The 57,671-nt window shown below is 37.1% G+C and carries 45 protein-coding genes, 14 tRNA genes and 1 rRNA gene; 54 read left to right on the top strand and 6 right to left on the bottom strand.

All coding sequences use genetic code 11. From position 1 onward, the window contains the following. Positions 1-300: 300 nt before the first annotated feature. The 14 genes from rny (at position 301) to hfq (ending at position 17,990) form a co-directional block, all read left to right on the top strand. Entirely contained in the window at positions 301-1,869 is a 1,569-nt protein-coding gene (rny, locus tag ACK4M9_RS08240) for a ribonuclease Y (RefSeq protein WP_409849288.1), read from the top strand. 109 nt (positions 1,870-1,978) lie between these two features. Then, entirely contained in the window at positions 1,979-2,773 is a 795-nt protein-coding gene (locus tag ACK4M9_RS08235) for a TIGR00282 family metallophosphoesterase (protein WP_409849286.1), read from the top strand. Positions 2,774-3,052: 279 nt separating this feature from the next. Further along, on the top strand, positions 3,053-3,313 hold the full coding sequence (locus ACK4M9_RS08230) for a stage V sporulation protein S (protein WP_261180152.1): 261 nt from the start codon (positions 3,053-3,055) through the stop codon (positions 3,311-3,313). Positions 3,314-4,012: 699 nt separating this feature from the next. After that, complete coding sequence (locus ACK4M9_RS08225) at positions 4,013-5,752, top strand: 2-oxoacid:acceptor oxidoreductase subunit alpha (RefSeq protein ID WP_409849284.1); 1,740 nt, start codon at positions 4,013-4,015, stop codon at positions 5,750-5,752. Further along, a complete protein-coding gene (locus ACK4M9_RS08220; protein ID WP_409849282.1) occupies positions 5,753-6,619 on the top strand; it encodes a 2-oxoacid:ferredoxin oxidoreductase subunit beta in 867 nt (288 codons plus the stop codon). A 378-nt stretch (positions 6,620-6,997) separates the two neighbouring features. Continuing rightward, positions 6,998-8,545: a tRNA (N6-isopentenyl adenosine(37)-C2)-methylthiotransferase MiaB gene (gene miaB / locus ACK4M9_RS08215; protein ID WP_409849280.1), complete on the top strand. Its 1,548-nt coding sequence runs from the start codon at positions 6,998-7,000 to the stop codon at positions 8,543-8,545. Then, the gene (locus tag ACK4M9_RS08210) at positions 8,545-8,949 is read left to right on the top strand and encodes a YlbF/YmcA family competence regulator (protein ID WP_409849278.1); all 405 of its coding nucleotides are present in this window, start codon (positions 8,545-8,547) and stop codon (positions 8,947-8,949) included. Before miaB ends, ACK4M9_RS08210 begins: the two co-directional genes overlap by 1 nt. A gap of 455 nt (positions 8,950-9,404) precedes the next feature. Then, a complete protein-coding gene (locus ACK4M9_RS08205; RefSeq protein ID WP_409849276.1) occupies positions 9,405-9,977 on the top strand; it encodes an outer spore coat protein CotE in 573 nt (190 codons plus the stop codon). An 87-nt stretch (positions 9,978-10,064) separates the two neighbouring features. Continuing rightward, entirely contained in the window at positions 10,065-11,219 is a 1,155-nt protein-coding gene (locus ACK4M9_RS08200) for a putative amidoligase domain-containing protein (protein WP_409849274.1), read from the top strand. Positions 11,220-11,291: 72 nt separating this feature from the next. Then, positions 11,292-13,880 (top strand): DNA mismatch repair protein MutS, encoded by a 2,589-nt coding sequence (gene mutS, locus ACK4M9_RS08195; RefSeq protein ID WP_409849272.1) that lies wholly within the window; start codon positions 11,292-11,294, stop codon positions 13,878-13,880. 27 nt (positions 13,881-13,907) lie between these two features. Beyond that, a complete protein-coding gene (gene mutL / locus ACK4M9_RS08190) occupies positions 13,908-15,755 on the top strand; it encodes a DNA mismatch repair endonuclease MutL (RefSeq protein WP_409849270.1) in 1,848 nt (615 codons plus the stop codon). Between the two features lie 241 nt (positions 15,756-15,996). Then, on the top strand, positions 15,997-16,767 hold the full coding sequence (locus ACK4M9_RS08185; RefSeq protein ID WP_409849268.1) for a class I SAM-dependent methyltransferase: 771 nt from the start codon (positions 15,997-15,999) through the stop codon (positions 16,765-16,767). Positions 16,768-16,789: 22 nt separating this feature from the next. After that, positions 16,790-17,716: a tRNA (adenosine(37)-N6)-dimethylallyltransferase MiaA gene (gene miaA, locus ACK4M9_RS08180; RefSeq protein WP_409849266.1), complete on the top strand. Its 927-nt coding sequence runs from the start codon at positions 16,790-16,792 to the stop codon at positions 17,714-17,716. Between the two features lie 43 nt (positions 17,717-17,759). Then, positions 17,760-17,990 (top strand): RNA chaperone Hfq, encoded by a 231-nt coding sequence (gene hfq / locus ACK4M9_RS08175; protein WP_071316298.1) that lies wholly within the window; start codon positions 17,760-17,762, stop codon positions 17,988-17,990. A gap of 136 nt (positions 17,991-18,126) precedes the next feature. On the opposite strand, the gene ACK4M9_RS08170 is transcribed toward hfq, so the two are convergent. Then, positions 18,127-19,092 carry a tyrosine-type recombinase/integrase gene (locus tag ACK4M9_RS08170; protein WP_409849264.1) on the bottom strand — a complete coding sequence of 322 codons (966 nt, stop codon included), beginning with the start codon at positions 19,090-19,092 and terminating at the stop codon, positions 18,127-18,129. Positions 19,093-19,317: 225 nt separating this feature from the next. Between ACK4M9_RS08170 and spoVK the strand changes: the two genes are divergently transcribed. The 10 genes from spoVK to ACK4M9_RS08120 all read left to right on the top strand — a co-directional run bounded on the left by spoVK (position 19,318) and on the right by ACK4M9_RS08120 (position 32,549). After that, complete coding sequence (gene spoVK / locus ACK4M9_RS08165) at positions 19,318-20,268, top strand: stage V sporulation protein K (protein WP_409849262.1); 951 nt, start codon at positions 19,318-19,320, stop codon at positions 20,266-20,268. Positions 20,269-20,400: 132 nt separating this feature from the next. After that, positions 20,401-21,666 (top strand): GTPase HflX, encoded by a 1,266-nt coding sequence (gene hflX, locus ACK4M9_RS08160; protein ID WP_409849260.1) that lies wholly within the window; start codon positions 20,401-20,403, stop codon positions 21,664-21,666. 13 nt (positions 21,667-21,679) lie between these two features. Further along, positions 21,680-22,948: a methionine gamma-lyase family protein gene (locus tag ACK4M9_RS08155; RefSeq protein WP_409849258.1), complete on the top strand. Its 1,269-nt coding sequence runs from the start codon at positions 21,680-21,682 to the stop codon at positions 22,946-22,948. 195 nt (positions 22,949-23,143) lie between these two features. Continuing rightward, complete coding sequence (locus ACK4M9_RS08150; RefSeq protein ID WP_409849256.1) at positions 23,144-23,557, top strand: MerR family transcriptional regulator; 414 nt, start codon at positions 23,144-23,146, stop codon at positions 23,555-23,557. A 90-nt stretch (positions 23,558-23,647) separates the two neighbouring features. Next, the gene (gene glnA / locus ACK4M9_RS08145) at positions 23,648-24,985 is read left to right on the top strand and encodes a type I glutamate--ammonia ligase (RefSeq protein ID WP_409849254.1); all 1,338 of its coding nucleotides are present in this window, start codon (positions 23,648-23,650) and stop codon (positions 24,983-24,985) included. A 211-nt stretch (positions 24,986-25,196) separates the two neighbouring features. After that, entirely contained in the window at positions 25,197-25,355 is a 159-nt protein-coding gene (locus tag ACK4M9_RS08140) for a hypothetical protein (protein WP_409849252.1), read from the top strand. 302 nt (positions 25,356-25,657) lie between these two features. Further along, positions 25,658-26,227, top strand: coding sequence for a TetR/AcrR family transcriptional regulator (locus tag ACK4M9_RS08135; protein ID WP_409849250.1), 570 nt, complete (start codon positions 25,658-25,660; stop codon positions 26,225-26,227). Positions 26,228-26,401: 174 nt separating this feature from the next. After that, positions 26,402-28,801 (top strand): glycoside hydrolase family 2 protein, encoded by a 2,400-nt coding sequence (locus ACK4M9_RS08130; protein WP_409849249.1) that lies wholly within the window; start codon positions 26,402-26,404, stop codon positions 28,799-28,801. 23 nt (positions 28,802-28,824) lie between these two features. Further along, entirely contained in the window at positions 28,825-30,171 is a 1,347-nt protein-coding gene (locus ACK4M9_RS08125) for a glycoside-pentoside-hexuronide (GPH):cation symporter (protein ID WP_409849247.1), read from the top strand. Beyond that, a complete protein-coding gene (locus ACK4M9_RS08120) occupies positions 30,168-32,549 on the top strand; it encodes an alpha-galactosidase (protein WP_409849245.1) in 2,382 nt (793 codons plus the stop codon). Before ACK4M9_RS08125 ends, ACK4M9_RS08120 begins: the two co-directional genes overlap by 4 nt. A 117-nt stretch (positions 32,550-32,666) precedes the next feature. On the opposite strand, the gene lexA is transcribed toward ACK4M9_RS08120, so the two are convergent. Beyond that, the gene (gene lexA, locus ACK4M9_RS08115; protein ID WP_409849243.1) at positions 32,667-33,290 is read right to left on the bottom strand and encodes a transcriptional repressor LexA; all 624 of its coding nucleotides are present in this window, start codon (positions 33,288-33,290) and stop codon (positions 32,667-32,669) included. A 156-nt stretch (positions 33,291-33,446) separates the two neighbouring features. Between lexA and yneA the strand changes: the two genes are divergently transcribed. From yneA to ACK4M9_RS08050, 13 genes are all read left to right on the top strand, one after another. Beyond that, on the top strand, positions 33,447-33,785 hold the full coding sequence (yneA, locus tag ACK4M9_RS08110; protein ID WP_409849241.1) for a cell division suppressor protein YneA: 339 nt from the start codon (positions 33,447-33,449) through the stop codon (positions 33,783-33,785). Then, positions 33,751-34,422, top strand: coding sequence for a YneB family resolvase-like protein (locus tag ACK4M9_RS08105; protein WP_409849239.1), 672 nt, complete (start codon positions 33,751-33,753; stop codon positions 34,420-34,422). Before yneA ends, ACK4M9_RS08105 begins: the two co-directional genes overlap by 35 nt. A gap of 120 nt (positions 34,423-34,542) precedes the next feature. Next, positions 34,543-34,785: a DUF896 domain-containing protein gene (locus ACK4M9_RS08100; protein ID WP_409849237.1), complete on the top strand. Its 243-nt coding sequence runs from the start codon at positions 34,543-34,545 to the stop codon at positions 34,783-34,785. 125 nt (positions 34,786-34,910) lie between these two features. Then, positions 34,911-36,905 (top strand): transketolase, encoded by a 1,995-nt coding sequence (gene tkt, locus ACK4M9_RS08095; RefSeq protein ID WP_409849235.1) that lies wholly within the window; start codon positions 34,911-34,913, stop codon positions 36,903-36,905. A gap of 212 nt (positions 36,906-37,117) precedes the next feature. After that, positions 37,118-37,558 (top strand): sporulation inhibitor of replication protein SirA, encoded by a 441-nt coding sequence (gene sirA, locus ACK4M9_RS08090; protein WP_409849233.1) that lies wholly within the window; start codon positions 37,118-37,120, stop codon positions 37,556-37,558. 94 nt (positions 37,559-37,652) lie between these two features. Beyond that, entirely contained in the window at positions 37,653-37,868 is a 216-nt protein-coding gene (locus ACK4M9_RS08085) for a YneF family protein (RefSeq protein WP_409849231.1), read from the top strand. 59 nt (positions 37,869-37,927) lie between these two features. Further along, positions 37,928-39,013 carry a tRNA 2-selenouridine(34) synthase MnmH gene (mnmH, locus tag ACK4M9_RS08080; RefSeq protein ID WP_409849229.1) on the top strand — a complete coding sequence of 362 codons (1,086 nt, stop codon included), beginning with the start codon at positions 37,928-37,930 and terminating at the stop codon, positions 39,011-39,013. A gap of 170 nt (positions 39,014-39,183) precedes the next feature. Then, positions 39,184-40,941: an ABC transporter transmembrane domain-containing protein gene (locus tag ACK4M9_RS08075; protein ID WP_409849227.1), complete on the top strand. Its 1,758-nt coding sequence runs from the start codon at positions 39,184-39,186 to the stop codon at positions 40,939-40,941. Then, complete coding sequence (locus ACK4M9_RS08070; protein ID WP_409849225.1) at positions 40,934-42,751, top strand: ABC transporter ATP-binding protein; 1,818 nt, start codon at positions 40,934-40,936, stop codon at positions 42,749-42,751. Before ACK4M9_RS08075 ends, ACK4M9_RS08070 begins: the two co-directional genes overlap by 8 nt. Positions 42,752-42,838: 87 nt before the next feature. Then, positions 42,839-43,165, top strand: a complete 327-nt coding sequence (locus ACK4M9_RS08065; RefSeq protein WP_409849223.1) for a metal-sensing transcriptional repressor — start codon at positions 42,839-42,841, stop codon at positions 43,163-43,165. A 19-nt stretch (positions 43,166-43,184) separates the two neighbouring features. Further along, positions 43,185-45,566, top strand: a complete 2,382-nt coding sequence (locus ACK4M9_RS08060) for a heavy metal translocating P-type ATPase (RefSeq protein WP_409849221.1) — start codon at positions 43,185-43,187, stop codon at positions 45,564-45,566. 26 nt (positions 45,567-45,592) lie between these two features. After that, a complete protein-coding gene (gene copZ / locus ACK4M9_RS08055; protein ID WP_409849219.1) occupies positions 45,593-45,799 on the top strand; it encodes a copper chaperone CopZ in 207 nt (68 codons plus the stop codon). 204 nt (positions 45,800-46,003) lie between these two features. Further along, entirely contained in the window at positions 46,004-46,519 is a 516-nt protein-coding gene (locus ACK4M9_RS08050; protein ID WP_409849217.1) for a CcdC family protein, read from the top strand. Positions 46,520-46,642: 123 nt separating this feature from the next. Here ACK4M9_RS08050 and ACK4M9_RS08045 read toward each other — a convergent pair whose 3' ends face one another. Next, the gene (locus tag ACK4M9_RS08045; RefSeq protein WP_409849215.1) at positions 46,643-47,068 is read right to left on the bottom strand and encodes a DUF2621 family protein; all 426 of its coding nucleotides are present in this window, start codon (positions 47,066-47,068) and stop codon (positions 46,643-46,645) included. Positions 47,069-47,262: 194 nt separating this feature from the next. Between ACK4M9_RS08045 and megL the strand changes: the two genes are divergently transcribed. Then, the gene (megL, locus tag ACK4M9_RS08040; RefSeq protein WP_409849213.1) at positions 47,263-48,447 is read left to right on the top strand and encodes a methionine gamma-lyase; all 1,185 of its coding nucleotides are present in this window, start codon (positions 47,263-47,265) and stop codon (positions 48,445-48,447) included. 351 nt (positions 48,448-48,798) lie between these two features. Next, positions 48,799-50,211 (top strand): NADP-dependent phosphogluconate dehydrogenase, encoded by a 1,413-nt coding sequence (gene gndA, locus ACK4M9_RS08035; protein ID WP_409849211.1) that lies wholly within the window; start codon positions 48,799-48,801, stop codon positions 50,209-50,211. Positions 50,212-50,422: 211 nt separating this feature from the next. On the opposite strand, the gene ACK4M9_RS08030 is transcribed toward gndA, so the two are convergent. The 3 genes from ACK4M9_RS08030 to ACK4M9_RS08020 form a co-directional block, all read right to left on the bottom strand. Next, entirely contained in the window at positions 50,423-51,040 is a 618-nt protein-coding gene (locus ACK4M9_RS08030; protein ID WP_409849209.1) for a cyclase family protein, read from the bottom strand. Positions 51,041-51,062: 22 nt separating this feature from the next. Then, on the bottom strand, positions 51,063-52,568 hold the full coding sequence (gene zwf, locus ACK4M9_RS08025; RefSeq protein ID WP_409849207.1) for a glucose-6-phosphate dehydrogenase: 1,506 nt from the start codon (positions 52,566-52,568) through the stop codon (positions 51,063-51,065). Positions 52,569-52,970: 402 nt separating this feature from the next. After that, positions 52,971-54,680 (bottom strand): alkaline phosphatase, encoded by a 1,710-nt coding sequence (locus ACK4M9_RS08020; protein ID WP_409849205.1) that lies wholly within the window; start codon positions 54,678-54,680, stop codon positions 52,971-52,973. Between the two features lie 450 nt (positions 54,681-55,130). On the opposite strand from ACK4M9_RS08020, the gene ACK4M9_RS08015 reads away from it, so the two are divergent. The 15 genes from ACK4M9_RS08015 to ACK4M9_RS07945 form a co-directional block, all read left to right on the top strand. Next, positions 55,131-55,206: transfer RNA gene (locus ACK4M9_RS08015), tRNA-Ala, on the top strand. 31 nt (positions 55,207-55,237) lie between these two features. Continuing rightward, positions 55,238-55,314: transfer RNA gene (locus ACK4M9_RS08010), tRNA-Met, on the top strand. A 21-nt stretch (positions 55,315-55,335) separates the two neighbouring features. Then, positions 55,336-55,428: transfer RNA gene (locus ACK4M9_RS08005), tRNA-Ser, on the top strand. 12 nt (positions 55,429-55,440) lie between these two features. Next, positions 55,441-55,516: transfer RNA gene (locus tag ACK4M9_RS08000), tRNA-Asp, on the top strand. A gap of 32 nt (positions 55,517-55,548) precedes the next feature. Beyond that, a tRNA-Tyr gene (locus tag ACK4M9_RS07995) sits at positions 55,549-55,632 on the top strand. A gap of 60 nt (positions 55,633-55,692) precedes the next feature. Continuing rightward, positions 55,693-55,768 (top strand) — tRNA-His (locus ACK4M9_RS07990). A gap of 17 nt (positions 55,769-55,785) precedes the next feature. Further along, positions 55,786-55,860 (top strand) — tRNA-Gln (locus ACK4M9_RS07985). Positions 55,861-56,193: 333 nt separating this feature from the next. Continuing rightward, positions 56,194-56,270: transfer RNA gene (locus ACK4M9_RS07980), tRNA-Arg, on the top strand. Between the two features lie 44 nt (positions 56,271-56,314). After that, a tRNA-Gly gene (locus ACK4M9_RS07975) sits at positions 56,315-56,388 on the top strand. 454 nt (positions 56,389-56,842) lie between these two features. Then, positions 56,843-56,919 (top strand) — tRNA-Met (locus ACK4M9_RS07970). A gap of 13 nt (positions 56,920-56,932) precedes the next feature. Further along, positions 56,933-57,008: transfer RNA gene (locus ACK4M9_RS07965), tRNA-Phe, on the top strand. A gap of 6 nt (positions 57,009-57,014) precedes the next feature. Further along, positions 57,015-57,087, top strand: a tRNA-Thr gene (locus tag ACK4M9_RS07960). 21 nt (positions 57,088-57,108) lie between these two features. Continuing rightward, positions 57,109-57,184 (top strand) — tRNA-Lys (locus ACK4M9_RS07955). Positions 57,185-57,217: 33 nt separating this feature from the next. Next, a tRNA-Leu gene (locus ACK4M9_RS07950) sits at positions 57,218-57,298 on the top strand. A gap of 274 nt (positions 57,299-57,572) precedes the next feature. Next, positions 57,573-57,671: ribosomal RNA gene (locus tag ACK4M9_RS07945) — 16S ribosomal RNA — on the top strand; the annotation flags it as partial.

Genomic DNA, 57,671 nt, shown 5'->3' with positions numbered 1-57,671 from the left:
CAATCGAAGAAGTGGAGGAATGCGTGGTCATTCTTTTCTCTTTTTTAGGAATAAATCGAAATTTTAAAGGTTGATGTATGAAAATTCAAAAAGGGTGTTTAGAACTTATGAATGTTGACAAAGCTTGACAATAACAGCATCCAATTATACAATTGTTAAGAATACCCGCATTTTACTAAATGGCTATTTTTTTTATTTTATAAGAAAAGTATCCGGTGCTGGATGTGCACACCTTAATACGAATGTAAAAATGATGTATGATGAAAACCCAACAATTAGATAGCAAGGGGAGGTGAAAGTATGCAAATTAACATTTACGTGTTCATCTTCATTTTGCTTGTCTCTGCAGCAATTAGTGCAGTTGTTGGATATCTTGTTCGAAAATCCATTGCAGAAGCGAAAATTTCTAGTGCGGAACATGCAGCTAAGCAAATTGTTGAAGAAAGTAAACGTGAAGCTGATCGACTTAAGAAGGAAGCTGTCCTTGAGGGGAAAGATGAAATTCATAAATTACGTCAAGATGCAGAACGTGATGTTCGTGAACGAAGAAATGAGATTCAAAAACAAGAGAATCGTTTGGTTCAAAAAGAAGAGATCCTTGATCGAAAAGGTGAAACCTTAGATAAAAAAGAGGTATCATTGGAAAAGCGAGAGGAAGCTCTCACCAAAAAACAACGACATATTGAAGAGATGGATAGCAAAGTGGAGGAACTCGTACAAAAACAGCAAGCTGAGCTTGAACGTATTTCAGGATTTACTAGAGATGAAGCTAGAGAAATCATTATGAAAGACGTAAAAGATGAGTTAACTCACGAAACAGCTTTGATGGTTAAAGAAATGGTTACTCGGGCAAAAGAAGAAGCTGATAAGAAAGCGAAAGAAATCGTTTCACTTGCGATTCAGCGCTGTTCAGCAGATCATGTTGCTGAAACAACCGTCTCTGTCGTAACTCTTCCAAACGATGAAATGAAGGGAAGAATTATTGGACGAGAAGGTCGTAACATACGTGCCCTTGAAACATTAACTGGTATTGATCTCATTATTGATGATACACCGGAGGCAGTAATTCTTTCCGGATTTGATCCAATTAGAAGGGAAATTGCCCGTACCGCTCTTGAAAAGTTAGTTCAGGATGGAAGAATTCATCCAGCTCGTATTGAAGAAATGGTTGACAAGTCAAGACGTGAAGTTGATGAAATGATTAGAGAGTATGGAGAGCAAACCACGTTTGAAATCGGAATTCATGGTTTACATCCAGACCTAATCAAAATTCTCGGAAGACTTAAGTTCAGAACGAGTTATGGACAAAATGTTCTAAAGCATTCTATCGAAGTTGCTCAATTAGCCGGAATTATGGCTGCTGAATTAGGAGAAGATGTTCAACTGGCAAAAAGAGCAGGACTTCTTCATGATATTGGTAAAGCAATTGATCACGAGGTAGAAGGAAGCCATGTAGAAATTGGTGTCGAATTAGCAGTGAAATATAAGGAACATCCAGTTGTTATTAATAGTATTGCATCCCACCATGGTGATACAGAAGCAACATCTATTATTGCAAGCCTTGTGGCAGCTGCAGACGCTCTTTCCGCTGCGCGACCAGGTGCTAGACGTGAAACTCTTGAGACGTATATTCGTCGCTTAGAGAAGCTAGAAGAGATATCTGAGTCGTTTGATGGTGTCGAGAAAACGTTCGCCATCCAAGCAGGTCGTGAAGTGAGAATTATGGTTAAGCCAGAATTAATTGATGATACTGATGCTTACCGATTAGCAAGAGACATTACCAAGAGAATTGAAGAAGAACTTGACTACCCTGGTCACATTAAAGTTACTGTCATTCGTGAAACCAGAGCAGTTGAGTATGCAAAATAAAGTGGCTTTTGCCACTTTATTTTTTTTCCGAAGAAATCAATCAGTCTTTGCGCTTTTTAAGACTATTTGATACAATCCAAGACAAAAGTACATATAGAGGTGTAATTTAATGAAAATTTTATTTATTGGTGATGTCGTAGGTTCTGCTGGAAGGGACATGCTTGCAACGTACTTGCCAAAACTAAAGCAAAAATACAAACCAACAGTTACGATTGTAAATGGAGAAAATTCTGCCTCTGGAAAAGGCATAACAGAAAAAATTTATAAGCAAATTCTTGATTTAGGTGCTCAAGCTGTTACGCTAGGAAACCACACTTGGGATCAACGGGAACTGATTGAAGTTATTGATTATTGTCCAAATCTAGTCCGGCCTGCTAATTTTCCCGAAGGAGTTCCTGGTCAGGGTTATACAATTGTAAAAGTAAACCAATTAGAAGTTGGTGTCATTAATATTCAAGGGAGAACGTTCTTACCACCTTTAGATTGTCCGTTTAAAAAAGTTGATGAATTGATCGCGATCGTCAAGAAAAGAACGCCAATCATTTTTGTTGACTTTCATGCTGAAGCTACAAGTGAAAAACAGGCGATGGGTTGGTATTTGGATGGGAGGGTCACTGCGGTTATTGGAACACATACCCACGTTCAAACGGCTGACCATCGTATTTTGCCTAACAAGACAGCCTATATGACTGATGTCGGAATGACAGGTCCCTATGATGGTATTTTAGGGATGGAACGGGGCGCAGTTTTAAATAAGTTCTTAACAAGTCTGCCTGTAAGATTTGAAGTTGCAAAAGGACGGGAACAATTAAATGGCGTTATTATTACTGCCGATTCAAATACTGGTGCTGCACAATCGATTTCTCCGATTATTATAAATGAAGACCACCCATTTTTTGATTAAGCTTTGAGTATTTCTATTTGCTAATCGTCTGCAAGCCACTGTTTATTTCTTACTAGTTAGTGTTTTTGTGCGTTTTCGCTAGTATAGAATAGGTATGTCTGAATAGCTCATTTGTGGCTTGCAGATTTTGATATAAAAACTCCTCTGATGTGGAATATCACGTTTAATTTTGAATATATACAGAACAAGGCATATATTCTGGGAGCACAGACAACGAACAAAACAACGCTTTTATTCCCTATTAATTAAACAAGTTTGACATTGAGGAGGTTCAAAGAAATGGAAGTATTAAAAGTTTCAGCAAAATCTAATCCTAACTCAGTAGCTGGTGCCCTTGCAGGTGTAATTCGAGAACGAGGTGCTGCAGAAATTCAAGCAATTGGTGCAGGGGCCTTAAACCAATCGATTAAAGCAGTTGCGATTGCTAGAGGATTTGTAGCCCCAAGTGGAATCGACTTAATCTGTATTCCAGCATTTACTGACATAAAAATTGATGGTGAGGAACGAACGGCAATAAAGTTAATCATAGAACCAAGATAGGTTAAATGAGGCTGTCCCAAGCATAGTATCAGTCACCTCGTCTACAATAAATGGAGTGTAAAAATATCCTCCTCTATTTATTGTAACAAGCCGAGGTTTTCTGACACTCATGGGACAGTCTCATTGTTATGTAACGCAGCTATTTAGAGATCCGTTGGTGTTGGTAAAATCTAATAAATGCAAATTTCTATTTTTTTGTTGCAGGATTTTGTATAATAGTGGTGAAGTCATACTATGTGACATATTCTAAAGTGGAGTGATGCTATGGTCTAGTAATGACGGATTTCAGTATTTAATAAAATTTATTTGAAACCGCTTACAATTAATCTGCGCTAACGGACTTTTTTATGAGATTTTAAGGAGAGTTATCCTCTATTTACTGTAACGAAGTTTAACATTAAAAAAATAAAGTTTAATACATAATTTTTCACCTATAAAAAATCAAGAAATTATACCGTATATTGGCGAGTGTAGTTGTTGTACCAATGCTTTACTATAAGCACATATTCACTACTAGAAATGAAGTTAAAAATAGTTTTATTTAATTCAGAATTCATTGAAGATATTGCTTGATTTTTCCGTATTTTAGGTCTATCATTGTAATCGTTCGAACTATTAACAAATTTGTCACATTTTATTCTAGATTTACAATGTAATAGTGACATTAGAAATTGTCATTTACCAAAAGGGGTGGAGAGCATGATCAATCAACTTTCCTGGAAAGTTGGAGGACAACAAGGGGAAGGTATCGAAAGTACCGGTGAAATATTTGCAATAGCACTAAATCGATTAGGCTATTATCTTTATGGTTACCGTCACTTTTCTTCTCGTATTAAAGGTGGTCACACAAACAATAAGATTCGTGTAAGTACACATGCAATTAACTCAATTTCCGATGATTTAGATATACTAGTTGCGTTCGATCAGGAAACGATCGATGTAAACATTCATGAATTGAGAGATGGCGGTGTTGTTATCGCTGACTCTAAATTCAGCCCAAAGCTACCTGAAGGGTCAAAAGGAACTTTGTATGCGGTTCCATTTACAGATATCGCTAGTGAATTAGGAACGTCATTAATGAAAAACATGGTAGCTGTTGGTGCATCAAGTGCAATTCTTGGATTAGATCCTAATGCGTATCGTGAAGTAGTCGAAGAAATCTTTTCTCGTAAAGGTAGTTCAGTTGTCGAAAAGAATATGGAAGCAATTAAACAGGGGGCTTCTTATTTAGTAGAGGCCGCAGGCGAGCAAATTTTGTCTCTTGAATTAGGAAAAGCTGATGGGAAAAAACGGATGTTTATGATTGGTAACCATGCAATTGCTATGGGAGCTCTTGCTGGTGGAGCAAGATTCATGCCTGCTTATCCGATCACGCCAGCTTCTGAAATAATGGAATATTTAACAAAGAGATTACCTGAATTTGGTGGAACTGTAATTCAAACTGAAGATGAAATATCAGCTTGTACAATGGCAATTGGTGCCAATTATGCAGGTGTAAGAACGTTAACTGCTTCAGCAGGGCCAGGATTATCGCTGATGATGGAAGCAATTGGCTTAGCGGGAATTACTGAAATTCCATTAGTCATTGTCAATACACAACGCGGTGGTCCAAGTACGGGGTTACCTACAAAACAAGAACAGTCAGACTTAATGGCGATGATTTACGGCACACATGGAGAAATCCCAAAAGTCGTCATTGCACCTAGTACTGTTGAAGAAGCATTTTATGATAGCGCAGAAGCGTTTAATATCGCCGAAGAATATCAATGTCCAGTCATCCTCCTGACAGATTTAGCTTTATCTTTAGGAAAACAAACAGTTGAGCCGCTTAATTACGATCGTCTCCAAATTCGTAGAGGAAAGCTTGATTTAAATGCTGAACTTCCTGATTTAAATGGAGAGTACTTCAAACGTTATGAAGTTACAGAAGATGGTATTTCACCACGTGTTATTCCTGGAATGAAAAACGGTATCCACCATGTTACAGGTGTAGAACACAATGAGCAAGGAAAGCCATCTGAAGATCCAACAAATCGTATTAATCAAATGAACAAGCGTTTAACGAAGCTTAATACATTGCATAAGCATTTTCCAAACCCGATTTTTGCGAATGCGCCTCATGAGGAAGCAGATTTACTAGTCATTGGTTTCAACTCAACAAGAGGAACAATTGAAGAGATCTTGCCTCGCTTCGAAAAAGACGGTTTGAAAGTAAATCATGCACAAGTACGTTTATTGCATCCGTTTCCAGTTGACGAGCTAAAGCCATTAATGGATAAGGCTAAAAAAGTAGTTGTTGTTGAAAATAACGCGACTGGACAACTTGCGCAAATTATTAAGATGAATGTTAGTAACGCAAAGTTAGAAAACATTCTAAAGTTTGACGGAAATCCATTCCTGCCATCAGAAATTTATAATCAATGCAAGGAGTTGTTATAAATGTCTACATTTAAAGACTTCCGAAATAATATCAAACCTAACTGGTGCCCAGGGTGTGGAGACTTTTCAGTTCAAGCGGCTATTCAAAGGGCTGCAGCAAACGTAGGACTTGAGCCAGAAAACCTTGCCGTTGTTTCTGGGATTGGCTGTTCGGGCCGTATCTCAGGCTACATTAATTCCTATGGGTTCCATGGAATTCACGGACGTTCGTTACCAATTGCCCAAGGTGTGAAAATGGCAAACCGTGACTTAACAGTCATTGCTTCTGGTGGAGATGGTGATGGTTTTGCGATCGGTATGGGTCACACGGTTCATGCGATCAGAAGAAATATCGATATTACATATATCGTTATGGATAACCAAATTTACGGTCTCACAAAAGGCCAAACATCACCTAGAAGTGAAATGGGCTTTAAAACGAAGAGTACACCAACAGGTTCCATTGAGTCTGCGATCGGTATTATGGAGTTAGCCATTTCTGCTGGAGCAGGATTTGTTGCTCAAAGCTTTTCAAGTGATTTAAAAGAATTAACATCAATTATTGAACAAGGTATTAACCATAAAGGCTTTTCATTCATTAACGTATTTAGTCCATGCGTAACGTTTAACAAAGTTAATACGTACGAATGGTTTAAAGAAAATATTGTTAAGTTAAGTTCGATTGAAGGCTATGACCCTACAAATCGAGCCCAAGCTGTCAACACATTAATGGAACATAATGGTTTAGTGACAGGGTTAATTTATCAGAATAAAGAGAGACCTTCTTATGAGCAGCTAGTTCATGGCTTTAAAGAAACGCCTTTAGTTAATCAAGATCTTTCTCTAGGCAAAGAAACTTTTGACGAATTATTAACTGAGTTTATGTAAAATTTTTATATAAGGAAAGGTGTTCTTAAGAGGAACACCTTTTCCTATGTCAAATTTTTTTTAATCATAAACCGAATCCATTGTTATAGCTAGTAGTTGTCGTTGGATTTCCTTGTAGGAGCCTCTGAAATTCGTTAGAGTTTTACAGCGAAGAGAAAGGGGAGCCAGCGACTTTTCATTGAGCTGGTGGCAGCATCGTTTTTATGAAAGTTGCTTAAGTTGTCGCTGAAGTTCCTAGAACGAGCCTCTAAAATTCGTTAGAATTTTACAGCGAAGAGAAAGGGAATTCAGCGACTTTTATTGAAGCTATTGAGTTTAGAAGCAGAACCCTTTATACTAGACTATTGGTACGTAAATTAAGTAAAAGGAGATAATGCTATGAATGAACAACAAAAAAAGCAAATGACAATAAATATAGAACCTTCTTCTGCGGACAAAAAATCCGAACAGAAGAATAAAGATTTTGGTCAATACTTTCAAACGACATATACACAACCGAGTTTAAAAGATGCAAAACGTCGTGGCAAAGAAGATGTACAAGTTCACTATGATTTTGATATTCCAGAAGAGATGCGAGGTCTAGGAAATGGTAAAAAGTTTCTAGTTCGCACTTACGGCTGTCAAATGAATGAACACGATTCAGAGAATATGGCAGGAATATTGCTAGACATGGGATTTGAACCAACGTCAAGCACTGAAGATGCAGATGTGATCTTGCTAAATACTTGTGCAATTCGCGAAAATGCCGAAAATAAAGTTTTTGGAGAAATCGGTCACCTAAAACCTTTGAAAATTGAGAAACCAGGGCTAGTCATTGGTGTTTGTGGGTGCATGTCACAAGAAGAATCTGTCGTAAACAGAATTTTAAAGAAGCACCAGCATGTTGATTTAATATTCGGTACACACAACATTCATCGTCTCCCACACTTATTAAAAGATGCCATTTTTAATAAAGAGATGGTTGTCGAGGTATGGTCAAAAGAAGGCGATATTATCGAGAATATGCCTCGTGCGCGTCGTGGTCAGTTACAAGGCTGGGTAAACATTATGTATGGCTGTGACAAGTTTTGTACGTACTGTATCGTACCTTATACGCGAGGGAAAGAAAGAAGCCGTCTTCCTGAAGACATTATTGCTGAAGTTCGTGATTTAGCTCGCCTCGGCTATAAAGACATTACGTTATTAGGACAAAATGTTAATGCCTATGGAAAAGACTTTGCTGATGTGAACTATGGTCTTGGTGATCTAATGAATGAAATTCGGAAAATTGATATTCCAAGAATTCGATTTACGACGAGTCATCCACGTGATTTTGATGACCATCTAATCGAAGTACTTGCGCAAGGGGGAAACCTTGTCGAACATATTCATCTACCAGTTCAAAGTGGGAATACAGAAATATTAAAATTAATGGCAAGAAAATATACACGAGAACAATATGTTGAATTAGCTAATAAAATTAAAGAGAAAGTTCCAAATGCAACTCTTACTACCGATATTATCGTTGGGTTTCCAAACGAAACTGAGGAACAGTTCCAAGATACCTTATCGCTTATGAAAGAGATCGAGTATGATAGTGCATATTCATATATTTACTCACCTAGAGAAGGTACTCCTGCAGCTAAAATGGAGGATAATGTCCCACTAGAAGTGAAGCGAGATCGACTACAAAGATTAAATGATGTCATTAACGAATTGTCGGCAATGAAGAATAAGCAACTAGAAGGAACAATTGTAGAAGTTCTTGTTGAAGGTGAAAGTAAGAAAAACCCTGATATTCTTTCAGGACGAACGCGAACAAATAAACTTGTCAATTTTGCGGGAGATAGATCTATTATTGGAGAGATTGTTCATGTTAAAATAATAGAAGCAAAAACTTGGTCGCTAAATGGCCAAGTAGTTGAAAATGCAGAGGTGAAAGCATAATGGCGAAAACATATACTAAAGATGAAATTATCGCAAAAGCAGAAGAGATTGCGAAAATGATTGCAGAAACGGAAGAAGTTGAATTCTTTAAACGTGCCGAATTGCAAGTTAACGAAAACATAAAAGTACAACAGTTGATTAGTCAAATTAAACGTACCCAAAAAGAAGCTGTAAACTTAGAACATTACGGCAAGGGTGAAGCTCAAAAAAAGGCAGATCAAAAAATTGATGAGCTTCAAGATGAATTAGATGAAATCCCATTAGTAAAAGAATTTAAACAAAGCCAACTTGATGTAAATGCATTGTTACAACTCGTAGCCACTACGATTACGAACACAGTAACTGATGAAATAATTAAATCAACTGGTGGGGATCTTCTTAGAGGAACGACAACTAAAAAATAAAATGAAGGTGTCGAGAAGACAACTTTAGATAACTAAAACTAGCTCGCAGCTTAATTAACGTTAAGTTTTGCGAGCTAGTTTTTTAGTATAGATAAAATTTCACGTACCGTACTAGAATGACTAAAAGTTTTAAGCATGAATCGAAGAATTCTTCCATATATATGAATGAAAAAGCAAAGGAAATTTTCACAACTAAGAATGTTTTCTCATATGCTTTAATATCTATGTAATATGGAAATAATAGAATAATTTTGTAGTTTGAAAGAAAAGGAGAAAAATTAACACGATGTCCTATTTTATAGGCTAAGTTAAGATTTCTAACTTTATTCCCAAATTGTTAGCACAATAGTCATTTGTCTTGCATAGGATGAGAGTGAAGACTGTTTGGGGGGAGCTTTTATAATTTGTAAATGCTCCGCGGAGAACAACCAATTGTTTGAGGAGGGTAAAAACAAATGTCACAAACAGAAAATGGATTAAACTACAGAGAGATTATAACAAAAGCCGTTTGTGGAAAAGGGAGGAAATTCTCACAGACTAGTCATACGATACGCCCTTCCCATAAGCCGTCAAGTATTTTAGGGTGCTGGATTATTAACCATAAGTATGAAGCGGAAAAAAAGGGAGACTGCATTGAAATTCGTGGAAGTTACGACGCTAATATTTGGTTTTCTTACAGTAACAATACGAAGACTGAAGTTGCTACAGAAACTGTTACTTATACGGATGTAGTTCCACTAACTTTACAAGACAAAAACGTCTTAAGTGATGATTTAGAAGTAATTGCAAGAGCGATTCAACAACCGAATACGCTTGAGGCTACAATTGCTCCTAATGGAACAAGTGTCATTGTTCAAGTAGAGCGAGAGTTTTTAGTAGAAGTCATTGGTGAAACAAAAGTTTGCGTTTATGTAAATCCAGACGGAATTTCTGATGATCTTGATGCTAAAACTTGGGACTATGATGTAGAAGATGAAGAATTTGAAGATTTGGACCCTAATTTCTTAACTGGCGAATTAGAAGAATAGTCTTGGTAGGAAGAAGTTTACTTCTTCCTATTTTTTATCTTTACCGAGGTTTAAGCTTTCAGAGTTAAGGTGGGAAGGAGTCTTCTAATGAATTTAGAAAATGAGATTAACAGTTTTCATAGAAGGATTAATTATAAATTAGTGCAACAACCTATAATGTCGCTAGAAAATCATCTGATTAAAGTTTCAAGAAACTTTGCTAATAGAAGAACAATGCTGAAGGTGAGGGCTTTTCACTATACAATCTTATCTGCAAAACGAAGCGATTTTAATTCCCCTTTATTGACTAAATCAAAACCTATTTGGGAAGAGACCGACCAAAAGTCTTTTTATTATGAACAAGAACTAAAAGATTTTGCCCTTCATTGCTTATATTTGACAAATACACCACTTGGGGAGTGTATTGTTCAGCGCTGTAGTAAAAAAGGTGTACAAGTTGTTCAGTTACAGAGTCTTACTGTAGAGCAACTTACCTATAGTGAACAGGAGTATTTAGCAGCTTATATTAGAAATTCCCATAAAGATGACCAAGTCACATTCGGTGCAGACTTGGAATTGATGCTCCGAAATAACAAAACATTTAAGTTTATGAACGGTCATTTGCTAAAAAATATGCAATTTGGATATGACGATGCGATTGCAATCCATAAAAATCGCGTTGCTCACCCGATATTCGAGATCCGTCCTAAACCAGCTTCCAAAATTGAGGATTTACATAATCACTTAATGATCCTATTTCAGAAATTTAAAAGGCAAACCCAAATTTTCGACTTGCAGATTATTACGGATCCAAACCCGTTTGGCCGCTTTTTTCTTGGTGGACATATTCATTTTGGTAATACTCCATTTACGTTTCAACATGTACGACTGTTAGATCAATATGTGGCAATCCCCTATGCTCTCGCGGATAAAAACCCATCCTTTGAGCGTAGAACTAGCTATGGAATGCTTGGTGCTGTTAGGAAAAATCAATACAACGGTTTTGAATACAGAGTTTTGCCAACGTGGTTTCACATCATTCCAAGTTGCTTACCACTGCTACTTTGGATTGAATATTTAATCACGAATGCTCATCATATAGAGACATTAGAACTAAATAGGGCTAGTGTAACTAGCTATTACAATAAAGACCATCAAAATTATCAATTAGATCAATGGGAAAAGGATAATAAAAAAAAATTTGCAGAAAAAAAAGGAGAGAGGCTCTTTGAACCTTTTGTCTCTTATCTTAAAAAACTTTGAAATACTCGAGAAATCCCCTATCAGTATGGTATACTATTAACTATTGAAGACTAAGACATGGGGGTAAAATCAATGGCAGAACATACGCCTATGATAAAACAATATTTAGCAATAAAGGCACAATACATCGATGCCTTTTTATTTTTTCGCTTAGGAGATTTTTATGAGATGTTTTTTGACGATGCGAAGCTTGCATCGAAAGAACTAGAAATAACGTTAACTAGTCGTGGAACAGGAGCCGATAGTGAGCGAATCCCGATGTGTGGGGTACCATATCATGCAGCCGAGCAATACATTCAGCAATTAATAGAAAAGGGCTACAAGGTAGCACTATGCGAGCAAACAGAAGATCCAAAACACGCAAAGGGCGTTGTGAGACGTGAAGTTGTAAAATTAATTACTCCAGGAACTGTAATGGAAGGGAAAATCATTCAGGATAAAGAAAATAATTATATTGCTTCAGTCACTGATTTTGGCGATGAAACTTACGGCTTAGCGCTCACCGACTTAACAACTGGGGAAAATTTTGTTACGATCCTGGGTGGAAGTTGGCAAGATGTTATTAATGAAATTGCTACCTCTGGAGCAAAGGAGATTATTTTTGCGACCAATCATTGTGAAGAGAAAATTAAACAATTGTTGCAACAAATCCAAGTAACTTCCTCATATGAGGATAGTGATCAACCGCCTGAGTCGTTTTTGCCGCTATGTGATGAACTTGGGCAACGAAAACTAATCCAGACGTTTGGGCGTTTAAGTTCTTATTTGGTTCGAACACAAAAACGTTCATTAGATCATTTACAACCAGTTGTGTATTATACTCCAACTGACTTTATGAGACTTGATCTTCATTCTAAACGGAATTTGGAGCTAATTGAAACCATCCGTGATAAGAAAAAGAAAGGTTCACTTTTATGGTTACTAGATAAGACTGTAACAGCAATGGGTGGAAGATTATTAAAACAATGGCTAGAACGCCCCTTATTAAATAAGAAGCAAATTGAACAGCGTTTAAACATGGTAGAAACGCTCCTGAATCAGTTTTTCGAAAGGGAAGAATTACGGGAATTACTAAAAGAGGTCTATGACTTAGAACGTCTTGCCGGGAAAGTTGCTTATGGAAATGTAAATGCTCGCGAGCTAGTGCAATTGAAGCGGTCTTTACAGCAAATTCCTAAAATTGTCTCTACCGTTATTGAATTGAATAATCCTTATGGTCAGGAACTAGTCAAAGATATTGATTTGTGTGAAGAACTTTTTACGATCCTGCAAACTGCACTAAAAGAAGATCCACCTATATCAATCAAGGAAGGTGGAATTATCCGAGATGGGTATAACGAACAACTTGATCAATATCGTTATGTAAGCCGTAACGGAAAGAGTTGGATTACTGAACTAGAACAACAAGAACGACAAGCGACTGGAATTAAGTCTTTAAAGGTAGGGTACAACAAAGTCTTTGGTTATTATATTGAAGTAACAAGAGCTAACCTCGTAAACCTACCTGAAGGTCGTTATGAAAGGAAGCAAACTCTTTCTAATGCAGAAAGATTTATTACACCAGAGCTTAAGGCAAAAGAAACGTTGATCCTTGAAGCCGAAGAAAAAATTGAACAACTTGAATATGACTTGTTTTTGCAAATTCGCGAAAATGTTAAACAGTACATTTCTAAACTTCAATATGTTGCAAAAAAGATTAGTGAGCTAGATTGCTTACAAAGCTTTGCTCAAGTTAGTGAAGAAAATCATTATACAAAGCCAGAATTTAATGAAGATCGGCAAATTTCAATCGTAGATGGCCGTCATCCTGTTGTTGAAAAAGTCCTTCGTACAGGAGAATATGTTCCTAATGATGTGATCATGAACGAAGAAAGGGAAGTTCTCTTAATTACTGGACCTAACATGGCTGGTAAAAGTACGTATATGCGTCAATTAGCACTTATTTCAATCTTAGCTCAAATTGGCTGCTATGTTCCTGCTAGTTCTGTTAAAGTTCCAATTTTTGACCAAGTATTTACGAGAATAGGAGCAGCGGATGATCTTGCTAGTGGACAGAGTACATTTATGGTGGAGATGTTAGAAACGAAAAATGCAATTTCTAAAGCAACCCAAAACAGTTTAATTTTATTAGACGAAATTGGGAGAGGTACATCAACCTATGATGGAATGGCATTAGCCCAGGCGATCATCGAGTATATCCATGAAGAAGTCGGAGCTAAAACTTTATTCTCCACCCATTATCATGAGCTAACAGTACTTGAAGATGAGCTTTCTTCCTTAAAAAATGTTCATGTAAGTGCGATTGAGGAAAATGGGAAAGTTGTCTTTTTACACAAAGTAATAGATGGACAAGCTGATAAAAGTTATGGGATATATGTAGCTGAACTAGCAGAATTACCTAAGCAGGTCATCTCTAGAGCAAAAACAATTTTAGTAACATTGGAAAAACAGTCAGTGTTCAAACAAAGCGTCGAAACAGAAACGCCAATTCAATTATCTCTATTTGCCGAAGCGACAGAAGTCTCAAAAAAACATGCGAAAGCAAGTGTGAGTGATGATGAAAAGAAAGTGATAGCTTCATTAAAAAAATTAGATATATTGAACATTACTCCTATTGAAGCGATACAGAAACTGAATGAATTGCAAAAAAAGCTAAAATAGTTGAAACATAGAAAAAGGTGAATTCCCATGGCCAAAATCATTAAACTAGATGAAAATTTATCAAATAAAATAGCCGCAGGTGAAGTAGTTGAACGACCAGCATCGATTGTAAAAGAGTTAGTTGAAAATTCGATCGATGCCAACAGTACGACAATCCACATCGAAATTGAAGAAGGTGGGTTACAAAAAATTCGCATAGTTGATAATGGCGATGGAATTGAAGCCGAAGATTGTTTGCTTGCCTTTCACCGCCATGCGACTAGTAAAATCCGCACCGATAAAGATTTATTTCGAATTCGTACGTTAGGTTTTCGTGGTGAAGCATTACCTAGTATTGCATCTGTGTCGCATCTTCAATTAAAAACAAATACTGGTTCACAAGTCGGGACTGTCCTTGTTATTGAAGGTGGTAAAATCGTTGAACATGGTTCAGCATCTAGTCGAAAAGGTACCGATATTACAATAACGAATCTTTTTTATAATACACCTGCTAGATTAAAATATTTGAAGACAATTCATACCGAGCTCGGGAATATTACTGATTATGTTTATCGTCTCGCGCTAGCCTATCCGAGTGTATCGTTTCGCCTAGATCATAATGGTAAAAAGGTGTTTTCATCTACTGGAAACGGCGACTTAAGACAGGTGATTGCGTCTATTTATGGGATAAACATTGCAAAACAAATGCTCTACTTTGAAAATTCATCCTTAGATTTTAAGATTTCAGGATATGTCTGCAAACCAGAGGTCACGAGAGCATCAAGGCAATATATGTCGACGTTTATTAACTATCGTTATATAAAAAACTTCCCATTAACGAAGGCAATCCAAGATGGCTACCATACATTATTACCGATCGGCCGCTACCCAGTAGTTGTGCTTCAAGTTGAAATGGATCCGACATTAATCGATGTAAACGTGCACCCTTCTAAATTAGAGGTAAGACTCAGTAAAGAAGACGAGCTAAATAAGCTTGTGACTGAAACGGTTAAATCAACCTTCAAACAAGTGCAATTAATTCCTGAAGTAAAGAAGCAGCTAGCAACAGAAAAAGAAAAATCAGAACAACTAGCCTTTGCTCTTGAACATCAAGTTGAAAAGACTGATACGGACAAACCTGAAGAAGAACCGCGTTTTCGAAATACAGAAAAGATGATTTTGCGAGAGACTTTAGAGCAAAAACGAGTTGAGGAAGTAGAACCAATAGTATCAATAGAGACAAGGGAAACTGTTGTAACTGAATTTGATTTTAAAAAAAGTCTTCCAGCTGAACAAGAAATGCCTCTTAGAGAACGGGTACCAGTGCTCTACCCTATTGGTCAAATGCACGGGACTTATATTCTTGCTCAAAATGACAAAGGCTTGTATATTCTTGATCAGCATGCAGCTCAAGAGCGGATTAAATACGAATATTTTCGGGAAAAGGTAAAAGAAGACCAAAAACAATTACAAGATTTATTAGTCCCAATTTCGTTTGAGTTTACAGGGTCAGAAATTGAACGTATTAAAGCGAATGAAGCAGCTCTGGAAGATTTAGGTGTTTTTATGGAACCTTTTGGTCAACACAGCTTTATCGTTCGGTCACACCCTACTTGGTTCCCAGCAGGTCTAGAGGAAGAAATTATTAAAGATATAGTCGAAGAAGTGTTAAACGGTAAGAAGGTAACACTAGGAAAGCTTCGTGAAGAGGCGGCGATATTAATGTCTTGTAAAGCGGCGATCAAAGCAAATCGCCATTTACGGAACGATGAGATGTTCAATCTTCTTGAAACGTTACGAAAATGTGAGGATCCTTTTACTTGTCCTCATGGTAGACCTATTTTTATTCACTTTACGACCTATGAAATGGAAAAAATGTTTAAGCGAATTATGTAGGTATCAAATAACCAGTTATACAATAAATAAATATTCTATATAAACAAAACTTGCGTGAATACAAATCTTAACTTTGTATTCACGCAAGTTTTTTTATGAATTGTTTCACTAAGTTTGCATGGTAACAAATAAGATACTATAATATGAGAGAAACATGGGTAGAGGTCATTATAAGAAATGTCTATTCATTCAATTAGCAAAACTATTGAATAATTATTACGTGAGACACAAGAGGAGAAATATGATTGTAACAACTTCGCTACGACCAACGGATGACATAATAGCAAGAGCCCGAATAGTATCTTTAGACCTTGATTTACCGATAATTAAGCGAGAGAAAGAATCGATTTCAACTATCCAAAATCAATATCAAAGTGACATATTTGTTGTTGCAGCTAACCGCTTATCTATTCATCAATTAGGAACAGATAAACCGACTTTTTTTCATCCTAGTTCGGCTATGTTCAGAGTTAAACGAATTTTAAGAGGTGAATCTGATCTGTTTCTACAAGCAACAAAACTGACAAGTGGTATGTCAATCCTTGATTGTACTTTAGGTCTTGCATCTGATAGTATAGTATCAAGCGTCGCGATTGGAAAATTTGGGAAAATAGTTAGTACAGAAGGAAATCGTTTTTTAGCTTATTTAGTAAGTGAAGGGCTAAGCAATTGGGACAGTGGCTTACCTGAAATGAATGAGGCTATGCGGCAAATCAGTGTGTTTTCCATTGATCACCTTGAGTACTTACGTAATGAAAAAGAGAACGCCTTTGACGTTGTTTATTTTGACCCAATGTTTGAGTCGAAAATTGATTCAGAGGGTATAAATGCAATTAGGAAGATGGCAATATATCGTTCCCTTGATGAGGAAACAATTGAGGAGGCGAAACGTGTGGCGAAAAAACGGATAGTATTGAAGGACCATTGGCAAAGTACACGTTTTGACAGGTTTAACTTCAATGTCTATAAACGTGTGACAGCTCAATTTCATTATGCGTCCATTGAATTATGATTGGTTGAAAAAGGAGTCTTTCATGAAAGAGAAGCTTGTTGTTATTGTTGGTCCTACTGCAGTAGGGAAAACGAAGTTAGGGGTCGAATTAGCAAGTAAGCTAAATGGAGAAGTCATTAGTGGCGATTCAATGCAGATTTACAAAGGAATGGACATTGGTACTGCAAAGGTATTGGCTAAAGAAATGCAAGGAGTTACTCATCATTTAATTGATATTAAGGAACCGACAGAGAGTTTTTCTGTAGCAGAATTTCAAGGTTTGGTGAAACCTCTGATTACAAAATTAAATGCAACCAATAAACTACCAATTCTAGTTGGAGGTACAGGTCTATACGTCAGTTCTGTTATTTATGACTATAATTTTCCTGATGTTCCTAGTGATCTTGATTACCGTCAAACAATGGAAGCTTTCGTAGCTAAACATGGAGTTCTAAAACTTCATGATCAACTTAAAGAAGTTGACCCAATTAGCTTTGAAACAATTCATCCTAACAATTATCGAAGAGTAATAAGGGCGCTAGAAGTGTTCCATGTAACGAATAAACCGATCCATGCTTTTCAAGAAGAGCAACCTAAAGTGAGTCAATATGATCTAGTCGTGATTGGTTTAACGATGGAACGCCATTTGTTATACGAGCGAATTAATGCTAGAGTAGATATGATGATTGAAGGAGGTCTCATTGATGAGGCGCGTAAATTGTACGAGAGTGGCGTGAAAGATTGCCAATCTGTCCAAGCAATCGGTTATAAAGAAATTTATGACTACATAGAAGGCAAAACACCAAAGGCAGAAGCGATTGATAACTTAAAACAAAACTCAAGAAGGTATGCCAAAAGGCAGCTAACCTGGTTTCGCAACAAAATGGATATTCAGTGGTTTGAATTAACCGAGACAAATTTTCAAGAAAAGATGCAAGAAATTCTCAAATTAATAGAGGAAAGACTTTAAAAAAGGCGAAATATAAAGTATAGATATTAGAGGAGGACTGTTCATGAAGCAACAATCGGTAAATATTCAAGATGTATTTTTAAATCAACTTAGAAAAGAAAGCATTCCAGTTACCGTTTTTCTTTTAAATGGATTTCAGCTAAGAGGTCTAATCAAAGGGTTTGATAACTTTACTGTCATTTTAGAAACTGAAGGAAAACAACAATTAGTTTATAAACATGCGATTTCAACATTCTCACCGCAAAAAAATGTGCCATTAAACCCAGAAGCGTAGTTTTAAGCTTAAGCACCTGTAAAGTCCTGACAAGTTAGCTTCTAGCTGAGTAACTATATGGGGCCGAATGATGAGGCTGTTTATCATTTTATATCACACTAAGGAAGCTCCCAATCCAGGGAGCTTTTTATTATATTTATTCACTTTTATAATGGAAATATTTTTTTAAAGAAATATCTGTTTTTAAACCTAATTGTCGTTGAATGGTAGAGCTTGTTTTCCCTTTTAGTATTTCAGTTAAGATATACGTATTACGCAAGTGCTGAGCTGATATTCCCTTCCTTAAACTGGCACGTTTTATTTCTTTTTGGATCATTCGCTGAACAGCGATGTCAGTCAGTTTTTTTGGCTTATTTGTTTCATAAACCCAGCGATATGTTCCTCTTTGGAAGTCAAAAGCAACAAAAAAAGGATCGTTTTCATGATAGCGAGGTCGAACGGGAATGGGTATTGTGTCATAATACTTGTACAAAACTTGTTTGTGAGCTAAAGAAAGCTTAATTGTCCTTTGATGTTCTATCGAAGCAACAGTTATCGTGTTTGTTTCAAAGTGAACCTCGTTCATTTTTAAGTTTGTAAGTTCTTGAAGACTAAGGCCGTAAAACAAAAATAAAATAAAAATAGCTTCATTACGATCGACAATGAAATGTCTAGTTTTTAGCTGGTTTTCTGATAGATCATGATTTGAGCGTAGTGATGAGAATAGCTGTTGAATTTCTTTTTCGGTCAAAAAATCATGTTTAGTCATTGTTGGTTCTTTAATATCTATTTTGTTTATCTCAAGAATTGGGTTTTTGGATAAGCCTAAGTTGTCATAATATTTATAGAGCTGATTTAAGACGGTTAAAACTCGTTTTGTTGTTCTTGGTTGATACTTTCTGTGCTCTGTTAGGATTGATAAGTATGTATAAATGTCAACGGGGGCCAACTTACTCCATGTAGCGAAAGAACGATCACCTTTTTCGATTTTGAGCCAGAAGAAAAAGTCTTCAAGATCATAGATATACCTTTTGATTGTCGAGGCTTTGCGTTGCTTATTGATTAAAGAAACTAAATAATCTTTTACAAAGCTAGGCAAAGATGTTTTATACAATTCTTCCAAACGAATCTCCTCCCTATAGTGGTATAAAGTTATTATAACAGTGTGAACCGCTAGAGGTTAATATAAATAGGCATTTGTCACCTTTTTTGAGTTTACGAGTATAATGTCATTAGAATAGAGCCCATTTAGGAACAGATAAAACTTTCACGTATCAAAATAATCGCAGTAGAACCAAACTTCTTTAGTTGAAATACTCATATTATCGTTATTAGGGTGGTGAAGCTCTTGGAAAAACCCTTGTCACTGAAGTCAAGAGGTCAAATAAACATTGTTTTAAATCAAAAAGAGTTAAAACAAAGTAATGAGTCGGCAATTGGATTTTCAGAAACTGATAGAGAAAAACACTATATACTCGAGAAAATAGAGAAAGAATTAGAAGAGCTAGTCGGCTTGAAGGAAATGAAACGATTTATTAAGGAGATTTATGCTTGGCTTTACATTAATAAGTGCCGCAAAGAACAAGGTTTGAAGGTTGGGAATCAAGTGCTTCATATGATCTTTAAAGGCAATCCGGGTACAGGGAAAACTACTGTTGCTAGACTATTAGCAAAGTTGTTTAAAGAAATGGAGGTCCTCTCTAAAGGGCATTTACATGAAGTTGAGCGAGCTGATTTAGTTGGTGAATATATCGGTCATACAGCCCAAAAAACCCGCGATTTAGTAAAAAAAGCGGTGGGAGGGATTTTGTTCATCGACGAAGCTTATTCGCTTGCTCGAGGTGGAGAAAAAGATTTTGGTAAAGAGGCGATTGATACGCTAGTAAAAGCAATGGAAGACCAGCAACATGATTTTGTGCTAATTTTAGCTGGCTACTCTCGTGAGATGGACCATTTTCTTTCTTTAAATCCCGGATTACCTTCGCGCTTTCCGATTACTGTGAAATTTCCTGACTATACGAATGATGAGCTAATTGAGATTGCTAGAAAGATGGTCAAAGATCGTGAGTATGAAATTGAGAGAGAGGCTGAGTTAAAGTTAAGGGGATATTTGCAAAGTTTAAAAGCGGAACGAAGTTTTAACTTTAGTAACGGTAGATTAATTCGCAATGTTGTAGAAAAAGCGGTAAGAGCCCAAGCGGTTAGACTATTGTATCAAGGCAAATATGATCGAAAAGCGCTGCTTACTTTAACTAAAGATGATTTTAAGGTTGATAAAAATGGAGAAGAGGGAATATAGAATAAATAAAAGTGCAAGCAAGCGGTAGCTAAATGTTAAGGCCGCACTTGCGCTTTTCTTGGTTGAAAGATTATAGTAAAGATTGGTAATAATAAAAATGAAAAAGAGTTCGGATGAAAAGGTTGTGAAGCTTTGGTTGAAACGACTAGAAGTACTGAAGAGAAAGTGTTACTTGTAGGATGTAAGTTAACAGAGATGCAAGAGGAGCGATTTAGCTATTCGATGGAGGAATTAGCGGCCCTTACGAAAACGGCAGGTGGAGTAGTTTTTTCGACCGTTATTCAAAACCGACATAGCTTAGATCGAGCTACGTATATCGGAAAAGGTAAGATTGAAGAAATAGTTTCCCTTGTTGAAGAAGAGGAGATCGATATTGTCATTTTTAATGATGAACTTTCAACTAGCCAGGTTCGGAATTTAACTGCTTTAATACCGGCAAGAATTATTGATCGGACACAACTAATTTTAGATATCTTTTCGAGGCGAGCTAAATCGCGAGAAGGGAAGCTTCAAGTTGAATTAGCACAGTTGAATTATCTATTACCACGCTTGTCTGGACAAGGGCATTCTTTATCAAGACTTGGTGGTGGAATTGGTACGAGAGGTCCTGGTGAAACGCAGTTAGAAACCGACCGTAGACATATTAGGCGGAGAATGGATGAAATTAAAGAACAATTAAAGACAATTGTTCAGCATCGAGCATTATATCGTGAACGTAGAAAAGAAAATCGAGCATTTCAAATAGCTTTAGTCGGGTACACGAATGCTGGAAAATCAACGATACATAATCGCTTAACATTGGCCGATGCCTTAGAAGAGGATCAACTATTTGCAACATTAGATCCATTGACAAGAAGACTAAAATTACCTAGTGGTTTTCAAGCATTATTAACTGATACCGTTGGTTTTATTCAAGATCTTCCGACAACATTAGTAGCAGCATTCCGCTCTACGTTAGAAGAAGTCCGTGAAGCTGATTTTTTGCTTCATGTCGTTGATGCTTCAAATGAAGATTATTATAATCATGAAGAAACCGTGATGACCTTATTAGATCAACTTGACGTTAAAGATGTGCCGATGCTAACTGTGTATAATAAACGGGATGTAATGATCGCGCAATTCGTACCAACAGAAGGAAAGAAATCAATCCTTGTTTCTGCCCTTCTGCAAGAAGATTTGCAGAAACTCTTACTAAGAATTGAAGAAGAACTAAAGCCGAATTTCCGTTATTTTGAGGCTAAAATACATGCTAGTAACGGAAAGCTTTTATCTGAGTGTCAAACTGGAACGATCATCGAAAAACGGCTTTGGATGGAAGAGGATGAAAGTTACATGATAAAAGGCTATGCTTCACCTCAATCCGCAACGTTTAAACAGCTACAACAATTTCAAGGATAAAAAAGGGGTTATTATGTACGAACAATTTTCAAATGGTGAAAAGCTTAAGCAAATCGTGAAAGAAGTAGAAGAACAAATTAAAGGGATACACGCAATCATTGATAATACGATTGAAGTGAATCAGTTTAAGGTTTTACAAGCATTTCGAAGTCATCAAGTTTCAGATTTTCATTTTACTCCTTCAACCGGCTATGGTTATGATGATGTCGGCAGAGATACGTTAGAATTGATTTATGCTCACGTGTTTGGTGGCGAGGCGGCAATTGTAAGGCCACAAATAATTTCTGGGACACATGCGATTGCTACCTGTTTATTTGGAGTTTTGCGACCTGGAGATGAACTACTATATATCACAGGAAAGCCTTATGATACGTTAGAAGAAGTAGTTGGTAGTCGTGGTAGTGGTAATGGATCGCTTAAGGAGTTCGGTATTACCTATGACTGTGTTGAACTTACTTCTGAAGGAACTATATATTATGAAGAAGTTTCTAAAAGAATCAAGGCAAATACAAAAGTGATTGGCATTCAACGCTCCAAAGGGTATGCTAATCGACCGTCTTATACGATTAACGAAATTAAAGAAATGATAAGATTTGTAAAAGCAATAAAGGAAGATGTTATTGTTTTTGTCGATAATTGCTACGGGGAATTCGTAGAGACAATGGAACCGTGTCACGTAGGTGCCGATCTAATCGCTGGATCATTAATTAAAAATCCGGGTGGCGGCATTGTAAAAACAGGAGGGTACATTGTAGGTAAAGAAAAGCTAGTTGATTTAGCCTCTTATCGATTGGCTGCACCTGGAATTGGTAAAGAAGGCGGGGCATCTCTCTATAGTTTACAAGAGATGTACCAAGGTTTTTTTCTTGCACCTCATATTGTTGGACAAGCATTAAAAGGAGCGGTTTTTACAGCTGCGTTTCTTGAAAGACTTCAGTTCTCTACAAATCCTAAATGGAATGCCAAAAGAACTGATCTTATTCAATCTGTACAATTTAACCAGGCGGATACAATGATCGCATTTTGCCAAGGGATCCAACAAGCAGCACCGATAAATGCCCATGTTACTCCATACCCTAGTCCAATGCCAGGATATGAGGATGATGTAATTATGGCGGCAGGGACGTTTATTCAAGGAGCTAGTATTGAATTTTCTGCGGATGGTCCGCTTCGTCCACCGTATGTAGCCTATGTTCAAGGTGGACTTACTTATGGTCATGTCAAGATTGGAATTTTAACAGCAGTTGATCATTTAGTAAAAAAGGGTTTATTAACAATTTAATATTATTAAGATCACTCTTGCATATGAAAAGGGTGATTTTTTTATGAGAAGTTTCAGTATAAGAAAGGAGATTTATTGTAAAAATACCTATGTGAGAAAATCTAACATAGTTTTCATGTTAACTTAGCTCACATGTATTGACAGCTTTTCTCTCGTGTTGTAACCTATTATTAACAAAGTAAAGGGGGAAGGCAATTGGGAGATCATATTAGAAGGAACATGCCATTGTTTCCGATTGGTATCGTAAAAAAGCTTACTGAATTAACAGCAAGACAAATTCGATATTATGAAGAACACGGTCTCATTCATCCGGCTCGGACGACAGGAAACCAACGCCTATTTTCCTTTAATGATGTTGATAGGTTATTAGAAATTAAAGAATTAATTGATCAAGGCATTAATCTTTCAGGTGTAAAGAAAGTTTTCTTACTAAAGCAACAACAAGCTGGGCAGGTGGCTCCAGTAATTATTCAAAACGTAAGTCAGAAAGATCAAAAAGAATTAACAGATCAACAGCTAAGAAGTTATTTAAAAAGCGAATTACTGATGGCAGGAAGATATGGTAAAGCATCGTTAATTCAAGGAGAATTATCAAGGTTTTTTCACTAAATTCTTTATAAAATCATCATTTCGGTAAAACGTAGTTTTGCTAAGATGGTTAGTATATAAATACACCAAATTTTAGGAGGAGAATGAATTATGGGATCAAAGTACTCAAGAGAAGATATTGTGAGATTTGCGGAAGAGGAAAATGTTAGGTTTCTTCGCCTACAATTCACCGATTTACTAGGAATTATTAAAAATGTGGAAGTTCCAGTAAGCCAATTAAATAAAGTGTTAGATAACCTGATGATGTTTGATGGATCTTCAATTGAAGGGTTTGTACGTATTGAAGAGTCAGACATGTATTTATTTCCGGATTTAGATACATGGGTAGTATTCCCATGGACGAGTGAAAAAGGAAAAGTTGCACGTTTGATTTGTGACATTTATGATCCTTCTGGTGTACCGTTTGCAGGTGACCCACGTGGTGTATTAAAGCGTGTATTAGCAGAAGCAAAAGAGATGGGTTTCACTGCGTTTAATATTGGACCTGAGCCAGAGTTCTTCTTATTTAAAGTTGATGAAAAAGGAGAACCAACATTAGAATTAAATGATAAAGGTGGCTACTTCGACTTAGCGCCAACCGACCTAGGTGAAAATTGCCGTCGTGATATCGTTTTAGAACTTGAAGATATGGGCTTTGAAATTGAAGCATCACATCATGAGGTAGCACCAGGGCAACATGAAATTGATTTTAAATACGCTGATGCAATAACAACTTGTGATAATATCCAAACGTTTAAGCTTGTTGTTAAAACGATAGCTAGAAAGCATGGCTTACATGCTACGTTCATGCCAAAACCATTATTCGGTGTAAACGGATCAGGAATGCACTGCAATATGTCTCTATTTAAAGGGAAAGAAAACGTATTTTATGATCCATCGACTGAAACAGGTTTAAGTGAAACGGCGATGAACTTCTTAGCTGGTATCATTAAGCATGCTGAAGCGTTCACTGCAATAACAAATCCAACAGTTAACTCATACAAACGTTTAGTACCAGGTTATGAAGCGCCTTGTTACGTGGCCTGGTCAATGCGTAACCGTAGTCCACTAATTCGTATTCCGGCTTCACGTGGTCTAAGCACGCGTGTTGAGGTACGTAGCCCAGACCCAGCTGCAAACCCATATTTAGCAATGGCTGTTATGCTTGCAGCAGGTCTTGACGGAATTAAAAATAACATTACACCACCGCCGTCAACAGATCGTAACATCTATGTGATGAATAAAGAAGAACGAGTTGAAGCGGGGATCAATGATCTTCCTGCAACCTTAAAAGAAGCTCTTGATAAATTAAGAGCAGATGAAGTTATTACGAAAGCTCTTGGTGAGCATGCGTTAGAACACTTCTGTGAAGCGAAGGAAATTGAGTGGGATATGTTCCGCACACAAGTCCACCCATGGGAACGCGAACAATATATGTCGAACTACTAATAAGTAGAACCCTTGATACCATTGGTATTGAGGGTTTTTCTTTATGCCATATTTCTAATAGCCGAAAAACATGTTTCTTTAACCATCATCAATTTATTTTTACTTGAATAAGCTTATAGAAAGACTGGTTTTGGTAGCTTTTAAGACTTAAATCAAGCGGAAGTCTAGTAGAAATTTTAACTATGTTAAATCTATAAAAGGAGCTGGTTGTGTGAGATGGTTGTTTAAGCGGAAGAAAAAAGAATATGGCGTAATTGATAAAGAAGGCAGAGTATACATGCAGCCTTTGGATGATCGTCAATGGGTATTAGATATGTTTAGACGAAAAGGGTATATAGTTGATAAGCATTCTTTGAAAGATGGAAGATGATTAGGGAGCACCTGCTTTTATTTAAAGATAAGAAACTATAAAATGTTTCCACACGCAGTCCTTACTTGATGTGGTATTTTTATAACCTGAGTGAGAGGGTTTTCCTCACTCAGGTTTTTTTGTAATTTTCGGGGTAGGGTGTACTTCTAAACCAAGCTTTTGTCTAAGTTTGTTGTGTTAAGATGACAACGTTGGTAGTTGCGAAAATTCTTGTTGTTATAACTTTTTTTTTGTGGTAATCTACCTTCAAGGAAACCAGAAATGATAAATGGGTTTCCTGAAGTTTGAAAGGTGGCTTATAGATGACATTACGCTTGAAGATACTTGAAGCAACTCTAGAAATCTTTAATGAAAAAGGACCGTCGTTGACTCTAACTGATATTTGTCAGGTTTTAAAAATTAGTAAAAAAACGATTTATACAGTATTCAAAGATAAAGAAGACTTGTTGATGGAGATGATGGATTGGTGTTTTTCAGAAATAAAGGCAAGTGAGAAAGAAATCGTTGATGATCCTACCCTGACAATAACTGAAAAAATTAAAAAGGTTATCATAGTTTTACCAGCAAGATATAAGGAGTTTAATTGGAGACAGCTTGCTAATGTAAGAGAAAAATACCCAATACTTCATAAGGCAATGCAAAGAAGAATTGAATCAGATTGGGAAGGGACTATTAGCTTAATAGAGCAAGGTATTGAGGAAGGTGTTGTCCGACCAATTTCAACCCCAGTGTTAAAGCTTATGATTGAAGCTAGTATCGTTCATTTTTTAGAAAGCGATGAACTAGAAAAAGCAAATATCCCATATCCTGAAGCGTTGGACCAGATGATGGAAATATTAATGTATGGTATTAATAATAGCCCCTTCGAATAGATCAGCAATTCATTGAGAAACTGTGAAATGTTCATTCGTAGAAAAGAAATCAATTTAGAGGAGAAAAATCCCACCTGAAATGTGGAGGGAGATAATAAATTGAATCAAAAATCCTTTAACGCTATAGCTCGGCGAATGCCGAGAGTCTATATAACAAAAGGGAGGAACAAAACGATGAGAGTAGTTAAACCGTTTAATGACGATTGGCTTTTTAGTGAGGTTTTCGATTCCGCGTTACTAGAAAAAAAAGCAGATACATGTTCTATGAAACAAATAAGGATCCCTCATACTGTAGTAGAAACGCCTTATAACTGCTTTTCCGAATCTACATACCAATTTGTAAGCGTGTACAGGAAAAGTTTTACTCCTGATGATGAATGGAAAGATAAAAGAGTAACCTTAAATTTTGAAGGTGCAGCGCACCAGGCAGATGTGTATCTTAATGAGCAATACATTGGGTCACACCTAGGAGGGTATACAGCTTTTCGAGTAGACCTTTCGGAACATTTAATGTTTGGAGAAGAAAATGTATTAGTTGTAAAGCTCGATAGTAGAGAAACGTTAAATATCCCACCTTTTGGGCACGTCATTGACTATCTTACATATGGTGGCCTGTACAGAGAGGTTTGGCTTGAAGTGACTTCGAGAGCCTGGATTGAGGATGTTTTTGTTTACACCACTGATGTACTCGAAGAAAATCAAAAGCTTCATGTGAAAACAACACTTTCTAACGCTAGCTTAGAAGATCGTGTAAAAGTCGTTCATGAGTTATATAAGGAAAACGAGTTTATCCAGCAATTAACGGATGGGCCAGCACCGTATTTAAAAGATGCTACGTACACTATTTTGAATGGTGCATTATGGGATATTGATACTCCGCATTTATACACGTTGAAAACAACGCTGTATGAAGAAGGTAAACCTGTAGATGAGTTAAATACGGTATTTGGTATTCGGGATGCGATTTTTAAACGAGATGGATTTTATTTAAATGGGAAAAAAGTAAAACTTAGAGGGCTTAACCGTCATCAAAGTTGGCCATATGTCGGTTACGCAATGCCAGAAGGGCCACAAAGATTCGATGCAGAGATTTTAAAGTATGAACTTGGACTTAATGCTGTTCGAACATCGCACTATCCACAATCAAAACATTTTATTGAACATTGCGATCGAATTGGCTTGATCGTTTTTACTGAAATTCCAGGGTGGCAAAACATTGGTGACCGACAATGGCAGGATGTAGCGGTTGAAATGACAAGAGAAATGGTATGTCAGTATAGGAATCACCCGTCAATTGTTTTATGGGGGGTGCGTATTAATGAATCATTAGATAACAATGAGTTTTATCAGCGTACAAATGAAATGGCACGAAAATTAGATCCTTCAAGACAAACGAGTGGTGTCCGATATATTAAAAATAGTCACCTTCTTGAGGATGTTTATTCGTTTAATGATTTCTCCCACACAGGAAATAACCGAGGGATTTTGCCGAAATCAAAGGTTACAAAGGAAAAAACTAAAGGCTATTTAGTTAGTGAATTTAATGGACATATGTATCCAACTAAATCTTTCGATAAAGAAGTTTGTCGTTTATCTCACGCATTAAGACATGCTCGTGTCCTTGATGATATTGCAACAAATGAAGAAGTTTCAGGTGGCTTTGGCTGGTGTATGTTTGATTACAATACTCATAAAGATTTCGGGAGTGGCGATCGCATTTGTTATCACGGTGTCATGGATTCATTTAGAAACCCTAAACTAGCATCAGCTGTTTATGCTAGTCAGAAAGACGATATTCCTGTTTTAGAAATAAGTTCTGAAATGAGTATTGGTGATCATGAAGCAGGTACGATTAAATCGATCTATGCCTTTACAAATGCCGAAAAGGTAAATATGTACGTTAATGACACGTTTGTAAAAAGTTTTTATCCAGATCGTGATCTGTATAAAGGGTTAAAACACCCACCTATTTTCGTCGATGACACGGTTGGTGAAAGACTAGCAGTGGGAGAAAGCTACAATCCGAAAGTAGCTGAGCGAATTAAAAAAGTAATCCGGACAGCCGCTGAAGTTGGCGATACCGGCCTTCCATTATCGGTAAAATTGAGAGCGCTTCAGCTTATGGTGGTACATGGATTGAAGTTTGAAGATTTTTATAAATTGTACGGTAAGTATGTTGGAAACTGGGGTGATCAAGTGACTACTTATCGATTCGATGCGATAAAAGGTGAACAGGTTGTCGCGTCCGTAACTAAGGCACCAATGGAAAAAGTAAGCTTGGAAGTCATTGCTGACCGACTGAAGTTGTCCGAGAAAAATACATATGATGTAGCAACGATCAGAATACGAGCCGTTGATCAAAACAAAAACAGTCTGCACTATTGGCAGGAACCGGTCTTCTTAGAAACGACAGGTCCAGTTGAGATTATTGGTCCTAAAGTGCTGAGCTTAAAAGGAGGTATGGGAGGCACATATATAAAGACAATCGGCACTACTGGAGAAGCAACACTTAAAGTGAAAACAGAGACAGGAGAGTTTACAACACTTACGTTTGCTATTGAAAAAATTCAATAAAAAGGTTGAACGGGGGATGGATTATGCTAACAGTAAAAGAGAAGCTATCTTATGGTGTTGGAGCAGTTGGTAAAGATTTAGTATACGCATTAGTGTCAGGTTTTTTGCTCTATTATTACAATGCTGTATTAGGTATTAGTGCAACGTTTATTGGAATCTTATTCATGGTTGCAAGAGTTTTTGATGCCTTTAATGATCCTTTTATGGGTGTCATTGTCCAGTATACAAAATCGCCATGGGGTAAATTTAGACCATGGATTATGGGTGGAACGGTTATTAATGCTTTGGTACTGTATGCCCTATTTTCTATTCCCGAAGGATTATCTGGAAACTCGCTTTTAATCTGGATAAGCGTCGCTTACGTCATATGGGGTATCACTTACACCATGATGGATATTCCTTACTGGTCTTTAATCCCTGCGATCACGAAAGCTGGAAAGGAAAGAGAGAGTATTTCCGTTATCGCAAGAAGCTTTGCTGGTTTTGGTTTTGCAATTCCAATTGCTCTAACGATGGCTTTAGTGCCGCTATTAGGTAATGGATCAGAACACGCTGGCTTTAGTCGATTGGCTGCAATCATAGCCGTTTTATTTGTGATATTTATCGGGATCACGGTGAGTAACGTTAAAGAAAAAGTGAATGTGATTGAAAAACCGCCTCGTGTTAAAGAGATGTTAAAGTCCTTACTTAGAAATGATCAAGCTTTAGTTGTCGTTGTTTCAATTGTTATTTTCAATGCTTCTCTTTACCTTACACAGCAATTGGCGATCTATTTTTTTAGGTTTGATATCGGGAATGCAGCCCTATTTGGAGTATTTGGAACAATTGGTGGGGCAACGCAAATATTGGCGATGATGTTTGTCCCAGTATTACGAAAATATGTGAGTCGTAAGCGGTTATTAGTAGGGGCAATTTTATTGACAATAGTCGGCTATAGTTTGCTTTTTGCTTTAGGTGTAGCCAATGTTAAATCAATCGTTCCACTAGCAATTGCTGCTAGTATCATTTTTACTGGCTTTGGGATAGCAACGGTATTAACGACGATATTTCTTGCGGATAGTGTAGACTACGGTGAATGGAAAAACGACATGCGTTCAGAGAGTGTGATATTTTCACTTCAAACATTTGTCGTAAAATTGTCTTCGGCAATTTCCGTATTCATTGCTGGTGTTGGTCTTGATCTTATTGGTTTAGATCCAGACGCAGCAGTTCAGACCCAGGAAACCCTTTTTGGATTACGAATGTTAATGATTGTTATACCGATGATTGGACTTATTATATCGATTTTGTTTTTTGTAAAGCGATTTAAGCTTACAGAGGAAAAACTTAGTTTCATTAATGGTGAGCTTGAGAAAAGGAGGGCCATATGATCTTATATCAAGATGGATTATTTGTATTACAGACAAAAAACACAACCTATTTATTTAGAAGCTTGCCTTCAGGGCATCTCTCTCATCTTTATTATGGAAGAAAACTTTGCTTCGAAACGTCTGTAAAAACTAGTATAGTAGATGCTCTAACCTCAAAAATGAACTATTTACCTGGGAACACGATCCAGTACGACGATCGATTTCCTAAAAGGTGTCTTGAATGGACAACGCTTGAGTTTAGTACTTTAGGTAAAGGAGACATTCGTGAACCTTCAGCAATCTTTGTCTACGCGGATGGAAGTCGAACAAGTGATTTTCTTTACTCTTCACATTCGATTCATCAAGGGCAGTTAGCTCTCACTGATTTACCAGGAGCCTACGGCACAGAAGAGGAAGTTCAAACTTTAGTCGTCACTTTAAAAGAGGCGCACCGTGAAGTTTATCTCGAGCTTATTTATCAAGTATTTTTTGAAGCTGATGTTATCACTAGGAAAGTACGAGTAATTAATAAAGAAGAACATGGAATTACGATTGAGAAAATAATGAGTTTACAAATTGACTTTGATCATAAGAACTTTGAAATGACAACCTTTACAGGTAGCTGGGCAAATGAAATGAATAAGCAAGTGGTTCCTTTAAAAGGAGCTGCTATGAGTGTTAGTAGCCAATGTGGAACTTCGAGTAATCGGACGAATCCGTTTTTCATGCTTTCAGAGCCTAATACATCGGAGGATTTTGGGAAGTGCTATGGCTTTAATCTTGTTTATAGCGGTAATCATTATGCTAGCGTCTCGCCAGGCAGTAATGGTGGGACTAGGGTAATGAGTGGAATTAATCCGACCGAATTTAATTGGTATTTGCAATCTGATGAAGTGTTCGATACACCTGAAGCGGTATTTTCTTATAGTGACTCAGGTTTTAACACGTTGAGTCAACGTTTTCATCAATTTATCCAGAAACATATTGTTAGAGGAACGTGGCAAAACAAACAGAGACCGGTACTTATAAATAGTTGGGAAGCTCACTATTTTAAATTTAATGAAAAGAAATTATTGAGTCTTGCAAAAAAAGCAAAGGACATTGGAATTGAGTTATTTGTCCTTGACGATGGCTGGTTTGGTGAGAGAGATGATGACACTAGTTCCTTAGGCGATTGGTATGTAAATGAGAAAAAGCTCCCGAACGGAATAGAGGGACTAGCTAAAAAAATTGAAGAACTTGGTATGGCCTTTGGTATTTGGGTTGAGCCAGAAATGGTCAATGAAAACAGTAAATGTTACAAGGAACATCCAGAGTGGGCAGTGAAAATTCCTAATAGAGCCCATTCAAAAGGCAGAAATCAAATGTTATTAGATTTAACACAGCGAGAAGTCCAGGATTATCTCATTTCGCAAATGGCGAATATTTTCTTGAAAAAAGGCGTTAGCTATGTGAAGTGGGATATGAATCGTAATTTTTCAGATGCGTATAGTTCGGCACTTCCAGCAGATAGACAGGGAGAATTTTTACACCGGTATACTCTTGGACTTTACAGAGTTTTAAGGAAGCTAACCGAGACTTTTCCAAATATCTTATTTGAAAGCTGCGCCTCAGGAGGTAACCGTTTCGACTTAGGGATGCTCTGTTACATGCCGCAAGTGTGGACGAGTGATAACACAGATGCTATCAGTCGTTTAAGTATTCAAGAAGGGGCTAGTTATGGCTATCCTTTATCAGTCATGGGGGCACATGTTTCAGTATGTCCAAACCATCAGACGTTAAGAAGTGTTCCGTTATCAACTAGATTCAACACTGCATGCTTTGGGTTGTTGGGTTTTGAATTAAATTTATCGGATATGTCAAAAGATGCGTTGGATGAAATGAGAGAACAAATTCAGTGCTATAAAGATTGGCGACAAGTATTTCAATTTGGACGGTTTTACCGGGTGAACAATCCTACAATAGGTAGTGGGACAAGCTGGATGGTTGTTTCGGAAGATGGTTTGCGAGCAGTTGGCGGTATTTTTCAGATCCTATATAATGAGCAGAGTGCTCGAATGAAGTTTATCGGAAAAGGGCTTTTACCTGGTGCAATTTATCACTTTTACAATATGCCCTTTAAAATACCAGTAAAAGTGTTTGGTGATTTAATTAATATGTACTCGCCGGTTCATATTAAACAAGATTCAATGTTACACAACATCGTCTCAAAGTTCTACTCTTTAAATGGTGAAGTTGAGGATTATGTCATACCAGGAGACGTTATTAATGAGGCCGGTATTTGGTTGAAGCAAGGGTTTCAAGGAACAGGTTATGATCAAGATATAAGAGTCTTTAATGATTTTTCTTCAAGATTATATTTTATGGAAGTATGTAATAATTTAATAGAGAATATGTAGAAGCAAGGAGTCAGACTCCTTGCTTTTTTACCTGGATATGTCAAGCCAAATTCTTTCCAAAAACACAAAAAAGAACCAACCAAAGTTGATCCTTTTTATAATTAGACATATTAACTGTTAGTGTACCGAGCGGAATACCCCAATAACTTTCCCTAAAATCGAACAGTTTTGTAGAATAATAGGTTCCATTGAAGAGTTTTCCGGCTGTAGTCTAATAAAGTCTTTTTCTTTAAAGAAACGTTTAACTGTAGCTTCATCTTCTTCAGTCATAGCCACAACGATATCCCCGTTATTTGCCGTCGGCTGTTGCCTAACAATAACCATATCTTTATCAAAAATTCCTGCCTCAATCATACTATCACCTTGGATTACGAGAACAAAGACTTTGTCGTCCCCAACGAATTTTTCGGGAAGGGGTAAGTAATCCTCTACATTTTCATAAGCTGTAATTGGTTCTCCGGCAGTTACTTTACCGATGATAGGTACATATGAAGTATTAGGTGCTAGCTGTTCATAGCTTTCGTCTTTTAAATCAAGAACTTCAATGGCTCTAGGTTTTGTAGGGTCTCTGCGAATTAATCCCTTTTTTTCGAGGCGAGAAAGGTGCCCATGCACAGTAGAACTAGATGCTAACCCTACTGCTTCACCGATTTCTCGAACTGATGGTGGATACCCTTTTTTCCGAACTTCATCTTTTATATAATCTAAAATTTCTTGCTGCCGTTTTGAAATCTTATTCATTATGTAGCACCCCATTTTCTTCATTATCTTACCATAATTATACTTCAGTTGTATCAAATATGCAAACATAAGTTCTAAAAACAGTTGACAAGAACGAATGTTCGTTATATTATAAAAGAGAACATATGATCTTATATAAGAAAGTGAGTGTTTTAAATGGATAAAAGACAAAAGTTTTCATTCTCAGATATTAGTTATATTGCATTATTTATTACTATAATCGCTTACATGTTAATGTCTGCTCATGTTTCTGCCCAACCTAAATATGAGCATTTCATAGAAGTAGAAGTAAAAAATGGAGATACACTTTGGTCAATTGCAAGCAAATACACAGATGGAGTAACCGTCCAGTCTTACATAACGATATTAAAAGAACAGAATAATCTTAGGGATCATCACATTTATGCCGGACAAGTTCTACTCGTTCCTCAACAAACAAATAAGGATGCAGGTGTTGAAAATGAAAGCGATCATTTACTGTCGAGTAAGTACTGATAAACAAACTCAGGAAACGTCATTATCAAGACAAAAAGAGGAATTAGTATTGTTGGCAAAGAGAAATGATCTCTCCATCTTTAAAATTATTGAAGAGAAGGCAAGTGGATTTGAAATTGAGAGAGATGGAATTTTTGAGATTTTGGAAGATTTCAAGGAGAAAAGAGCGGAGGTCTTGTTAATACAAGATGATACTCGGCTTGGAAGAGGGAATACGAAAATTGCTCTAGTCCATCAATTAATAAAATACGACGTTCAAATCCAAACGATTAACGATAATGGCGAATTAAAACTTTCAGAAACTGATACGCTTGTCTTAGATATCGTAAGTGTTGTCGAAGAATATCAGAGAAAGCTTCATAATCTGAAGATAAAACGTGGAATGAATAGAGCTATTAAAAATGGCTATAATCCTTTTGAAAATTTAGGGAATACTAACGCAGGTGGTCGAATAAAAAAGGAAATTCCTATAGAAGAAATTGTTAGGCTGAAGAAAATGAAACTAACCTTTCGAGAAATAGCAGCTACCTTAAGGGGATTTGGCTATGATGTTTCAAAAGCGACCGTTCACCGTCGTTATCAAGAGCATCTTAAAGACAGTCAAGAACACGAATTCAACCCAGTGGAAGTCAATTAAAAGGTGAAAACAACGAATATTTACATGTAAGCCATTTAGCACTCCTTATTAAAAAGTTGAAAAGGTCTTGTACTTGATGTAAATTTACCAGTAGGTCTAATCAATTTATGGAGGGTTATAATGTTATCAAGTGAAAAGTTAAAGCGGATTAATGAACTTTCAAAAAAAGCAAAATTAAATAGTCTTACAATTGAGGAAACAAAGGAACAGCAACAATTACGGCAAGAATATATTCAAACGTTTCGTTCCTCATTTAAAAATCAACTTCATTCTATTAAAGTTGTCGATGATGAAGGTAAGGATGTCACACCGAAAAAGCTAAAAGCAAGTAAGCAAACTAATAAAAGTAACTTAAAGCATTAACATCTCTTTTTTATTCGACAAAAATTCACTATTTTATCCACAGATAGCCTTGTTAAATTTTATGAGAAGGTATATGATAAAAAACGTAATAAAATGTGGATTGAGGAAAGAAAGGATGATCTTAAATGACAGTAAACGTTGATGAATTAGCAATTAATACAATTCGTACATTATCAATTGATAGTATTGAAAAGGCAAACTCCGGTCACCCAGGAATGCCGATGGGCGCTGCACCTATGGCTTATGCACTTTTTGCAAAGTATATGAATCATAATCCAAATAACCCTAATTGGTTTAACAGGGATCGCTTCGTATTATCAGCAGGGCACGGGTCTATGCTTTTATATAGCTTATTACATCTTTCAGGGTATGATCTGTCTTTAGAAGATCTACAAAGCTTCCGTCAATGGGGAAGTAAAACGCCAGGACATCCGGAATATAGACATACTCCAGGTGTTGATGCTACAACTGGTCCGTTAGGACAAGGAGTTGCAATGGCAGTTGGTATGGCGATGGCGGAAAGACATTTAGCTGCTGTATATAATAAAGAAAATTTCGAAGTCGTTAATCATTATACATATTCAATTTGCGGTGATGGAGATTTAATGGAGGGTGTATCAGCAGAAGCAGCATCACTTGCGGGTCACTTAAAATTAGGTCGTTTAGTCGTGTTGTACGATTCAAATGATATCTCTTTAGATGGAGAATTAAACAAAGCTTTCAGTGAGAATGTTGAGGACCGCTTTAACGCTTATGGCTGGCAAGTTATTCGTGTAGAACAAGGAAATGACGTAGCTGAAATCAATAAAGCGATTGAGCTTGCTAAACAAGACGAGCGTCCAACGTTAATTGAAGTGAAAACGACAATTGGCTATGGATCACCGAATAAGGCAGGTAAATCAGCTTCTCACGGAGCACCACTTGGTAAAGATGAAATCAAGCTTACTAAAGAAGCTTATAAATGGACATATGAACAAGAATTCCATATCCCTGAGGAAGTTACTGAACTATTTGCTGCTGTTAAAGAAGCTGGTATTTCTGAAGAAGCAAAGTGGAATGAATTAATGAAGCAATATGAAGAGCAATTCCCAGAGCTTGCTAGTGAATTAAAGCTTGCAATCAATGGTGATCTTCCAGCAGGCTGGGATAAAGACTTACCAGTTTATGAAGGTGGGAAAGATAATGTTGCTTCCCGTTCTTCTTCAGGAGAAGTATTAAACGCATTAGCAAAAAATGTTTCACAAATCTTTGGTGGTTCTGCTGATTTAGCATCTTCTAACAAAACAACGTTAAAAGGTGAAGCTGACTTCTCGAGAGATGACTATAGTGGAAGAAACATCTGGTTTGGAGTAAGGGAATTTGCGATGGGAGCAGCCTTAAATGGAATGGCACTTCATGGTGGTGTTAAGGTATTTGGAGCAACATTCTTCGTATTCTCTGATTACTTACGTGCTGCTATTCGTTTATCAGCATTAATGAACTTACCAGTTACGTATGTGTTTACTCATGATAGTGTTGCTGTCGGTGAAGATGGACCAACACATGAGCCTGTTGAGCAGTTAGCCTCACTTCGCGCAATGCCTGGTATCTCGATTATTCGTCCTGGTGATAGCAATGAAACAGCTGCAGCATGGAAGTTAGCTGTAGAAAGTAAAGACCAACCAACTGTCCTAGTATTATCGCGTCAAGATCTAATGACGCAAGAATTATCAGCAGAGCTTGCTTATGAGGGTGTTAAAAAAGGTGCATATGTAATCTCACCTGCAAACGGAAATAGTACTGGAGTCCTTCTCGCAACAGGATCTGAAGTTCAGTTAGCTGTTGAGGCACAAAAGCAACTTGAGAAAGAAAACATCTTTGTTTCAGTCGTAAGTATGCCAAGTTGGGACCGTTTCGAAAAACAATCACAAGAATACAAAAATTCCGTACTTCCAAAAGATATTAAAGCGCGTGTAGCTATTGAAATGGGTTCATCTTTAGGTTGGCATAAATATGTAGGTGACCAAGGGGCTGTTATCGCCATCGATCAGTTTGGTGCATCTGCTCCTGGTGAAAAAATTATGGAAGAGTATGGCTTTACAGTTGAAAATGTAATCGCAACTCTTAAAGCTACACTTTAATTATTTTTACGAGGCTGACTCTAATTAGTTGTAGTCAGCCTCGTATTTTTGTAAGTAACACTAAAAAACCTCAAGATCTGACAAAAATAGTGTTGCATTTCTCCGGTAATAGACAATTATCTCTTTGGACTTGCTTTATAGTTAAACTAGATTAAGCAAATGAGGCTTAGTACTATTAGAAGCTATATGCTTTTGTCGTGGAGGAATAATAAATGAGACACTATTACATCTATTTATTAAAGCCTGAAATCGCTACTAGCTACTTTGGGAAAGAATGGTTAATTTATCAACTTTTTGTTGATGGAGAAACTGTTAAAGGTGAACTAAGAACATTAGTCGAAAAACAAATTAAATATATTAGTGGGACAATTCCCACATTAAAAGTGAAAAAATATCTCGAGAAAACATTGAAATCGCGGACGGATTTTTATGTTTTAAACGACCATTTTTACTTGGACAACAAAGCATTGGATAGTAAGGCTGTACTTAAAGACCATGGTAGTATGCTAACAGTTACTGCTAGTGGCTCTTACCAAGCCGAAACAATCTTTTTTGAAGTACTGCGTCAAATTAACCCTGCGTTTTTTGCGATGGATTTTGAAAATCGAAATTATGGTTGGTTAAATCCAGTAAAACAAGTTAATTATATTTAATACTTTAATTCAATTATTAATTAGGTTATAATAAGATGATGCAAAATGCATGCCGTCTATTTTTTAGGCGCAACTAGAAGGAGGAAAAAGTTTTATGCTTTGGATCAATATTTTAGTCGGCGTATTATCTTTAATTGCCGGTGTTGCGATTGGCTTTTTTATTGCCCGCAAAACAATGATGAATTACCTTAAGAAAAACCCACCAATCAACGAAAAGATGTTACGCGTGATGATGATGCAAATGGGTATGAACCCATCGCAGAAGAAAATAACGCAAATGATGAAAGCAATGAATAACCAAATGAAGTAATAAAGGACAAGCACTCCAAATCGGAGTGTTTTTTCATACGGAAAAGAGGTTTTAATTATATGGTTGATGATGAATTTAAAATACCGAAATTATCTATTTTCCAATGGAATGAAGAAAACTGTTTAACGATTGACGTTCGCTCTCCGCTTGAGTTCAACGAGGCTTCGTTACCTAAAGCTATTAATATGCCAATCTTTGATAACGAAGAGCGAGCAAAGGTGGGAACAGTTTACAAACAGCAAGGTAAAACTGAAGCAGTCAAATTAGGGCTAAAAATCTTTTCGAAAAAAGTTCCTGAATTATTCAATACAATTTTAATGATGAAAGAACAGCATCCAAATGAACGAATCGTCATTTTTTGTGCTAGAGGTGGAATGAGAAGTAGTAGTATCACTTCGACATTAAATATGTTAGGAATTCATTGTTATCAACTTTCAGGCGGCTTTCGCGCTTATCGGAGTTTAATATTGGACAAGTTAGAGAATTTTTCAAAAATGTCGAAAAAAATTTATGTTATTTCCGGGAATACTGGTACAAAAAAAACAGCCGTTTTACAATGTCTAAAAGTTGAAGGTTATCCAGTTATTGATCTTGAAGGGATGGCCGGGCACCGAGGTTCTGCATTTGGCGGCATTGGTTTAAAGGCAAGTTCGCAAAAACAGTTCGAAGCGCTCCTGGTTGAAGAGCTAGAACAATATCAATCTTCTCCATATCTTATTATTGAGTCAGAAAGCAAGCGAATCGGAAATGTGATCGTTCCAGATTTTATTATCGAAGGTAAAAAAGGGGGGATTCATATTGAATTGCTTCTTCCACTGCAGGATCGAATTCAACATTTGATAGAGACATATCAGCCTGAAAAGTTTGAAAAAGAAATCATCGAAGCATTTATGGCGATAAAAAAACGAATGCAAAGACATATTGGGGAGGAAATACAGGGACTCTTGCAACATAAGGAATATGAAAAAGCGTTTGAAATGTTACTTACAACCTATTATGACCCCCAATATAGTTATGCAACGCTTCAATATCATCAAAGGATTAAACAAATTCACTTTACAAAGATACAAGAAGCAGTTGAAGAAATCAAAAATGTCATTAATCAATATGAGTCTAGACTTATTGAGTATCAGAGAATGGTATAAATACCATTCTTTTTTAGATGGCACTACAGAGTATCGTTTTTTAGTTAAAATTACAATACCTAAAAAATATTTCGACTTTAGAAGTTTTTTTGCTTCTAACAATCTCGTTTGTTTGGTAAAATTATGGTTACTTATGTAGTGCAAATTTAAAGGGACTCGAGGAGAAAAGGATGAAAGTTTTTATAGACTTAATGTGGTTCTTTAAAGAAGAGAAAAAAAAGTATTTGACAGGTATTCTATTACTAGCATTCGTGTCAATCTTATCATTACTTCCGCCGTATATCGTTGGGGTCATTGTCGATCATATTGAGGGTAGAACATTATCAATGACTATTTTATATTCATGGGGACTTATTTTGTTAGGTATCGCTATTGCAGTTTATATTTTTCGCTATTATTGGCGGATTATGATTTTTGGCGCTTCGATTCGCTTGGCGAGAAAGCTCCGTAATCAATTGTATGAGCATTTTACAAAAATGTCGCCTAACTTTTATCATTCAAGACGAACTGGAGATTTAATGGCACATTCAACAAATGATATTCGTGCCGTTGAGCAAACTGCAGGTGTAGGTATTTTAACACTTGTTGACTCGTTATTAATGGGAAGTTTCGTTATAATGACAATGGCATTTACAATTAGTTGGAAATTAACGCTGATTTGTTTAATTCCGATGCCATTTATGGCTTTAGCTACTAGTTATTATGGGTCTTTACTTCATGATCGGTTTGGAAAGGCACAAGCAGCATTTTCTAGCCTAAATGATAAAGTTCAAGAAAGTATGTCAGGTATCAGAGTGATTAAAACATTTGGCTATGAAAAAGAAGATGTTGAATCATTTCGTGAAAAATCAGAAGATGTTGTTCAAAAAAATATATCCGTAGCAAGAGTAGATGCATTGTTTGATCCAACGATTTCGTTAATCGTTTCGTTATCATTTTTCCTCGCGATTTTGTTTGGTGCTAGATATGTTGTAGCTAATGAATTATCAATTGGAGAATTGACTAGTTTTACAATCTATTTAGGACTATTAATTTGGCCGATGCTTGCATTTGGTTGGTTATTCAATATTGTCGAGCGTGGTCGCGCCTCATATAATCGGATATCTTCGTTATTAAGTGTTAAAGCAGATATTGAAAATTTAGAGGAGACAGTTTTAGAGCAACCTGTAGGAGATATAGAATACAAAATAAATCATTTTTCTTATAAAGAGGATGAAACGGTTCTAAAGGATGTTGGCTTTGCGTTGAAAAGAGGAGAAACTCTAGGAGTAGTTGGTAGAACTGGTAGTGGGAAAACAACATTAATGAAGCTATTAATGAGACAGTTTGACTTAATTGATGGCGACATTTATTTTTCAAATCGACCGATTAAAGACTACTCAATTGAGGCGCTTCGAGAGTCAATTGGTTACGTTCCTCAAGACCACTTTTTGTTCTCAGCGACGATTGCTGATAATATTGCTTTTGCAAAACCGCATGCAACGATGACTGAAATTATTGAAGCAGCTAAACTCGCATCAATCCATACCGATATTGTTCAATTACCTGATGGTTATGAAACGATCGTTGGTGAGCGTGGTGTAACGTTATCTGGTGGGCAAAAGCAACGAATCTCAATTGCAAGAGCCTTAATTGCTAGTCCAGAAGTGTTAATTTTAGATGATAGTTTATCAGCTGTTGATGCGAAAACGGAAGAAGCAATTCTTGAGGCGCTTCGCGAAATGAGAAAAGGAAAAACGACAATGATAACTGCCCACCGCTTAAGTGCAATAAAGCATGCAAACCTTATCGTTGTTTTAGAACGTGGAGAAATTATCCAAAAAGGTACACATCAAGAATTAATGGCGGTCGATGGTTGGTATAAAGAGATGTATGAAAAGCAAAAATTAGAAACACTAGTAGAGCAAGGAGGCTCAATCGATGAGTAAGAAAAATAAAGAATCGTTGTTATTTGAGCCAATGAATCAAAAAATCGTTTTTAAACGTCTACTAAGCTATACAAAACCACATCTGAACTGGCTAACAATAGCTTTTGTTTTATTGCTCCTAGGTACAGGTGCGCAAATTATCGGTCCCATTTTAGTAAAAATCTTTATTGATGACTACTTAACACCGAGAATTTTTGATTTTCAACCGTTGCTTTGGTTAGGGGTTGGGTATTTAGGATTGCACTTTGCAAGTGTAGCGATTACGTATGTGCAATTATTTTTGTTTCAAAAAATTGCCCTCCAAATCATTCAACAATTGCGTATTGACGTCTTTGAAAAAGTTCAAAACTTAGGGTTAGCTTTTTTTGATAAGTTTCCGACAGGTGGACTAGTTTCACGGATTACAAATGATACTGAAACAATTAAAGACTTGTATGTTAGTGTCTTATCTAATTACGTCCAAAACACAATGTTTTTAATTGGTGTTTTCGTCGCAATGTTCTATTTAAATGTTCAACTCGCTCTGTTTTGTTTGTTCATCTTACCAATATTACTCATGTTAATGCAAACATATCGGCGCTTCAGTTCAAAGTTTTATGCCGAGATGAGTGAAAAATTAAGTCAGCTTAATGCGAAAATTAACGAATCCATTCAAGGGATGACAATTATCCAGATTTTTCGCCAAGAAAAAAGATTGAGAAAAGAATTTGAAACGATCAATGATGAGCATCAAAAAGCTTGGTTAAAAAGTATTAAACTTGATGGACTATTGTTAAGACCTGCTGTAGACTTTGTTTCTATCATGGCTTTAATCCTTGTTTTAAGCTATTTTGGAATCACTTCTTTTAATAGTCCAGTAGAAATTGGAGTATTGTATGCCTTCATAAATTACTTAGATCGTTTTTTTGAACCAGTCAATCAAATGATGATGCGCTTATCAATTTTTCAACAGGCACTTGTGTCGGCAAGTCGTGTTTTTCGACTGTTAGATCATAATGAAATCGCGCCAACAAAAAAAGGTGAGGGGTATCCAATCATTGAAAAGGGTGAGGTTGAGTTTCGTAATGTCAGTTTTTCTTATGATGGGAATCATGAGGTACTCAAAAATATCTCTTTTACTGCCAAAAAAGGCGAAACTATTGCACTTGTCGGACACACCGGAAGTGGGAAAAGTTCAATCATTAATTTACTAATGCGCTTTTACCCAGGAGTGAAAGGTGATATTTTCATTGATGGTAAGCCTATTGAAACCTATGAAAATGAGGAATTGCGAAAAAAGATGGGCCTTGTCCTTCAGGATCCCTTCCTATTTGTTGGAACTGTCGAGGAAAACATTAAATTTTATAACAATGAATTAACAAAGGAAGATATTGTTGCCGCAGCAGAATTTGTTCATGCCGATCCGTTTATCAGAAATCTCCCTGGGGGGTATGATTCAAAAATCGGTGAGCGTGGTTCTACTCTCTCTAGTGGACAAAGACAATTACTTTCTTTCGCTAGAACGATTGCTTTAAATCCTATGGTACTTGTCTTAGACGAAGCAACAGCCAACGTTGATACAGAAACCGAAGGGGAAATTCAAAAAGCACTAGAGAAGATGCGCTTAGGCCGAACAACAATTGCAATTGCGCATCGGCTTTCGACGATCCAAGATGCCGATCAAATATTAGTCTTGCATCAAGGTGAAATTGTTGAAAGAGGAACACACCAAGAATTAATTCAACAAAGTGGTTTGTATCATAAAATGTATCTACTTCAGCAAGGAGATCACAAAGAGATCGAATCTGTTACTAGTGCTGAGTTAGCTTAAAGTTTCAAAAACAGTCGGTGAGAATCGACTGTTTTTTTATTGACAAAAATACTGTATGGGGGTATGGTATATTTAGAGGTGAATTACATGGAAAAAGATATTTTAAACATTCCTCTTCATCCTGAGAAGAGTCCGGCTGTCAAACGTAGAGAAGAAGAAAAGCAACGATTAGTTAATCGCTTGAAGCGAGTTGAAGGACAGGTAAGAGGGATTCAACGAATGATTGAGGATGATCGCTACTGTGTAGATGTCTTAGTTCAAGTTTCCGCTGTTTCAGCAGCATTGAAAAAGGTCGGCTTTACACTGTTAGAGCATCATACAAGGGGCTGCGTAAGTCAAGCTGTCTCTGAAGGTGATGGTGATGATGCGATTGAAGAACTAATGAAAGTAATACAACAGTTTTCCAAATCATAAAAAAGTTGGGTGATGAAACATGGGTGAGAAGAACATTCATTTAAACATTGGAGGCATGACTTGTGCTGCTTGTTCTTCACGAATTGAACGAGTATTGAACAAACAAGAGAGTGTATCTGCCTCTGTTAATCTAGCAATGGAAAAAGCTGCGATTAGTTTTGATCCAGCTCAAACTTCATTACAGGAAATTGAAGCGAAAATTGAAAAGTTAGGCTTTGAAGTGAAAAAGTCGAAGCTTGAATTAGATATTAAAGGCATGACGTGTGCTGCTTGTTCAGCTAGGATTGAAAAGGTCGTGAATAAACTTGAAGGTGTTAATCTTGCTACTGTAAACCTCCCCCTTGAGCGCGGTTCTGTGGAATACATGGAGGGGGTAATTAGCGAAGAAGAGATTATCAAACGGATTGAAAAAATTGGTTTTCAAGCTTCTGTTCGTAAAGAAGAAAAGCAAGAGTTGTCAAAAGACCAGGAAGTAGCTCGTCAGAAAAGAATGTTTATCATTGCGTTAATTTTCTCTTTACCATTATTTGTTACAATGATTGATCATTTTTATCCAGAACGAATGATCTTACCTCATTGGTTTATGAATGGGTACTTACAATGGGCGTTAGCCACTCCAGTTCAATTTTACGCGGGGCTTCAGTTTTACAAGGGAGCTTATAAGTCACTTCGTGGTGGAAGTGCAAACATGGATGTATTAGTTGCAATGGGTACATCAGCTGCCTATTTTTACTCCGTGTGGCTTGTTTTACAAGGAGACGTTTATCTCTTTTTTGAAACTAGTGCGGTTATTATTACCTTAATTTTGTTAGGGAAATTGCTAGAAGCAAGAGCAAAAGGTCGTACCTCAGAAGCGATAAAAAAACTTATGGGCTTGCAAGCGAAAAAGGCAATTGTTATCCGTGATGGAGACGAAATTGAAATTGCTATTGAAGATGTTCGGATGAATGACATCGTTGTCGTAAAGCCAGGAGAAAAAATACCAGTCGATGGTATTGTTGTTGAGGGGTATACAAGTATTGATGAGTCAATGTTGACGGGTGAAAGTATACCTGTTGATAAGAGTATTGATGATGAAGTCATTGGTGCAACGATTAATAAACACGGCTCATTTAAATTTAGGGCAACAAAAGTTGGCAAAGATACAACTTTGGCACAAATTATTAAAGTAGTAGAAGATGCACAAGGGTCGAAAGCGCCGATTCAACGTTTAGCTGACATTATCTCAGGATACTTTGTACCTGTGGCAGTACTAATTGCGGTCATTTCTTTTGTTACTTGGTATTTTATTCTTGGTGCAAGTTTCCAAGAAGCACTTATTAACTTTACCGCTGTTCTAGTTATTGCTTGCCCGTGTGCTTTAGGGTTAGCGACACCAACTTCAATTATGGTTGGTACGGGGCGTGGTGCTGAAAACGGGATTTTATATAAGGGTGGCGAACACCTAGAGCGAGCGCATAAGACAGACACTGTCGTATTAGATAAAACAGGAACAATTACAAAAGGTGAACCAGAATTAACCGATGTTATTCCAGTCGCTGGTTTGGAAGAAACTGAATTCTTAAAGTTGGCAGCTTCGATTGAGAAAGGCTCCGAGCATCCTCTCGGTCAGGCCATTGTTAAAGCAGCAAAAGACAAAAATATCACCCTCTCTAGTGTCGAACAATTTGAAGCAATACCTGGTCACGGTTTAAAGGCCGTTTACCAAGGTCAGGACGTATTGATTGGAACGAGAAAACTAATGCGCGAAAATCAGATTGATTTTCAAATGTTAGAAGCTGAAATGACTGAGTTAGAGTCTGATGGGAAAACGGCGATGCTTATTAGTGTAAGTGGAAAACTAAGTGGCGTGATTGCTGTTGCTGACAAAGTAAAAGAAAGCTCCAAAGAGGCCGTCGAGCAATTAAAGCGGATGGGTTATACTGTGATTATGTTGACTGGTGATAACGAGCGTACAGCGAATGCCATTGCCAAACAAGTGAACATTGATTATGTTTTCTCAGAAGTATTACCAGATCAAAAAGCGCAGAAGATAAAAGAATTAAAAGAACAAGGGAAAAAAGTAATCATGGTTGGTGATGGAATTAACGATGCCCCAGCTTTAGCACTTGCTGATATTGGCATGGCAATTGGAACCGGTACAGACGTTGCGATGGAGGCAGCTGACATTACGTTAATGCGTGGTGATTTGCGCTCAATTCCTGAGGCGATTAAGTTAAGCCGAGCGACAATGCGAAATATTAAGCAAAACTTGTTCTGGGCATTTATCTATAACTCAATAGGTTTACCGATTGCCGCAATGGGCTTACTTGCGCCTTGGATTGCAGGGGCTGCTATGGCATTTAGTTCCGTTTCTGTTGTTAGTAACTCTTTACGTTTAAAACGCGTAAAAATTAAATAATAAATCATGTTAGGGAGTTGTTGTAAATGGTAGAAGTAACGATTTCAGTTGAAGGTATGAGTTGTGGTCATTGTAAGGCTGCAGTAGAAGGAGCTTTAAGGAAACTTGATGGTGTTACAAGTGCTGAAGTAAATTTGGCTGCAAAAAATGTAACAGTGCAATTTGATCAAGGTAAAGTAACTGAAGAGACACTTAAAAACGAGATCGAAGAAGCAGGTTATGACGTAGTCTAACGTTGCTAAATAAATGAGACGGAGGCCAGTTGCCTCCGTTTTTTTCATCCAATCGGGAAACGATCATGCTTGTTCTTGCTTACTTCCTAATTCAAACACTATTATCTCCTTTCACATAATTACCACTATTTTTTTAATAATATAATATAGAATGTGTTATAATTATCAATATATTGTTTTATGAAGAGGAGGTCCAGCGCTAGTATGACGACTTATTTAGCTACTGGAGTTGCCATTTTTATGGCTTTTATGGCATTCTTTATTCGAATGAAGGCCGCAAAAAAACCAGCGACTATTAAAAAGATTGTGTTACCGCCGATGTTTATGTCAACTGGCTTTTTAATGTTCTTATATGAACCAGCACAGATAAGTTTTCTTCAAGTAATCGAAGCGCTAGCCGTGGGATTATTTTTCTCCTTATTTTTAGTTAGAACCTCAAAATTCGAAATTAAAGAAGAGAAGATATACTTAAAGAAAACTAAAGCGTTTTTATTTATATTAATTGGCTTACTATTAGTACGTCTTGTTTTAAAACACATTTTAGGTTTTTATATTGATCCAATCCACTTAAGTAGTATGTTCTTTATTCTTGCATACGGAATGATTATACCGTGGCGTATTTCTATGTATATTGGTTATAAAAAGCTGGAAAAAGAGCTTAAGACCACAAATCAGTCTAGCCAAATCCCTACAGAACCTGAACCAATTATTACAAATTAAAAAAAGAGGCTGTCCAAAAAGTGTCTAATACCACGCGGCTCCTACTAAATATAGACGTACAGATTTATCATATGTCTATATTAGGTGCCTAGCGGCGTCTGATACTTTTGACAGCCTCTTTCTTTATAAAAACTGTTGATATACAGATTTATCGATATTTTTTTCTGCTAGTTTTTTTATTAAAAATTTATGATCTCGTTTTGGTGTAGCCAAGCAATAACCTTTAATAATATGGTCCCTAGATATCAAATCAACCTTATCTTCTATAGCGAGTTCGCCGATCTTTCCTTTGATCTTGTCGCGAGCTACATCTCTGAACAGAGTAGGCACCGGTTCAACCAATTCTTCTAAAAAAGCCTTTCCTTCCTCATCCCAAAGATCTTTCGTTTGTTCGATATAGTGATCTTGCCAATCTAAAATTGACATACCATCTTCTTTTGGCATCTTCTTTAAAAACTTTCGAAACATGAAATAGCCACCGATAGACATAAGGACAAAAATAAATACTGACCAAATAACCATAAACCACATGAAATATTCATTTGGCATTTCAACGTCACCCTCTAAATAGTTTACAATATAAAAAATATTGTAGCATAAAAAACTGATGAATGTTAACTTTGAGAACTATTAAGCTTATTCATAGTTAATTAGACCTAAAAAATGTGAAAAAGAAAGCGTTTCCATTTAGCTTTTAGTATGCATATGGTATATATAAAGATAGAGAAAGAGGAGGAGACACAATGGAGAGAAACTATAAACATTTTGAAACAAAAGTCATTCACGCAGGTTACGATTCGAAAGAACATTTAAACAGTTTATCAACACCGATTTATCAAACATCAACATTTACGTTTGAAACGGCAGAACAAGGGGAACGTTTTTTTGCGGGTGAAGAAAAAGGGTACATTTATTCTAGATTGGGAAATCCTACGGTCTCAGTATTACAAGAGAAGGTAGCTGAAATTGAAGAAGGTGAAGCGTGCTTAGCTTTTGGGTCAGGAATGGCAGCTATTTCCGCAGTACTTCTTTCGTTAACAAAGGCCAATGATCACGTTTTAGTTTCTCAAGGTGTTTATGGTTGTACTTACGGTTTGTTAACGTTGATGGAAGAGAAATATAACGTTACTCATGATTTTTCTTTCATGGAAAATGAAGAAGAAATTAGAAATTTAATTAAACCAGAAACTACCTGTATTTACATCGAAACTCCAATTAATCCGACAATGAAATTGATAGATTTAGAAATGGTAGTAAAAATAGCGAAGGAATATAATATCCCTGTTGTCGTTGATAATACTTTTTGTTCACCATACTTACAAAAGCCAATTCAGCTGGGGTGTGATGTAGTTGTTCATAGTGCGACGAAATATATATGCGGACATGGTGATGTGGTAGCGGGGTTAGCAATCGCAAGTCAAGAATTAATAAGTAAAATTGCGATGACTACACAAAAGGATATAGGTGGCATTCTCGCCCCTTTTGATGCATGGCTGTTGCTTCGAGGCTTGAAAACATTACCAATTCGGATGGATAGACACTGTGATAACACTATAAAACTTGTTGAATGGTTAAAAACGGAACCAAAGATCAAGTCAGTTTATTATCCTGGTGATCCTAACCACCCAGACCATGAGATTATGAAAAAACAAATGAAACATGGTGGAGGACTTTTCTCATTTGAAATAGAAGGTTCGAAAAAGCAAATCCAAACGTTTATGAACGGCTTAAAGATGATCAAAATTGCCGTTAGCCTAGGCGATGCAGAAACATTAATTCAACATCCGGCTACAATGACACACTCAGTTATTCCTGAGAAAGTTAGATTATCAATGGGTATTACCGATCAATTGATCCGTTTATCGGTTGGACTTGAAGCTTGGGAAGATATTCGTGATGATATAAAACAAAGTCTTGAACGAATGTAATAAAAAAATAGATGATTATGCGATGCTGTCTATATTCGGCATCGTTTTTCTTTACAAAACTTCTGAAAACTCCATTAAAGATACCTTTATTTAATTTATATATTAAAAAACAGCCATATTACTTGCTTAATTACTACCTACTTGAGGTAGAATAAAGATTAACATCTATATGCTTAATGAATGAATTTCATCATAAAAATTAATTAAAACATTAAGCTACATCTATCTACTTGAGAATGCTTTAACTCAGCTAGATAGATGTCTTAGTGGTTCTTAGCGGCACTGTAAGTATTATGAAATTCAAAAAGCTTTGCTTGTGTATTACAGATAAGAAGGGAAGTTGAAACAACTATGGTCAAACAACAAATTGGAGTTGTCGGGGTTGGAGTAATGGGGAAAAGTCTTGCCCTAAATTTTGAAAGTAAAGGGTTTTCCGTTGCTATTTTTGATATTGCAAAAAAAACGATCGACGAGGTCCTACAACGACATAAGGATAAGAATATGATCGGTACTGTAGACGTCGGGGAATTTGTTAATTCCTTAGAAACTCCTAGAAAAATAATGTTAATGGTAAATGCAGGTGAGATTACCGATAAAGCTATTAATTCACTACTACCTCATTTAGAAGAAGGTGATATTCTAATTGATGGTGGAAATACATACTTCGTTGATACGATCCGTCGAAATCGATATTTAGCCGATAAAGGTATTAACTTTATTGGGGCTGGAGTGTCAGGTGGGGAAGAAGGAGCATTAAAAGGACCTGCGATTATGCCTGGAGGACAGCGTGAAGCCTATGAAAAAGTCCAATATATGCTTGAAAAGATTTCTGCGAAAGTTGATGGGGAACCTTGTTGTACGTATATTGGTCCAGACGGAGCAGGTCATTACGTAAAAATGGTCCACAACGGAATTGAATACGGAGATATGCAACTAATTTGCGAAGCATACTTTCTGTTAAAAAATACGCTTGATTTAAGCTCAGAAGAATTTCATCAAACCTTTTTAGAATGGAATAAAGGTGAGTTAGACAGTTACTTAATTGAAATCACTGCAGACATATTTACAAAAATCGATCCAGATACTGGTAAGCCTTTAGTCGATGTTATTTTAGATACGGCAGGTCAAAAAGGAACAGGGAAGTGGACAAGTGTTAGCGCTCTAGACCTCGGTGTCCCATTACCGATCATTACTGAATCTGTCTTTGCCCGCTTTCTTTCAGCAATAAAGGAAGAACGTGTTCATGCAAGCACCGTTTTAAGAGGGCCGAAAAAGCCTGAGTTGTTAACAGAGAAGCAGGATTTGATTGAAGCTGTCCGAAAAGCATTATATATGAGTAAAATTTGTTCGTATGCTCAAGGGCTTGCGCAATTAAAAGCAGCGTCTGAAGAATACCAATGGAATTTAGACATCGGAAGCATTGCTATGATTTGGAGAGGCGGTTGTATCATTCGTGCAGGGTTCTTACAGAACATTAAAGAAGCTTTTGATAAAGACCCTAAGCTTACCAACCTCTTATTAGATTCGTATTTCCAAGAAATTGTGGTCTCTTATCAGGACGCATTACGTGATGTTATTTCAATTGCCGTTCAGCATGGGATCCCAGTTCCATCATTTTCAGCTGCGCTTTCTTATTATGATAGCTACCGCACTGCTACGTTGCCAGCTAATTTACTTCAAGCCCAACGTGACTATTTTGGAGCGCATACCTATCAACGCATTGATAAAGAAGGTACATTCCACACCAATTGGCTAGAAAAATAGTGAGGAATGTGTAGAACGTAAAAGTTCACCCTTATGTTACCGCGTCTCAAGTATTCATTACACGATAACTTTGCTGACGATTACGAAGCGGTAGGTATTCAAGTAGGAACTTAGTTAGGATTTTAGTAAACGTATAAAAAGGGCTGACGTAAAGACTTTAATGTCTTTACAGTCAGCCCTTTATTATTTTCGTGAAATATCTACTAATGTACTACATTAACCCTTCAAACAAAAGTACACGTGCAGGCGCGGCGTCTGTCCCTATCAATTTTAAAGGGGCAGCTACCATAAAGTAAGTACCTTCTTCAACGTCCTTTAATTGTAATCCTTCAATTATGATAATGCCATTACCAAATAACGTTTTATGTGTTGGGTGCCCTTCTTGGCTCCGCTCAACACCAAGCGCATCGACACCAACACCGCGAATTTTTTTCTCGGTTAATAACTTTGCACCACACTCAGCTAAATAGACAAATTCAAAATTGAACACATCATCGCTTGAATTTCTTGTTTTAAACAAGATAAAATCATTTTCGGTAATATCGAAGTCTTGGAGATGATCGGCAGTAATTCCACCTTCTACATTCGTGAGATCGAATACTTTGCAAGTGCCGACTAACTTTTCCAAATTAAGTGTTTCAAACGTCTCGCCATCATTAATCATATGTAACGGTGCATCAATATGAGTTCCTGTATGAACGTCGATAGACAGTCGTGATTCGGTTACGTAACCGTTTGTAACTTTTTCAAATTTTGGTTGCTTTTCTGGTTTATTCTTGTAAACAGGCATCCCTTCAAAGATAGGCGCGGTAATATCATACATTTTCACTTTCATTTCCCCTTTCAAGCATTTAGATTGTGTAATCACTTTCGTCGGTGATTGGCCACCAATGGAAACCATCATCTGCAAGTAGCTTGTCTGCGATTTTCGGACCCATTGAGCCAGATTCGTAATTTGGGAAATCGGTAGGTGTTGAATTTTCCCAAACTTTAGAAATAATATCGACGAAACTCCAAGAGAGGGCAACTTCATCCCAATGCGTAAAGTTTGTAGCGTCTCCAATAATGCAATCATTTAAGAGTTTCTCATAAGCTTCAGGCGTATTCACTACGTCTTGACAGCTACTACAGAAGTCTAGTTTAACTGGGTTTGTTTCACCTGATAGCCCAATTTTCTTGCCGTTTAAGACAATTGAAATCCCTTCATCCGGTTGAATGTGAATAATAAGCAAATTCGGATGCATTTCCTCTTTTGATTTATAGTATAAATTCATTGGTAAATTTTTAAATTGAATCACGATCTTTGTAGACTTTTCAGTCATACGTTTCCCTGTGCGAATATAAAAAGGAACGCCCGCCCAACGGAAATTATCAATTACCAGTTTTCCAGCGACAAATGTTTCTGTTTTTGATTTAGGATCAACATTTCCTTCTTCACGGTAGCCGTTTACGGTGTTCTCATTGACGATGCCACGTCCATATTGGCCACGTACAAAATAACTGTCGACCTCATTTGGAGTCATTGGTCTTAGTGCTCTTAGGGCTTTGATTTTCTCTGTGCGGATCTCTTCAGTTGTTAAACGATTCGGAGGTTCCATTGCAAGAAGAGCGACCATTTGTAACATGTGGTTTTGAACCATGTCGCGTAATGCGCCAGCATGATCATAGTAGCCGCCACGATCTTCAACGCCAAGCGATTCACTTGAAGTAATTTGAATATTAGATATGTACCGGTTATTCCATAATGGTTCGAATATGGCATTCGCAAAACGAATTACCTCAATATTTTGGACCATTTCTTTACCGAGGTAATGATCAATTCGGTAGATTTCATCTTCAGTAAACGCTTCGCGAAGATCATCATTTAGTTTTTGAGCCGACTCGTAATTATGTCCAAAAGGTTTTTCGATAATGAGACGGTTCCAGCCAGTTGTGTTTGTAACCCCATTAGCCTTTAGATAAGAGGCGATTGTCCCAAAAAACTGAGGGGCCATTGCCATGTAGAAAATGCGATTTTCAGGAATACTAAACTCCTCGTCTAAGTTGGTAATTAGATCATTTAAATTGGTATAGGACTCAGTATTTGTTACATCAAAAGATAGATAATGGAAGTGGTTAAGAAACTCATTTATGTCTTGGTCAACATCGATTTTAGATTCTTGAATGGAAGTTGCTACATTCCTTCTAAAAGTATCGTTTGACCATTCACGGCGCGCAGCCCCAACAACAGCAAAGTTACTAGATAATTTCCCTTTTTTGTATAAATTATAGATCGAAGGAAAAAGCTTTCTCTTTGCTAAATCGCCTGTAGCTCCAAAGATAACAATTACACATTTGTTTGCACTATCTGTCTTCACAATTAAATCCTCAATTCTATTGTTAATTTGCTATTAGATTATCCAAATATCTACTTGGGTATTTCACTAAATAACTTTAAACCTGAAAAAACTAACCGACCAAGTCAAAAAGAATGGCGATTTTATATAAGGAATCCAACTAAATAAAACTAAAATAATTGCGATGTAAACCTGTTTAGAAACCTCTTGATATAGTAAGCTACAAAAGCTTCAAAAGTCAATTAAGAAGGCTCAAGTTTAAATCGTCACCTTTTTTTGTAGGTGAAATTTAAGTAGGGTATTTTTGAGTGAAGAACTATATTTTAGGGAGATAGAAAAAGGGAAATTTTTACGCTTCTCCAAAAGGCATAGAAACGTACTCTATGCCTATTTGCAAAAGCGAATTGTTTTTGCGGATTAATGTTACCTTGTTTTTCTCGGTTTTCCTTTTGGCGCTGTGTCTTCTAAATTTACTCCTGTTAATTGAGCAATTACTTTTGGAACTTCTGTATTATCAAAAACACCGTTAAATACTTCAGCCCCAACACCGTAAGCGAAAATTGGTACCATGTTTCCGGAATGACCACCTGTACCACTCAATGAACGAATTTTAGAATTCATCGCACCACCTTGATAGTGGTCTGCGATAATTGTTCCAATTTCCCAGCCTATTCTAAAAGTTGGGACTCTTCTTCCTTGGTTATCTAAAATACGTTGATTAAATTGCTCAACTTGCGAATCGGTTAGTTGAATGTCAGCATACTTGCTAAATATACCTTTTATACTCTCTGTAGTGAATCGATTAGCACCATTATCAAATACTAACTCATTAACCATATATTCAGGTGTAACAGGTATCCCTTTTAGTTTATTAATATTCATTGGTTCAGCGGCTGCAATACCCATTGTTTCATGATCAGAAAGTGCAACAACTAGCGTATTACCATCTTTTTTAGCCCAATTAACGGCATATTCTACAGCATTATCAAATTCAATCGTTTCTTGCCAGATACTAGCAAAGTCAGCAGCATGCGCCGCGTGATCAATTCTAGCCCCTTCAATCATCGCAAAAAATCCTTTATTACCTTTAGTTCCTCTATTTAAAAATTCTAGTGTCTTTTCTGTCATTTCTGTAAGTGTTGGTTCTTTACTATTTAATTCGTCTCTGTCGATCTTATAGTTCATAAACGAGTCATTGAACAAGCCTAATAACTTTTCTCCTGTTGCAGCATTTAATTCATTTCTATCGGTTACATACGTATAACCTTTATCTTGGAACTTTTCAATTAAATTGACGCCGTTTTGCCTTTCGGGAGTAAAGAATTCTTTCCCGCCTCCTAGGATTACATCAATATCTTTTGCAAATAATTGACGAGCAATTTCGTCTTGACCAGCCCGAGTTCGAACGCTAGCGTAAAAGGCAGCAGGAGTGGCGTCTGTAGCAGTATTCGTTGAGACAAAGCCTACTTTTTTTCCAGCAAGCAAAGATGCATCCAAAATACTATCTAGTTCAGTTCCGTCAGGAGTAATTCCTAGCATTGTATTATTTGTTTTTTTTGCGGTTGCTAGTGCTGTTCCTGCAGCCGCTGAGTCGGTGACGAAATTGTCAGCTGAATACGTTTGGGATAGCGCTACATGCGGTAAACTTTGCATAAACAACCGTCCCTCTTTGCCATGCTCAAATAATCGAGCGACTTCCATTTGTCCCATTCCCAGACCGTCCCCAATTAGAACAATGACGTTTTTCGGTTTCTTACCTGGAGGGACTATTCTTTTCTCTAATAATCTTACCGTTTCATTTGCTTGTCCGTGGAATTGAACACCTTGTTGATTAGTCATTCTACGTGAAGGGCGATTATGATCTATGTTTTCGCTATCACGCAAAGGAACATAAAGATCTCCTTGCTGAATAGGTTCGTTCTCAAACCCTTCGTGTTTTTGCCCACCTGGTATTAAATGAATTTGTTGTGGTGGTATCTTTTGATTCTCTTGAGTAAGGTTTGCTTCAGCATTACCTGTAACTTGTTGAATTGGTCTAGCAACATGTGGAGTAGTTCCTTGTGCATTAAGGCCACATCCACTAATAAAAAATAACGATAAAAAAAACACATAAAATACTTTATAAATTTTCATAAGAACCTCTGCTTTCTGTTTGAAATTTGTTGATAAAAATATTGTTGCCCTAATAGACAAATTGCGCCTAAGTAGATATTGGAAAACATGAATTCGTCTATTAAATTCGCAACATTTTTTCTGCATAAATGCTTATGAAAACTAAGTGGAGATAAGGGGTGGGGAGGACGAAGGGAGATCCTTCTTTATTGGTTTCTATTTAATGTGTGCTACTACATAAATTATTTTAATATAGTTAAACCAATGCGTAGGAATTTAGAAGAAATAAAAAAGGTGTTGACGAGAGAAAAGTATTTATGTTAAATTATATATCCACCCGCTACTGAAAGGTGCTGATCAACAGAAAGAAAAACCAAGTAAAGATATTCTAAGATAACTTTATTGTTCAGCTTGCGATAGTAGATGTCTTTCGAAAGAAGTTAGGGTAGCTAGAGAACATTAAACATATAAGGGGCCTTAGCTCAGCTGGGAGAGCGCCTGCCTTGCACGCAGGAGGTCAGCGGTTCGATCCCGCTAGGCTCCACCATAATAATTTTAAGTAATATTATTCTTCATTTGGCGGCGTGGCTCAGCTGGCTAGAGCGTACGGTTCATACCCGTGAGGTCGGGGGTTCGAATCCCTCCGCCGCTACCAATTTAATTTCCTATATGATACGGAGGAATACCCAAGTCTGGCTGAAGGGATCGGTCTTGAAAACCGACAGGCGGGTTAAACCGCGCGGGGGTTCGAATCCCTCTTCCTCCTCCATATAATATAACTGGACCCGTGGTGTAGCGGTTAACATGCCTGCCTGTCACGCAGGAGATCGCCGGTTCGATCCCGGTCGGGTCCGCCATTCCTATATAAATGTAAATAATTTTATATTCCGGAGGGGTAGCGAAGTGGCTAAACGCGGCGGACTGTAAATCCGCTCCTTAGGGTTCGGCGGTTCGAATCCGTCCCCCTCCACCATGTTTATTTTTTTGTTTTTATGGGCATAGTTTATTGGTAGACAATTGTTCTTAAAATATGGCGGTCGTGGCGAAGTGGTTAACGCACCGGATTGTGGCTCCGGCATTCGTGGGTTCGATTCCCATCGTTCGCCCCATAATATTTTTTAGACATTGGGCTATAGCCAAGCGGTAAGGCAACGGACTTTGACTCCGTCATTCTCTGGTTCGAATCCAGATAGCCCAGCCATTTTCTTGAAGTAACTTTGCGCCCTTAGCTCAGCGACGAGCAACACATCGTTGGTTAGGCTACGAGTTGTTTCGACGCATACGCATTGAAGCATGACGAGAAGAGGAAGAAACAGGATGCTACAAAGCGATACATCGTCCGAAAGCATCGTGATTAAACTTCTTTGATATACTACATGCGCCCTTAGCTCAGCGACGAGCAACACATCGCTGGTTAGGCTACGAGTTGTTTCGACGCATACGCATCGAAGCATGACGAGAAGAGGAAGAAACAGGATGCTACAAAGCGATACATCGTCCGAAAGCATCGTGATTAAACTCTTTGATATTACTAGCGCCCTTAGCTCAGCTGGATAGAGTATTTGACTACGAATCAAAAGGTCGGGAGTTCGAATCTCTCAGGGCGCACCAATTTTTTTTAATCCTTTAATTTAAGGTTTATGTTTTTAAACAATGCGGGTGTAGTTTAGTGGTAAAACCTCAGCCTTCCAAGCTGATGTTGTGAGTTCGATTCTCATCACCCGCTCCAAATCAATTATTAATTTTTTTGCAATTATCGCGGGATGGAGCAACGAGCAATGCATCATGAGTATGCTCCGAGTTGTTTCGACGCATTATCAACAGAGGAATGCTAGTAGAGGAAGAAACAGTCTTTTCGTTACTAGGATCAGGAATAAAATTATCTTTATTTTATATTATCGCGGGGTGGAGCAACGAGCAATGCATCACGAGTATGCTCCGAGTTGTTTCGACGCATTATCAACAGAGGAATGCTAGTAGAGGAAGAAACAGTCTTTTCGTTACTAGGGTCAGGAATAAAATTATCTTTATTTTATATTATCGCGGGGTGGAGCAACGAGCAATGCATCACGAGTATGCTCCGAGTTGTTTCGACGCATTATCAACAGAGGATTGCTAGTAGAGGAAGAAACAGTCTTTTCGTTAACTAGGATCAGGAATAAAATTACCTTATTTTATATTATCGCGGGGTGGAGCAGTCTGGCAGCTCGTCGGGCTCATAACCCGAAGGTCGCAGGTTCAAATCCTGCCCCCGCAACCAATCTAACTGTTATGGCTCGGTAGCTCAGTCGGTAGAGCAGAGGACTGAAAATCCTCGTGTCGGCGGTTCGATTCCGTCCCGAGCCACCATCTTTTGCCGGCCTAGCTCAATTGGTAGAGCAACTGACTTGTAATCAGTAGGTTGGGGGTTCAAGTCCTCTGGCCGGCACTCTTAACTCTTTTATAATAAGAGCCATTAGCTCAGTTGGTAGAGCATCTGACTTTTAATCAGAGGGTCGAAGGTTCGAATCCTTCATGGCTCACCAAAGTTATTTGGAATGTAAAATAACTTTCCGTATGCGGGTGTGGCGGAATTGGCAGACGCGCTAGACTTAGGATCTAGTGTCATTGACGTGGGGGTTCGAGTCCCTTCACCCGCATTTTATTCACGATCTTAGTTCATAACGTAAAGATTTATATAAAAAGATCTATAAAAAAGATGTTGCACAAGATAAATTATTGTGATATAATTAAATTCTTGTCGCTAAAACGACAGTTAATTGTTCCTACAGTTACTCGTAGCAATATTGCACGATTTGACTATAAGGTAGTTAAAAAAATTGTTCTTTGAAAACTGAACACACAGCCAAGCGAATTAAAGAGATAGCAATATCTCGTCAATGTAACAAAAATTTTTGAGCTATATCAAACACTTTTATGGAGAGTTTGATCCTGGCTCAGGACGAACGCTGGCGGCGTGCCTAATACATGCAAGTCGAGCGGAGTTGAAAAAAAGTTTACTTTTTTTCTTCT

It is taken from the genome of Anaerobacillus sp. (genome assembly GCF_046314235.1).
Lineage (GTDB): Bacteria > Bacillota > Bacilli > Bacillales > Anaerobacillaceae > Anaerobacillus.
The sequence above is the reverse complement of the archived record's forward strand: the minus strand, read 5'-3'. Positions and strand labels throughout refer to the sequence as shown.

Coding starts and splice junctions, on each gene's coding strand:
- rny (WP_409849288.1), top strand. CDS start 301: ATGCAAATTAACATTTACGTGTTCATCTTCATTTTGCTTGTCTCTGCA.
- ACK4M9_RS08235 (WP_409849286.1), top strand. CDS start 1,979: ATGAAAATTTTATTTATTGGTGATGTCGTAGGTTCTGCTGGAAGGGAC.
- ACK4M9_RS08230 (WP_261180152.1), top strand. CDS start 3,053: ATGGAAGTATTAAAAGTTTCAGCAAAATCTAATCCTAACTCAGTAGCT.
- ACK4M9_RS08225 (WP_409849284.1), top strand. CDS start 4,013: ATGATCAATCAACTTTCCTGGAAAGTTGGAGGACAACAAGGGGAAGGT.
- ACK4M9_RS08220 (WP_409849282.1), top strand. CDS start 5,753: ATGTCTACATTTAAAGACTTCCGAAATAATATCAAACCTAACTGGTGC.
- miaB (WP_409849280.1), top strand. CDS start 6,998: ATGAATGAACAACAAAAAAAGCAAATGACAATAAATATAGAACCTTCT.
- ACK4M9_RS08210 (WP_409849278.1), top strand. CDS start 8,545: ATGGCGAAAACATATACTAAAGATGAAATTATCGCAAAAGCAGAAGAG.
- ACK4M9_RS08205 (WP_409849276.1), top strand. CDS start 9,405: ATGTCACAAACAGAAAATGGATTAAACTACAGAGAGATTATAACAAAA.
- ACK4M9_RS08200 (WP_409849274.1), top strand. CDS start 10,065: ATGAATTTAGAAAATGAGATTAACAGTTTTCATAGAAGGATTAATTAT.
- mutS (WP_409849272.1), top strand. CDS start 11,292: ATGGCAGAACATACGCCTATGATAAAACAATATTTAGCAATAAAGGCA.
- mutL (WP_409849270.1), top strand. CDS start 13,908: ATGGCCAAAATCATTAAACTAGATGAAAATTTATCAAATAAAATAGCC.
- ACK4M9_RS08185 (WP_409849268.1), top strand. CDS start 15,997: ATGATTGTAACAACTTCGCTACGACCAACGGATGACATAATAGCAAGA.
- miaA (WP_409849266.1), top strand. CDS start 16,790: ATGAAAGAGAAGCTTGTTGTTATTGTTGGTCCTACTGCAGTAGGGAAA.
- hfq (WP_071316298.1), top strand. CDS start 17,760: ATGAAGCAACAATCGGTAAATATTCAAGATGTATTTTTAAATCAACTT.
- ACK4M9_RS08155 (WP_409849258.1), top strand. CDS start 21,680: ATGTACGAACAATTTTCAAATGGTGAAAAGCTTAAGCAAATCGTGAAA.
- glnA (WP_409849254.1), top strand. CDS start 23,648: ATGGGATCAAAGTACTCAAGAGAAGATATTGTGAGATTTGCGGAAGAG.
- ACK4M9_RS08135 (WP_409849250.1), top strand. CDS start 25,658: ATGACATTACGCTTGAAGATACTTGAAGCAACTCTAGAAATCTTTAAT.
- ACK4M9_RS08130 (WP_409849249.1), top strand. CDS start 26,402: ATGAGAGTAGTTAAACCGTTTAATGACGATTGGCTTTTTAGTGAGGTT.
- ACK4M9_RS08125 (WP_409849247.1), top strand. CDS start 28,825: ATGCTAACAGTAAAAGAGAAGCTATCTTATGGTGTTGGAGCAGTTGGT.
- ACK4M9_RS08120 (WP_409849245.1), top strand. CDS start 30,168: ATGATCTTATATCAAGATGGATTATTTGTATTACAGACAAAAAACACA.
- lexA (WP_409849243.1), bottom strand. CDS start 33,290: ATGAATAAGATTTCAAAACGGCAGCAAGAAATTTTAGATTATATAAAA.
- yneA (WP_409849241.1), top strand. CDS start 33,447: ATGGATAAAAGACAAAAGTTTTCATTCTCAGATATTAGTTATATTGCA.
- ACK4M9_RS08105 (WP_409849239.1), top strand. CDS start 33,751: ATGAAAGCGATCATTTACTGTCGAGTAAGTACTGATAAACAAACTCAG.
- ACK4M9_RS08100 (WP_409849237.1), top strand. CDS start 34,543: ATGTTATCAAGTGAAAAGTTAAAGCGGATTAATGAACTTTCAAAAAAA.
- tkt (WP_409849235.1), top strand. CDS start 34,911: ATGACAGTAAACGTTGATGAATTAGCAATTAATACAATTCGTACATTA.
- sirA (WP_409849233.1), top strand. CDS start 37,118: ATGAGACACTATTACATCTATTTATTAAAGCCTGAAATCGCTACTAGC.
- ACK4M9_RS08085 (WP_409849231.1), top strand. CDS start 37,653: ATGCTTTGGATCAATATTTTAGTCGGCGTATTATCTTTAATTGCCGGT.
- mnmH (WP_409849229.1), top strand. CDS start 37,928: ATGGTTGATGATGAATTTAAAATACCGAAATTATCTATTTTCCAATGG.
- ACK4M9_RS08075 (WP_409849227.1), top strand. CDS start 39,184: ATGAAAGTTTTTATAGACTTAATGTGGTTCTTTAAAGAAGAGAAAAAA.
- ACK4M9_RS08070 (WP_409849225.1), top strand. CDS start 40,934: ATGAGTAAGAAAAATAAAGAATCGTTGTTATTTGAGCCAATGAATCAA.
- ACK4M9_RS08065 (WP_409849223.1), top strand. CDS start 42,839: ATGGAAAAAGATATTTTAAACATTCCTCTTCATCCTGAGAAGAGTCCG.
- ACK4M9_RS08060 (WP_409849221.1), top strand. CDS start 43,185: ATGGGTGAGAAGAACATTCATTTAAACATTGGAGGCATGACTTGTGCT.
- copZ (WP_409849219.1), top strand. CDS start 45,593: ATGGTAGAAGTAACGATTTCAGTTGAAGGTATGAGTTGTGGTCATTGT.
- ACK4M9_RS08050 (WP_409849217.1), top strand. CDS start 46,004: ATGACGACTTATTTAGCTACTGGAGTTGCCATTTTTATGGCTTTTATG.
- ACK4M9_RS08045 (WP_409849215.1), bottom strand. CDS start 47,068: ATGCCAAATGAATATTTCATGTGGTTTATGGTTATTTGGTCAGTATTT.
- megL (WP_409849213.1), top strand. CDS start 47,263: ATGGAGAGAAACTATAAACATTTTGAAACAAAAGTCATTCACGCAGGT.
- gndA (WP_409849211.1), top strand. CDS start 48,799: ATGGTCAAACAACAAATTGGAGTTGTCGGGGTTGGAGTAATGGGGAAA.
- ACK4M9_RS08020 (WP_409849205.1), bottom strand. CDS start 54,680: ATGAAAATTTATAAAGTATTTTATGTGTTTTTTTTATCGTTATTTTTT.